This is a genomic window from Sphingobacterium sp. FBM7-1, assembly GCF_020687765.1.
Classification (GTDB): domain Bacteria; phylum Bacteroidota; class Bacteroidia; order Sphingobacteriales; family Sphingobacteriaceae; genus Sphingobacterium.
On the sequence record NZ_JAJEWJ010000009.1, the window covers coordinates 1 to 57,671 of the forward strand.

Genomic DNA, 57,671 nt, shown 5'->3' on the forward strand with positions numbered 1-57,671 from the left:
GAATATGCTGCTCTATCCAATTTTGAAGGCGATAAACAGGCGTGTTAGGGTATTTAGATTTAGGTTAATTTGAAGAGAATTTTGTAAAATTACACAGTCTTAATTTCGGGAAGCCGACATTACGATATCGTAAAAAAAAGTTTGGACATGCTGGATTAATCCATAAATACCGAAAATATATGAGATTATCAGCGGCAGAAAAATACGAGATCATACAAAGCGCCACCACTAGTGACATCGGTGTGAAGCGGACACTGGAAAGCTTCGGCATCCATAGAAGTACATTCTACAAATGGTATCAGAAGTAGCTTCAGAACGGTTATGACGGACTGAAACAAGGCCATCGAGTATCTAGAAGACAATGGAACAGCATTCCGGAAGAACAAAAAGATCTGGTGGTTGCAGTTGCTTTGGACCACACGGAATTATCCTCCCGGGAACTGGCCCACAAAATCACCGATGAACAAGGTGTGTTCATATCAGAATCCAGTGTCTATCGGATATTGAAACAGCGGGATCTGATCCCCGCACCGAACCATATCCTTATCTCAGCAGCAAATGAGTTCAAGGATAAAACCAGCTTTGTGCACCAGATGTGGCAGACCGACTTTACCTATTTTAAGATTGTCGGTTGGGGATGGTACTATCTGAGCACGGTTCTGGACGATTACAGCCGCTACATTATCCATTGGGAGCTGTGCGATTCAATGAATGCAAAAGATGTGAAAAGAACGGTAAATACAGCCATTGAGAAAGCAAGACTAAAATCGAAAGCCAAACCAAAGTTGCTGTCAGATAACGGCCCTTGTTATGTTTCAAACGAGCTAAAAACATATCTCAAAGAGGATATGAAGATGAAGCAGGTTCACGGCAGACCGATGCATCCGCAGACACAGGGGAAAATTGAACGGTATCACAGAACGATGAAAAACTTAACACCTGCAGATGTCTACTGTGGACGATCTGAAAGAATTTTGGAAAAAAGACAGCAGGTAAAAATCGATTCTCTGAATAAAAGAAGACAATTGTATAATCAACAAAAATTAATAAATTTATAACTCGAAAGTCTCCTTAAGGTTCCATCCTAATGTGTCTAATTTAGTTTGAAGACGTACAGACGAAGCTATAAGAACAAAAATGTTTGAAATAAGGCCTAATAAAAATGTTTGGGAAACATGGCGAACAAATCCAGAAAACGAAAAATTATATAATAATTTAGAGCTATACGCAGAAAGTAAAAAAGAACAAGAGTTAATTTTAGATAAAATCAAAGAGCAAGAACAGGAGCGTTCAAGAAATTATAAAAGATAGTTTGTGAAAAAAAGTATCTTTGAATATTCCTAAGAAATATAACTTCAAATGAAAACTATTTTAAACATCTTTATATATATCCTTTTATGTAGCAATATGACTCTTGCACAATCAGTAAAAACTATAAATACTGGTTATTCTAAAATAGAGGGAGGTAAAATAGGAAGTGATAAAAAAATATTCCAGATATATAATAGTTCGATAGATAAAATAGATAATTATTATAACACAAGATTTAGTTATGGTCCGTTGAAATTAAATAAAACGGGCTATTCTAATGAAGGATTTTATTTTGAACTTTATGAATCTGATATAAGTTCTGACCCTCTAAAGTTTTTGAAAATGAGGGAATTGTTTTCTTACAGACTATTATACGAATACAAGGGAGGGAATTTACTTTTTATTCAAGAATCAAAAATAAATAGAAGTTCAAACAAAATATCCAATCAAATTTATTATACTGAAGATGGATATAATAAGGCTACAGGAGCTTCAAATAGAGTTGAAATAAATAACAGTACTAAAGCTAGTGATTTTGATGTAGAAGAATTGATCCTTAACACAAGAACCATGAATCAACTTATGGCTAAAATAAATTTTTCATTTGAACAAAAAGGAGATAAAACCATAAGTGATGATGGAAAATATGTAACTGTAACCTATGAGAATGATTCCTCTATAAAACCTTTGATAACATATACAAAAGAAGGAACCCCTTCTCAAATAGTATTAATAATGCCTTTGGTTGATGTGGATAGAATAATTAAGAAGTTAATACATTCAGATGGTGCTGTTGAAAAAGATGAAGAAATCCATTTAGGAAATTTAATTTACAATTTCAGAGGAGAAAAAGAGGTAGGGATGGTAATCATAACGTATAAGTTTTAGCAGGTAAGTATGAAGAATATTCTATATTTATTTATCTTTTTTTCAACAACATGTACATATGCACAATCTGTAAGTGTAAGTAAATTAATGAAAATTTTAAAAACACAAAACCTTACAGATATAAGTTCGGAATTAAAAGAGCTTGGGTTTATCTATAGAGGGAAAAGGCAACAAGACGGTTTTTCTATTATGCCGTATACAAAAAAAAACACCATTGAAACAACAGAAGAGCTTGTTGTCAGTGTTAATGACGAACTATTCAGTTTGTTGTATAAGGTTAATCCTAATTTTTTCAATGCTTATAAGTCTAAATTATTGACTGATGATTTTTCATATTCCTATGAAGCAAATGGGAATAGGTATTATGAAAATAATAATATGCGAATAGGATTTAATGAAAAGTCGTATATAATATCATTGTTTACGAAGTTGAATTAACAATTATAAAGTCAAAAAGGACATAAAACGTATTTTAATCCCACTCTAATTGGTGTTTTTAAAATCGCCACAGAAAAAGAGTTAAAACGATTTTTTTAACTCTTTTTTTGTATCCGCCCGACGAACTACATGTTTGATTTCTGAATATTATTCTTAAAGGTCTGCGGGTAGAGATCTTTTAAGTTTTTATGGTTGATTGACATGATATTTTCCAAGGCATATTTCAGCCACTGAAACGGGTTCACATCATGCTTTTTGCAGTTGGCAAAGAACGAATAGATCATTGCTGCCCGCTGTGCCGCATCGTGGCTTCCGGCGAACAGGTAGTTCTTACGCACCAGCGCAACTGGACGGATGGCATTCTCGACAAGGTTATTGTCGATCTGTAGGTTTCCATCGTATAGATACGCTGATAGCGCATCCCAACGTGCGTAGGGTATCCGCCCGACGAACTACATGTTTGATTTCTGAATATTATTCTTAAAGGTCTGCGGGTAGAGATCTTTTAAGTTTTTGTGGTTGATTGACATGATATTTTCCAAGGCATATTTCAGCCACTGAAACGGGTTCACATCATGCTTTTTGCAGTTGGCAAAGAACGAATAGATCATTGCTACCCGCTGTGCCGCATCGTGGCTTCCGGCGAACAGGTAGTTCTTACGCCCCAGCGCAACTGGACGGATGGCATTCTCGACAAGGTTATTGTCGATCTGTAGGTTTCCATCGTATAGATACGCTGATAGCGCATCCCAACGTGCGTAGGCATAGGCCATGGCCTTTCCGATCTGGCTTTTGGGCAAGGTGTTTTTGATCTCTTCAAAGATCCTAATAACCTTGATGGGCAGCGCCTTTCTTATCGCTGTCCAATACTTTTATCGGTGTCTCGTCAGCCTGTAAATATCCTTTTGTTTTTGTGTCGAAGACCAATTGTTCATAGAGCGGGTGGAGTTTGATCAGGGCCTCCTTTGTCCATCCTTCGATCGTTGAAGAAGCGATCTGTATGTTTTCCCTTGCGAAGATCTGCTTCTGGCGGTATAGCGGGAGATGATCGACATATTTATTTGTTAAGATCATCGCTAACAGGCCTGCTCCGGGGATGCCTTTGTCAATGACACGCTCGGGGAGTTCAGCAATCTTAACGCTCCCGAAACCGGTTCGGGACAGGCTCCCACCGTTTTTAGCGGCATACTTATAGCGGATATAGCGGTTGATGTAGAACTTTGCAGGCTCACATTCCAGTTCCTCGGTGATTTCCTTACCAATACAAACCATGGCTGACAGGTCACCCTCAGGATGGATATGTTTTTCTATTACCGGCAAATGTTCGGGAAGCTTCGCACGCCCTTTGTGGTTTGGACGTTTACGGGTATACTCGATCTTTTCTTTGACTTCCTCCTGCTGTTGCTGCGCTTCTACGGGCTCAGCTTCAAAAGGGAGTTCGGTCTGGTTGGGGTCACCTTCGAAGCGTTCGCAACTCTGGCCGAACTGCATCCGTTTAAGCATCTCGACTTGAGCTTTCAGGTAATCCCGTTCTTGCGAAAGTATGTCGCGTTCGCTGGTAAGCAAATCGATCTTTTCATCACGGCTGGAAATGACCTTCAGAAGGTCTTCTTTCGAGAGGTTTTCCAACGCTGTTTCCATACCTTATGGATACGGATTTTCATGCATTACTGCAATCAAAAAAGCTGTTTTTGTGGTAATGAATAACGTTTTCTCTGTATGCTTTTCACAACCTGGACGCCCTCTACGAGCAATACCAGATCGCTCCACGATAGCTCACATTTTTTAAGTGAAGATGTGCCAAAAGTTCCGCCTTCCAACCGTTTGTAGTAGAGTACAAAGCCTCCGTGTTCCCAATGGAGAAGTTTGATGTGCGTACGGCTACGGTTCAGGAACACGAACACCTCGCCACTGGTCGGCTGGCGTTGCATCACCGAAACAACCAAGCCACAAAGCCCATCGAATGATTTTCTCATATCGCAATGGCCCTCGTAAAGATAGAAACGGTGAGAAGATCCTAATGAAAACATGGTACTACAATCGGATAAGCTGCGATATCAGAGAAAGATCGCGCGGTACTTTCAGCCTCACCCCTGTAGGGTAGATAATCTCTATTTGTTCCCCTTTCACAGCTGATCCGGAGGGCATCTCAATAAAACCTCTGCTACCGGCCTCCTGTTCCTTGGACTTGGCGACCCAGTAACCCAGGGTCGCAATGTTGATCCCGTGCAATAGTCCAAATGCTTTTTGGGTCAATCCGCTCGCTTTCCAATCCTCAACCATCGAAAGCATCCTCTCTCTTTTTTGTTCTGTGCTCATGAAGCAAAGATCCGCCTCGTAATCAGACTAAGCAATATGCACTTGGTCGGGCGGATACAAGTATTCTATATTTTCTGTTAGCAAAGATAACGATGTAGATTATGCTACACAAATACCAGCCCCTTTGTTTTATGAATCTGCAACCATAAAGAATATAAAGGTGAATCGTTTACATAAATATTGACAATATTATTTTTTAATTCGGCTGAAATCTATTTTAACAGTCGGAGGTTTTACAAAAATCTCCGATTTTCCGTCAATCTCTAAATCTTTTCTCATTTCCTCATAAATCTCTACACCTAATTGTATTAGTTCTTGATGCAACTTCTTAGCTTTTTCGTCATCTACACCTAATAAATCATGAAACGGAATTATTCTTTTTTTGTATTCACCAATTTTATAGCGTAAGACTTCAGAGCCTAATAAATATGTCTTTCCATATATTCTATTTAACATAGTGTATTTCACTTCATTAGGCAAAGCAATAAATTCCCTATCGCAAAAAAGGTTCATTGTCATTCCAATTACAGTAGAGTAAGCTTCAAGACGACCTTTAAATCTTGGGTGAGATAAATAAGATGGACTTAACCCATCTGCGATTTTTATTAGTAATTCAATCGTATGAATGATATAAGGTACTGCGTCAACGCTTTTAGTTATATCATCAATGGAAGTTAATAATGATTTTTTCCCATCTCCTAAATGCTTGCTTACCAATTCAGCATTTTTATGAGCAATTCCATTTCTAATATTTGTAATCTTCTTAGCAAACTTTACATCTTCTTCCGACCATAGTGAGATTGTCTTAAAGTGTTCAGCAACGTCATTTAGTGTCTTTTTGAAAAAAGAGTCTTCAAGAATTTTTTTAGCGATATCATCAACAGCGATAAAATCGCAGGCTTTGTTTAAACAAAACCTTTCGATAATTCCCTGTAATTCAATAAAAAGAGCGGAGTTATTTCCGATAAAATATAACTCAAACGCACTATCTAATAAAAAGTAAGTAATACCATCCGCAGAACCACGTTTAACTGAATTTGGTGGAAATGACTTATCTAACTCTTTCAGAAGCTTGACAAATCGCTTCTTTCCAGGTTCAATACTTTTAACAATTGTGTCTTGTACTTCTGCTAATCTTTTTTCAATTCCAACTTCTTTTACATAGAGTTTTTTTTCTAATAACTCTATGTATTCTTTTGGAGGTTTTCTATGTTCATTCTCTTTTTTCATACGTTTTATTATTCAATAAATAGTTATATTTTGCTTTTCGAAATCTACGAAAAAAGATGAAAGAAAAGTTTAATTCAATGAAAAAATCCTGCCACAATGGGCAGGATTTTTCTGTCTTAATCCCTACTGTTAAACTGAAAACTTACTTGCTTTTCATTTCCGAAGTTGTCCGAAATCCAAATATCAAAAGACTGTGATACGGTGGATTGCGAGGTATAGTATAACCGGAATTGTGTCTGTGGCAGGTTATACAGGTCATTTCGCTCCTGTTTCTGTATGTCGGAGACTATTTTGTGTAATAGGTGTCTCATAATACTAAAGGTTTAAAATGAAGCTAATATGCCTTCGCGAATTTTACGATTTGTATCGAGCTTTTTTCATGAGACAGGACGAAGTCAGGGAAGATTTTTTGTCAATAACACGATAAATGATATTGCTACAACTCAATGCGTTACTTTGTGAATTTTTATCACGCTTAAAATTCGTAAATTGTCACAAAGTATTGAACATACTTATTATCGATTGAAAATATAGTAAAATTATGAATTGGAAAGTTTTTGATTTAAAATACGATAAGCGAGAGACATGGGCGTTTGAACAATTGTCCTACTTGCTTTTTTGTGTTGAGTTTGGCAATAGGATAGGATTATTTCGCTATAAAAATCAAACAGGAATAGAAACCGAGCCAATTGAAAAAGATGGTGTGATTTACGGTTTTCAAGCTAAATACTATATAACTTCAATCTCCGATAATAAAGAAGATATTATTGATTCGATTAAAAAAGCCAAAGCGAAGAATAGCCAGCTAAACGAGCTACTGCTTTACGTTAACCAGGAACTTTCAGAAAGCTCAAAAAAAGACAAGAAAAAGCCTCAATACCAGGTAGACATCGAAAAATCAGCTAAATCGGTTGGTGTTAATATCCAATGGAGAGTTCCGAGTCACCTTGAAATACAGTTGGCTTTGCCGGAAAACAAGTACTTGCATGACATCTTTTTCAGTCTTGAACCAAGTGGTGTAGACTTACTTGATGAAGTTGTCAAACACAACCTAAATATTCTAAAAGCAATACAGACCGAAATACCTTTTGGCGACAAGCAGATTAAAATTGACCGAAGCCCGCTAATAGCAAGTATTACAGATGCTTGTCAAAACAAAAAGAATATAATCATTTCGGGAGAGGGAGGTTGCGGCAAGACTGCAATTTTAAAAGAGTTTTATGCTCTGAACAGTGATAAAATGCCAATTTGCATTTTTAAAGCAAACGAATTGAATGTTACACATATCAACGATATATTTCGATTTGACGAACAATTCACATTTAATGAGTTTCTTGAAGTTTACAAAGATGAACCGATTAAAATATTTGTAATCGATTCAGCAGAAAAGTTGGCAGAAATAGTGAATAATGATATTCTTAGAAATTTAATCGAACAATTAAAAGATAATGATTGGAGCATTATATTTACAACACGCTACGTTTATCTCAATGATTTGACTTTCCATATTAGAGAGAATTATCAGTTGTCGCTTGAGGTCAATGATATTTCTCTTATTAATATCGAAGAACTAACATCTTTATCCGAAAAATTTGAATTTTCATTGCCCGAGAATCAGAAGTTTTCAGAAAGGCTTACAAATCTGTTCTACCTAAATGAATATATTCAGCAATATACCAATATTGATAAACAAGGTAGTTTTAATGGCTTTATTGATTTGCTGTGAAAAAAACGAATACAGAATAATATTGTTCAAAAAGATAATTTGCATCTCGAAAGAGAACGGTGTATCATTAGTATTGCGAAGCAAAGATGCGATACAGGCAGATTCTATATATATGCTGAAAATTTACCACAGTCAGCGTTATTTCAGTTAAAACAAGATGAGATATTGGGATATGATGAAATCCATAGTGGTTATTTTATTACACATGACATTTACGAAGAATGGGCTTTAGCTAAAATAGTATCCCGTTGCTTTTCTAATTATTCAAACACAAAGCAATTCTTCGATGAATTAGGCGAGTCGCTTCCGATACGTAGGGCTTTTAGGTTATGGGTATCAGAACATTTAGCCAACGGTAGTAATGAAATAGAGTCTTTTATTCAAGGAGCATTTAAAAGCGATGAAATTTCTCAGTTTTGGAAAGATGAGATTTTAATATCGGTTTTGCTGTCTGATTATTCAGGAATGTTTTTCAACCTCTTTGAGAATGAAATCATCGAAAATGATTTTGCAATATTGAAACGAATTTTATTTCTGTTGCGTATTGCTTGCACGGATATTTCTTCGTTTGAAAGTATCGATGTTATTGAACCCAAAGGAAAAGGATGGGAAGAAGTAATTTCTCTGGTCTATAAATACAAATCTGATTTTTTTGACAGCAATCTAAACTTAGTTTTACCTGTTCTAACTGACTGGTGTAACTTCAGAAAATCAGGTAAATCCACAAGAAATTCGGGGTTATTAGCTTTGAGCGTTATACAAAAAACTGAAACAGAAAAAGGTTTCTATATACGCAATAATGCAGAAGAAAAAATTCTGAAAGTAGTTTTCAATTCCTCTCGTGAAATAGTATCAGAATTAAAGGAAATCTTTGGCAAGGTAATAGCTAACAAATGGACTAATCACAATGCCCCATACGAGGGGCTTTGCTCTAAAATTTTAGAAAAACCGTACTTAGCAACGGAGCTAATAAAACAACTACCATTGTACGTAATAAAATTATGTGACTTGCTCTGGCAAAAACGAGAGAGAAGAGAAGACGACTTTGGTTATAATAATGGTAGCATGGAGAGTAAATATGGATTAGCTGACGAATTCAGACGCAATTATTTCCCTGCAAGTGCTAACCAAACGCCAGTAAAGTGGCTTCTACAAGTAGCATTTCATCCAACACTCGATTTTATTATAAATTTTACTAATAGAGCTGTTGAGACATATAGTCAGAGTGATTATGGCAAGGAGGATGTTGAAAAAATCACATTATATATAGGTGAAATAGAAGTAACACAATATTTTAGTTGGTCTCTTTGGGGGATGTATCGTGGCAATGGTAGTCCAGTCGTTCCAGATTTACTACAATCCATTCATATGGCGTTAGAAAAAACTCTTTTAGATTACGCTCCTGCAACTAAGTCCGAAATATTGGAGCGTGTGCTTTTAAAAATTCTAAGAGAGTCAAAATCAGCCTCGCTTACGTCAATCGTTTGTAGTGTCGTACTTGCAAATCGTGATAAGCTTTATAATGTAGCGTTGGTATTATTTAAAACGATTGAATTGTTCCATATCGACACAGTTAGGAGTACGAGTGAGTTTCAAGCCAAATCTAACTATGGAATAGGATATGGAATGGACAAGTTAAAAGACGTCTTATATACAGACGAAAGATTAAAAACATGTGACGATGAGCATAGAAGTTCTAATTTAGAGTCTTTGTTTTTAAGTTATCAACTTTCCGGTATCAATGGATTTGCGGAAGAACAAAACATTCAATTTATTGAGAAACTGTACGAGATAATTGACCAGCACAAATCAAATGATTTACCCAATAAATTATCTGAAATCCTGTTGTTAAGAATGGATAGACGAAATCTAACACCTAAAATATCAGAAACAGATGACAATAAATTTCTTATAGAGTTTACTCCTAAAATATTTCCAGAGGACCTTAAAAGCGTAAGTGAACAAGCTCGCTCGGAATTTGATGATTTTTTCAAATATTCCGCATTAAAAACATGGTCGGATTTTTTAATAGGTAGGGAATCGCAAGGTAAGATTGCGAAACATGATGAATACGATAACAATCCTATAATTGCTTTATCTGAAACAAGACAGTTGGTCGAAGAAATTAAGTCTGGGGACACTGCGAGAGGAAGAGACCATAGTATCCCTCCATTCACTTGTTCAAAAATGCTTATCGAGTATAAAGACAAGTTACAAAAAGAAGACATAGATTTTTGCAAAGAAATAATTACTTCAACTCTGTCACGCCTATTTAGTGACGAATATAACTATCAAATAAGTGATGGAGTTGAAGCCTCTTTTCATGCAATTCCGATATTGATAAATGAATATCCTGAAGATGTTGAAAATATTGTTTCAATGATGGTCTTGGCTCTTTTCGATGAAACACCTCTTGGTGCTTACAAAAGAATCTGTGATTACGTAATTGAGTCAATTCACAAGTCAAAACTGTGGGAACAAAATCAAAAAGTCGCTCAATCTATATTATTTGGCTATATAAAACTCAAACCGATTTATAAAAAGATTATAGACGGAAAAAGGAAAGAGCAAAGATATTGGAGACGGATTCCAAAAAGTTCAATATTAGAAGAACTCGATAAGGCGATTCCTGATTTCAATTTTGAGGAAAACTCATTTGATATAAAAGACATTGAATTACTTGATGTTCATGGTTTAGGAATCGTTTACCAATTAATTCCTTCTGACACAAAGGATAATATTCATTTAGATATTGTCATACAAACCTTAACCATATTGGCTTCACGGCTGTTGATAGACAGGAGAGTGTATGAAGAAAAATTTGGAGACGACCATGATATTTTTAAAGTGCGTTTAGGTATTTTCAAAAGATATGCGAATTTTATTCTTCAAAGAGAAGTAAGTGAGATTGATAAATACCTTACTCCATTTTTGGACTTTTTATCTCCGACAGAAGAAACTTCCTTATTTATTGGAGAAATCATCACTGCCGAGGATAGTCTAATGAACCGTGAGCAATTTTGGTATATTTGGAATAAACTATTTCCAAAGATTAAGGAACTGTGTGATTATCCAAGAAGTCCATATTTAAAACAAGTCATAATAAACTATTTATTAGCATGGCAGTTTTGGAAAGATAGAATTGAAGAATGGCATAGCTTAAGCAGAGAGAATTTATCTCTTTATGTCAACGCTTCCAAGGAGATGGGTCATATCCCTGCGGTATTATATTCTGTTACGAGAGTATTGAACACCGTTGGGTCTAACTTTAAAAATGAGGGGATTGATTGGGTATATACTATTGTGTCAAATAATAGGCTACTCCAGCTTGGTGATTTTGAATCAAATACGTTATACTATTTAGAAACGTATTTAAGGAAATTCATTTTTAACAATAGACAAGAAATCAAAAAAGAAATAAGATTGAAAAACAAGGTCATTCCAATTCTTGAGTTCATGATAGAACGGGGTTCAGTACACGCATATTTATTACGTGAAAGTATTTTATAGCAACTTCAAATTTAGAATTTCAATTTTCTGGCTTTCTGTTTTTCAGGAATGAAATCATTTTGATATGGACTGTCTTTAAGTTGATTTAATCGCCTTAAATCTTCCAAAAAAGAGTTCGAGTTCTGTACCAGTGGGTTCACAAACGAAACCACTCAAAAATGAGTGGTTTTTTTGTCCCCCTAAAGCTGGGATGAGAACCCAGGGGTTCGATTCGGAGAAGGTTACCGATGCACGATTCGTTTAACGCTTTAATGCCCTTAATTATTCCGGAAGGGGTTTCCGATTATTTTGAGATGTCCCATTTTCAGCATGATTTATTGAGCAGTCAACAAATCCATTAATTTATAATTGACATAATAAGTGGATCTACCCATTTTTTGAGGTGAAAGAATATTGCTAGCGACCAACTTCTTTAGCCATGATGCCGCCGTTTGGCGATGTGCCAATTGTTTTCTTTCTAAAAGTTCTATTTTAAGATAAGGCATTGTAAATAGGAGTTGCAATAAATCATAGTTAAAAGAGGATCCCAGTATCTCTTTCATGGATACTTCCATTTCTTCCCTTAGCATTAGCATGGCACGAATTTTCCCTGTTGTTAATTGTGCCGTCTCTATCACAGCCGTCAGCATAAACATCACCCAGTCATTCCAATTTCCGTTTTCTGTAACATCTTTAAGCAACTGGTAATATTCTGTTTTATATTTTACCACATACGAACTAAGATATAATACCGGCTGTGTTAGCAATTTCTGCTGTGAAAGGTATAAAGCATTCAATATACGACCTGTTCGGCCATTCCCATCTCCAAATGGATGGATTGCCTCAAATTGGTAATGTATCAAAGCCATCTTTATTAAAGGATCCAGTTCGGAATTTTCGCTGTCATTGATAAATGTTTCTAAAGCAGTAAGTTTTTCTCTTATCTCATCTTCACAGCAAGGTGGGGTATAAATTACTGATCCGGTAATAGCATTTTTAAGTGCAGTACCAGGTGTTTTTCTAATACCAGAATCATTCTGCTTTATGGTTTGGACAATCTCGATCAAGGTACTTGAAAGAAGAAGGTTTTCTTGTGACTGCATTTTTCGTAAACCAACATACAATGCTTCTCGATAACTCAAAACCTCCTTGGCTGCATGATTTGTGGATCCTTCCTCCGTCGCAGCCTTGTATAGTTCGTCTTGAGTAGTAACAATATTCTCAATGGCAGAACTGTCCTTACTTTCCTGAAGAACAATCGTATTGATTAACAGACTAGGGTCGGGTAACGACTCACACAGGCCATTGAGTTCACCTAAATAACGGGATGCCTTGGCCAAATGTCTCAATAGTTCATTAGACTCCGTAAAAGTTACCGGAGGTAAATCAGGAAGGTCATTATAGGGAATATCTTTATTATATGCCATATGTCGAAGTTTTACCAAAATTTCATCTTTATCATTTACTCATGTCGAATGACTCATCATGAAATAATATTCATGTCGAAAATACGAATAAATTTCAACACAAAAATGTTTTCATGTCGAAATAGATACACTCCCCCTTTTACTTTCTGAAAGAAATAGAAATTTGAATGAATAGCTAAAAGCGCATGAACAATAGTCGCTTTCTAATGTTCAATAACAAAACAAGTAGCTATGTGGGTAGCCGTGCTTCCGTGGAAGATCGGAAAGCTGCAATGGGAAGCAGAAATTACCACTGAACGGGTAAATGAGTTTATGGAGTGGCGATCACTCGAAAACTCAGATATAGACAATCGAGGATCGGTGTATTTTAAGGATGCGGGCAAGTTTGGTACAGCGATACAAGTACGGATTTATTACGCTGCCCCCGGAGGAAAGCCAGGTAAACTGGCAGCTCAACTGGTAAAGCCGGCATTTAAGGAAATGATCACGGAAGATATAAAAAACTTTCGGCGGTACATTGAAACCGGTGAAATCCCCACGACAGACGGCCAACCTTCAAACAGCTAAAAAAAAGATTGCCATGAAAGCATAATGTTATATAGGCGTAAATAAACTGAACGTAGAATCAGTAAAAGACCCAGAAATTCTGAATCCGCAAGACGTAATTATAAAAGTGGTTTACTCATCCGTATGCGGATCAGACCTTCATTACTTGCACGGATATGTTGTTTCCATGAAAGAAGGTGATATCCTCGGCCACGAGTTTACCGGAAAAGTTATGGAAGTTGGTTCAGGTGTCAAAACGCTAAAAAGAGGTGATCGGGTTGTTGTAGCTCCGAATATCGGCTGCGGGGAATGCTTTTACTGCCAGGAAAAGGAATGGTCCTTATGTGATAACTCCAATCACAAAGGCAATCTGCAAGAAAAAATAACTGGTTATCCTACAGGAGCATTTTTCGGTTGTTCCCACCTCTTCGGTAGCTATGCAGGAAGCCATGCAGAATATATCCGCGTTCCGTATGCCGACCACGGATGCTTTAAGATACCGGAAGAGTTAAGCTATGAGCAAGGATTATTCGCATCGGATGCAGCCCCTACAGGTTATATGGCAGCAGATATGGCCGTGATGCCGGGAGACGTAGTCGCAGTATGGGGCGCCGGTGCAGTAGGCCAGATGGCAATAGCCGGTGCCTGGCTTAAAGGCGCATCTAAAGTCATTTGCATAGATAAATATAAATTCCGGCCCAACATTACTCGAGCATATCAAAAAAGGGGAGCTTGATCCAACATTCCTTAAAACGCACGAATGGACTATTGAACAAGGGAATGAAGGGTACAAAATGTTCGCAAACGATAGGAACAATATCTTAAGGGGAGTTTTCGCATTATAATGGTGTCAAGCTCGATGGTATTTATTTCTTGATAGTTTTCGGGGCGAAAAACTGATTTTTGCCGCTTTTCCGTATCTTGCAGGAACGAATAAAAGTGTATATGAAGAACTACTTATTTTTATTGGCCGCTATAGCATTTGAAGTTATCGGAACCTCATTCCTCAAAAAAACAGAACAGTTTACAAAGCTATATCCCACCCTTATTTTTATCTGCTCTCTTAGTCTTTCATTCTATTTACTAACCTTTGCCTTAAGGGGAATTCCCGTCGGAATCGCCTATGCCATTTGGTCGGCCACTGGTATCGTTATCATCTCCCTCATCGGTTATTTTGTTTACAAGGAAACATTAGATTTCCCCGCCATACTCGGAATAAGTCTCATCGTTATCGGGGTAGTGGTCATCAACCTGTTCTCCAAATCAAGCACCCATTAAAGATGGCTTGTTTCTCTAATTAACAAAATGACAAATGGATCTATTTAACCAAAGCCCCGATAAAAATAAAAACTGGTTGCCTTATGACGGAACCGTAAATTATTATGGCAAACTACTCCCCCACCAAGAAGCCAATAAATATTTAGAAACCTTGCTCCACAGCATCGAATGGCGAAATGACGAAGCGGTAATTTTCGGAAAGAAAATCATCACCAAACGAAAAGTAGCCTGGTATGGAGAAAAGCCCTTTGCATACACCTACTCCAACAGTACAAAACATGCCTTGCCCTGGACGAAAGAATTATTGGAACTGAAAACAATCATCGAAAAAGAAATCGGCGAAACCTTTAATTCCTGTTTACTCAACCTGTATCACCACGGCGAAGAAGGAATGGCTTGGCACAGCGACGGAGAGCGCGATTTAAAAAGAGACGGAGCAATAGGTTCCTTGAGTTTTGGGGCGGAAAGAAAATTTGTATTTAAACACAAGCAAACGAAAGAAAAAGTCGAGTTGGTTTTGGAACACGGCAGCTTGTTGGTCATGAAAGACACCACCCAAACGCATTGGCTACACCGATTACCACCCAGCAAAAAAATCATGACCCCGAGAGTGAACTTGACTTTTAGGACGATAGATGTAGGGGGGATGATGTAAAATAGGCCTTTAGAGATCAATTTGTCTCTTTGTAAGTGAGCTGTGCTCAGTTATCCTTTCAATACGAAGTTTATTTTTGCCACACGGCCACTGGTAACTTAAAGACTATTTAAGTAACATTGAGTACACGTAACCCTAAATTAAAACGACAACTACTATTGACCTTAAACTCGCATAACCCCATCAGGAGACACTTATCTAAATCAATCTGTTAAATTTTGTATATCATCAAGATCCTTAAGTCGGCTACTCGCTTGTTTTGCTTTGATCAATTGATTTTTATGGATTGTTCGGATAGAAAGTAAATCGTCCTCAAAAACGACAGCATTTGAGTAGGTCTCATCAAAAAGAAGACCTTTTACTTTTACCATGATATCAATAGCCACGGGTGGTATTCCAAAGGTAAAAACATCCCAGTTCGGATGATTTAGAAAATTTTCTTCCGTCATATCAAAGACGGGCATCCCAAATTCTTCAAAAGCGCACTTTAGTCTCTGATAGTTCTCCTTCGTACGGTCTATCCATATATCCATATCTCCGGTTGTTCGGGAATAACCGTGCAATATAACAGCAAATCCCCCAATAAGTACGTACCTAACCTGATGCTTATTGAGCATAAACAAAAAGTTCCGAAAATCATCGTTGAAAATATTGCCCATATCATTCCATACTAATGGTGAGATCTAGCATTGAACTTTGTACGATCTATTTTTGGAGGGTTATGCAATGGATAGTTGTAGGCAACACTATTCAAATAAGCAGCAATTTTCAATCTTTCTTTCCAAGTTAACTTGGCATAATAAGACCTGTGATTAGCGGCTTGTGTTGCCGTCTGACCTTTAAAAGCCGTTCGATCCAGTCTAAATTGATCCATACTCAAATGTATAAAAATAAAATTAGATTTAGTTGTATTGTCCTAAGCTGATTTAGCTATAGCTTATACAACTTGCTCATATACCTGGTAGCAATACGCTATCTGAAATAGAGCGGAGAAAGGCACTGGGAAGATTGCTTCAAAGGCGGGGACGGGATAATCCGGTCTTACCCTAGACGAGCATCCTGATTTGTCTGAGAAGAGAAATCGCAATATCTAATAAGGTTACCTGAAGTCGCAGATATATTTAAAATAGACAATGTGAATATGGGGATAAAAAAATGTCTCAACGGCTGAATTAGCACGCTACCGAACGGTAATTCAGCCATTTTGCTTATTGCAAATCTAACACCATTCTTCCGACGACAAGGAAAATCCACGTACTACATCGTCTTGGCGGCGGGGTACTTCGAGCTGGCGGCGGGGTATCTGAAGATACTGTTGGGCTACCGGATGTTCTTGTCGACCAACGTAATCGTACAGAAGGTGTTCTTCGGCTTCAATTCGGAGCTATGCACGTTCCATTACTTCATCAGCCTCCTCTCTTCGAACGTGTCCGTTACAGACTCGGTCGATCACTTTACCCAGTTGGAGTTCTACATGATCGTTTCACGGTACTACGGAATGCTGCTGCCCTCATGAGCGTTCCATGAGGGGTCCTGACCTTCGCCATTGTCCGACCAATAGATAGCGTAGGACGAATCAGCATGAAGGTAGGACACAGGTAATATATATTACTCCTTCAAGATCACCAAGTACTACTTCGGCTGTCCGACTTCCTCCTTCTTGATCACCAACGCGTCCGACCAGACCAAGAAGTAGTTCTTCAGCCTAGTCAGATAGTGTGTCGCCATGTCCATATACCTCGCCGACGAGTTCATGTACTCCGCCGAAATACGAATATTCTAGAGAGACCAATCCGAAAAAAGCAAGGGTACAATCAGTGAATCTCCTATTATTTCAGGAGATTCACTTCGTACAAATCTTTTCTTCTATTCTTCAATATCTTCACCGTACCATATTCATGTAAATCCCGAAGGGCATACAAATCGACATCGGCGATCAGTACCATCTCGGTATTCGGTGTGGCTTCGGCCTTGATACCGTTGTTCGGGAAGGCGAAATCGGACGGCGTAAACACGGCCGACTGCGAATATTGGATATCCATATTGTTTACACGCGGCAGGTTACCCACGCAGCCTGCAATCGCTACATAACACTCGTTTTCAATCGCCCTTGCTTGGGCACACGTCCGAACGCGCAAATAACCATTCTGCGTATCCGTCATATACGGCACAAATAGGATTTGCATCCCTTGATCGGCCATAATACGGCTTACTTCCGGAAACTCCACGTCGTAACAGATCAAAAGCCCTACCCTTCCACAATCCGTATCAAAGGTCCTGATTTCATTTCCGCCAACCATCCCATAATATTTGATTTCGTTGGGGGTGATATGAATCTTTTTATGTACATCCACACTCCCATTACGGTGGCATAGGTAGGAGGCATTATACAATTTCTTGTATTCCATGATCGGCATTGATCCAGCGATGATATTGACGTTGTACGAAACGGCGAACTCCTGTAGTTTCGCGACGATTTCTGCGGTTAGTTCTGCCAATTTCTCCATCGCGGCCCGCTCGGGCAAGTGATTGTACGGGCTCATGAGCGGGGTATTGAAAAACTCCGGGAACATCACGAAATCAGCGCCATAATCGCTCACCGCATCCACGAAGAACTCGACCTGGTCGTAAAAATCTTCGATATCTTTGAACAGCCGCATCTGCCACTGCACCAAGCCTAGCCGTACCGTTTGTTTGGTAGCAGAAGGCGAAATGGCATCGGGATCATAGTAGATATTATCCCACTGTAGGAGCGTCGCGAATTCATTCGATTCTTTATCTTCCGGCAGGTAATTCTTCAGAATTTTAGAAACGTGAAAATCGTTCGATAATTGAAACGTAAGCGTGGGGTCAAAAATCTCTTTCCGCTTTACTTTCTCGATATACGTACGCGGCGTGATCTTATCGGCGTAGTTATGGTAGTTAGGGATACGCCCTCCGGCCACAATCCCTCGCAGGTTCATCTGTTCACACAGTTCCTTACGGGCGTCGTATAAACGCCGCCCTAAGCGCAACGAGCGGTAATCCGGGTGGACGAACACTTCGATCCCGTATAGGATGTCTCCGTCATAATCATGTGTCGTAAATTTGCCGTCGTCTATGATCTCGTAGTATTTTTTGTAGATGTTCGTTTTTTCGGAATCGATGATCAACGATAGCGCACAGGCTACCACGCGCTTATCTACTTCAACACACAACTGTCCCTCTGGAAATACTTCGATCAGATCGACTATATTTTCCCGGCTCCAAATCCCCGCGTCTTCTCCATAAGCTTTTTCCATGGAGCGTTTTAGATCCTTATAGTCGTTTACCGTTAAGTTCCTAACCTGTATATCCATGCTATGCCTCCCCTTTGGGACCACCGAAATTCAGTGGCAAGCCTTGTTCGCCCGCTTTGATGGTACCATTGGCTGCCTCAAACCGGCTGACATTATCTTGTAACGCACCTAGAAGCCTTTTGGCATGCTCGGGCGTTAAGATGATTCTGGATTTAACTTTGGCCTTCGGTATACCCGGCATAATGCGGATAAAATCAACCACAAACTCCGAGGTGGAGTGCGTGATAATGGCCAAGTTGCTATAAATACCTTCTGCGATCTCTTCGTTAAGTTCTATGCTCAGTTCGTTTTGCTCTTCGTTGTTATTATTGTTCAAGTCCATATAATTTACGTCCATTATCTTTTTCTATAGTGTGCTATTTTCTTGTGGGCAGCTAGACCACGAACGAGCGAAAATCCTGCCCGTCTTCAATTTTCAGCAATACTTCATAAATAAGCCGGATCACGTTATCCAGATCTTCTTTATGCACCATCTCGACGGTGGTATGCATATAACGTAGCGGCAAGGAGATCAGCGCTGATGGAACCCCGCCATTGGAATACGCAAATGCGTCGGTATCGGTCCCGGTATAGCGGGAAGACGCCTGCCGTTGGAAGGGGATATCGTTGGCTTTGGCCACATCGACCAAAAGCCGGTTCAAATTGATCTGTACCGCTGGCGCATACGATAACACCGGGCCCTGTCCGCAAGCTAGATCGCCCTGCGTAATTTTATTAATCATCGGGGTTTGTGTATCGTGGGTCACGTCCGTAACGATCGCCAGATTGGGTTTAATATAATGCGTGATCATCTCGGCGCCGCGCAGACCGATCTCCTCCTGTACGGCATTCACGATATAAAGACCAAACGGCAATTGCTTTTTATGCTCTTTAAGCAAACGCGCAACCTCGGCAATCATAAATCCTCCAGCTCGGTTATCTAAGGCACGCCCTACGTAATAACGATCGTTGAGCACCATAAACTCATCTTCGTAGGTTACGACGCAGCCTACGTGGATACCCATCGCCTCTACTTCTTCTTTGGAGGTCGCTCCACAGTCCAAAAAGATGTTTTTCAGGGTCGGAGCATCTTCTTTTTCACCGGAGCGGGTGTGTATGGCCGGCCAGCCGAAAACGGCTTTTACCATTCCGTTATCCGTATGGATATTAACCCGCTTGGAAGGGGCAATCTGATGATCGGATCCGCCATTACGAACCACGTAGATAAGCCCATCTTTGGTGATGTAATTAACAAACCAGGAAATTTCGTCGGCATGCGCCTCAATAACCACTTTGTATGGGGCGTCCGGATTGATGATTCCCACCGCTGTGCCGTAGTTATCAATGTACGTTTTATCCACGTAAGGTTTCAAGTATTCCAACCATAAACGCTGGCCTTCCCACTCAAACCCGGTCGGGGAAGGATTGTTAATATATTTCTCAAAAAATGTCAACGATTTCGCTGTCACCACCGATACGTGTGCTTTCTTTTCTGCTTCTTTTTCTTTTTTTGTTGCCATATTATCTTAATTCGGTGTCTATTATCACCGCTCACTGCTCTTATCAAAGTTAGGAATTTCGCCCAAATAGCCTAAAAAAAATTAACGCAATATTGATTTTATACAATAAATTTATTTAGGTTTACCCCACAATCTAAGACTTATGCACGCAGTATTAAATGTTATCCACTGGAATATAGATCCCATCCTTTTTGAAATAGGTTCTTTTGGCCTACGGTATTACGCGTTGTGCTTTTTAGCCGCTTTTGTCGTATCCTATATATTGATGTTGAACATCTTTAAACGAGAAGGCAAAACGCAGGAGCTTTTAGATCAATTGAGTATTTATATTTTCTTGGGTACATTGATCGGCGCGCGCTTGGGGCATTGTCTCTTTTACGAGTTTGATTACTACATACAACATCCGCTGGAGATGATCCTGCCTTTCCGGATGATAAACGGCAATTTTGAGCTCACGGGATTCCAAGGGCTGGCCAGCCATGGGGGTGCCATCGGTATCTTAGTGGCCTTGTGGCTATTTTCCCGGAAGACGAAAACGAATTTCACATGGATTGCCGATCGATTGGTCCTGGTTGTTCCGCTGGCAGGTGCTTTTGTACGCTTGGGTAACTTTTTCAATTCGGAGATTATCGGACTACCGACCACCTTACCTTGGGGAGTAGTATTTGAACGCGTCGATGGGGTTGCGCGCCACCCGGCACAGTTGTACGAAGCGATCGCCTACGTAATTATTTTTCTGATTTTATGGTCGATGTACCAAAAGAATTCGAAACCGAAACCGGGCTATTTGTTCGGGATATTTTTAGTTTTACTATTCGGCGCCCGCTTTGTTCTGGAGTTTTTCAAAGAAAACCAAGAAGCATTTGAAGAAACGATGCAATTCAATATGGGGCAATTACTCAGTATACCTTTTATGCTGGTAGGTTTCTACCTGATCTTTCGTAAGCCGAAACAGAAAGCCTAAGTCCTTTTGCGAGCATAACAGCAGGAATAGCGCTTATAAGAAGCTGGCTATTCCCAATGTATAACTTTGCAAGCCAAAGCCACAGATCACCCCGGTACAGTTAGGGGCTAAATAAGAGTGATGACGAAACGCTTCACGCTTATGCACGTTAGAGATGTGGACTTCCACGACCGGTGTTGTAATACCCGCAATTGCGTCGCCAATGGCCAAAGATGTATGTGTATAGGCGCCTGCATTAAGCACTACCCCATCGTACGTAAACCCGATTTCATGTAATTTATCGATGATTTCTCCTTCGTGGTTGCTTTGGAAATAGCTCAAGTCTACGTCTGTATATTGGGCTTTCAGCTCTTCAAAAAAAGAGGCAAAGTCTTGATTTCCGTAGATGTTTTTCTCCCGTACGCCTAATAAATTAAGATTAGGGCCATTAATGATCATGATCTTCTTCATACACTATGTTAATGCCAGGCATAAAGATAATAATATCCTATATATCTCCATAAAAATTACGAAACGTAGAGCGCAGACCAACGCTAATCACACCGGATTTCTGCGTAGGCGAATCGACGATCTGATTGTACCGCTGGGTATACCCTACTTCGAAGCGAAGGTTATATTTTGGGTTCAGCACGTAAGCTGCTTTGGCATCCACGTAATAGAGATCGTTCTGCACGCCCTGCCCGATAAAGTTGCCGTACATATTTGGGATCGTACGATACGACTGGAAGATATCTCCGCCCATATTGGTGGAAGGATTCGGGTCCGTACCATACCGGCTGTAAACACCTTGTAGAGAAAAGTCAAACCGGTTCCAGGAATAATGGGCCATACCGATCAATTCCTTAAAATTGGCACCCCGTGGGTGTGCCAGCGGCTCCCCATTATTGCTATAATTTGAGATAGACACAAAGTGCTGATAGGTATAAGGCCTTACCACATTGTATTCGGCTAGGAAATTCAAATTCTGTACGTTGAACAGGTTAAAGCCTTTTACACCCAATTGGCTTCCCCATTTGTTATGGGCATAACCTTTGCCTGCAAAAAACTCCTTAGCCGTAAACTCGCCCAGTAAAAATTGTCCGTAAGCGGAGATGTTATTGAACACTTTATATTTCGCGTTTAAGCCCAAGAACATTTTGTCGGGCGATGATGCGTTATTGGATTCTACCGGACGCAGGAAAATAACCGGGTTAATGTAGTTAAAATCGAATCCGCGGTGTCCGGCTTCGTTACGGTTTGCCCAAACGACCGCCTGAAATAGTCCGATAGATAGGCGGTTGGTGGCATTGTAATCTAAATATTGAAAGGCGCCCCATTTGCTACCGTCGCCAAAGCGGCCACCGGAGTTTAGCGAATCGATACGGGGATTTCGCGGATCATTCATGTAGGCCCATATCGAGGTATACTGTACATTACCGATCTCACCGGTAAATTTCAGATGGGCATAGTTCGAGGAGAAATCGGATAATAGCAAAGAACGGTAGCCATCGCCAATGTGGTTTTTATCATAGGCCACCGTGGCCTGAAAGTAATCGCTAAAGTCATAGGTCAGACGGGCGGTAGCATACATCCAATCTTTTTTATTGTTCGCTAGATCCTTGGTATGGCCCTGTCCCGGTATCACCCCTGCCTGATCGATATAATCTGTTAGGTAGTTCGGGAAAACACCTTGATTTTCGAAGGCGTTGGCGTAAAATGTCAATTTATCCTGTATGTTTAATCCTACCTGCAATCCGCGGGTATTTAACCAGGTGCTGCGTTTATCGGAACCGATCAGTTCTTTTCCGATAACGAAATCGGGTAGAAAGTCGAGATAAAAGCTGTGATCTTCTTTATGGATTTCGATCAGATGCTCATTGAATATCTTTCGCATAAAGATATTATCCGAGCCTACGCGATTCGCATGTTGGATGGAATCAAACTTCGCGCGTAAATCGCCTTTAAAAAGGAAGGGTTTGGCAGCCGTATGCAGGCGGGTCTCGGGCGAATAGAGCAGTTCGTTATATTTTTGATAATGCTGGTATGAATAGGGTTGGTTCTCCACCTGTGCCTGCACGGTCGAGGTCAAGCCAAAAGCGAGTAGAGCCACAGAAAAAAGAATAGCATGAAACTTCATAATGAAAAATGTATTGTACGCGTTCTTCCTAACAATTATTATTCCTAATTTTATTTGAGGCCAAAGGTACTGATATTATAATCGGAATTCGCGGCTGAATTAGGGGCTTACCTTGGAAAATTTGTAAAGAAAAACCATCTTTGCTCTATAAAAAAAGGACGGAAAAACAATGATAGCTACAGCAGAGCATGGCCCCATCGGGATATTTGATTCAGGTTTTGGGGGATTAACCGTATTTCGGGAGATAAAGAATGCTTTGCCGATGTATGATTATATCTATTTAGGGGATAACGCCCGTGTACCGTATGGCACCCGGCCATTTGAAGAGGTTTACGAATTTACCAAAGCCTGTGTCTTTAAATTGTTCGAGATGGGCTGCAACCTCGTGATCTTGGCTTGTAACACGGCATCGGCGAAGGCCTTGCGTACGATCCAGCAAAACGACCTCCCTCCCGGCAAAAAGGTGTTGGGGGTAATCCGCCCGACGACGGAGTCTATTCATCAATACACAAAAACAAATAAGGTAGGCGTGCTGGCCACACAGGGAACCGTCTTATCGGAATCCTATAAAATTGAGATCACAAAATTCCACCCAGAGATCAACGTTTACCAACATGCTTGCCCGCAATGGGTACCTTTGGTAGAACGGAATGAGATTACCGGCGAAAAATCAGGCGAAATTGTGGAGAAGGATATTCAAAGCATATTGGCCCAAAGTCCCGAAATCGACACCTTGATTTTGGCCTGTACCCACTACCCTTTGCTGCTGCCGCTTATTCGGCAGCACACACCCGCTCACATTAAAATTTTACCGCAGGGAGAACTGATTGCACAAAGCTTAGTGGATTACCTAAACCGGCATCCTGAAGTGGAAAGCCGGTGTTCAAAAAATAGCAACATGCAATTTTATACGACGGAAAATGCCGACGATTTTGAAGAAAAAGCCGCTATATTTTTCGGAGAAAAAGTACATGCGGCATATATCGCCATTTAAGAATTACCGCGAATCATCGTCGTTTAAGCCCGCATCTGCAAAGCCACGGCATAGAGCTTCATTTGCTTGACCATCGATAATAGGCCGTTTGCACGTGTGGGTGAAAGGTGTTCTTTCAAACCGATCTCGTCGATAAAATACAGGTCGGCCTGTGCAATTTCTGCCGGGGTATGCCCCGAAAGCACTTTTACCATCAGACTGACTAAGCCCTTGGTAATGATCGCATCGCTATCCGCTGTGAAGAATACTTTCCCGTCCCGCAGTTCCGGATACAACCACACCCTGGACTGACATCCTTTGATAATATAATCTTCCGTTTTATATTCCTCTTCAATAAGGGGAACTTCTTTTCCCAGCTGGATGATGTATTCGTATTTCTCCATCCAATCTTGGTAAAAAGCAAAGTCTTCTATAAGCTCGTCTTGTAATTCGTTTATGGTCATATTTTGTGTTTATTCCTACAACAACATGGTTAATGCTCGTTTCAATCCATCCATTAAAACGTCTACTTCTTCTTTGGTGTTGTACATAGCCAATGATACGCGTACGGTACCGGGTATGCTGAAACTATCCATAACAGGTTGTGCACAATGATGCCCGGTCCGGACCGCGACGCCTAATTTGTCGAGTATCACGCCGATATCATAAGGATGCACGCCATCTACTACAAAGGATATGACGGAAGATTTTTGCGCCGCGGTTCCGATAAAACGGATTCCTTCGATTTCCGATAATCGGGAAGTCGCGTAATGGAGCAAATCGTCTTCGTAGGCGTGGATCGCATCCAGACCGATACTTTCTATATAATCGATGGCGTCGCCTAAACAAATTCCTGCTTCGATATTCGGTGTACCTGCTTCAAACTTGAAGGGCAGTTCGTTATAGGTTGTTTTTTCGAAGGTTACGTCTTTAATCATGTCGCCCCCACCTTGGTAAGGCGGCATTTTATTTAATAGCTCTTCTTTTCCGTACAATACCCCTACTCCGGTAGGTCCATACATTTTATGCCCGGAAAATGCGAAAAAATCCACGTCCAGCTCTTGTACATCCACCGCAAGATGTTGTACAGCTTGCGCACCATCAACCAACACCGGAACATGGTGTTCGTGTGCGATATCGATCATCTCTTTGACGGGGTTTATCGTACCCAAAGCGTTTGATACATAAGTGAAAGAAACTAGTTTTGTCCGCTCTGAAAACAACGATGCGTATGCCGCTATATCCAACTCGCCACGATCGTTCATTGGGATAACCCGCAATACACATCCCTTTTCATCGCAAAGCATCTGCCAAGGCACGATGTTCGAGTGATGCTCCATCGCCGAAATGATGATCTCATCTCCCGCCTGGATAAAAGCACGCCCATAGCAGGAAGCAATAATATTGATCGACTCGGTCGTCCCTTTGGTAATAATAATTTCGTGTTCGTGCTTCGCACCGATAAAAGCTTGTACTTTCCGGCGGGTGATTTCGAAAGCATCGGTAGAGATTTGGCTGAGGTAATGCACGCCGCGGTGTACGTTACTATTCATATCGGCATAATACCGAGTGATCGCATCGATAACCTGCTTGGGTTTTTGTGTGGTGGCACCGTTATCAAAATACACCAGGGGCTTACCATTCACTTCCCTACGCAAAATAGGAAAATCTTCCCGTATCTTGTTTATATCAAAAGTTTTCAATCTTCTTCCTCTTTAAATACCCTACAAAGTTAGTATATTAAGGGCGAAAAGATGTCAGTATGATGTATTTTATTAAATTAAACCCTTTTAAGCACCCGCTTGTTTATTGCATATAAAGATGAATTTTTTTAGGTTTGTATACGATTATGCAAGAATTACCATTAAATATCCCTGAAGGCTCTCGTAAAGAAGTGATGGCGTATTTGGAACCGTTCATGTTGAACGAGATGAGCGCGTATCTGAAACCTGTAGAAGACATGTGGCAACCGGCGGATTTCTTACCGGATGCTTCGCGCGATACGTTTTTTGAGGAGGTGCGCGATTTGCAAGAGAGTGCCAGAGAGCTGCCTTATGATCTGGTAGCCGTCCTGATCGGCGATACGATTACCGAAGAGGCGCTTCCTACCTACGAATCTTGGTTGACGATGGTGGAAGACGTGGAAAAAAATGAACAAGGCGGTTGGATGAAATGGGTAAGAGCATGGACAGCGGAGGAAAACCGACACGGTGATTTGCTGAATAAATACCTCTATTTATCCGGCCGCATCAATATGCGACAGTTTGAGATATCGACGCAGTACCTCATTCGGGATGGGTTCGATATCGGAACGGGGGCAGATCCCTACCGGAATTTTATCTACACGTCCTTTCAGGAGCTGGCCACCAATGTATCGCACCGTCGGGTAGCGGGTATTTCCAAAAGTTCTGGCGATAAATTATTAGCCAAAATGTGCGGAGTGATTGCGGCAGATGAAGCGCGGCATGCGAAAGCGTACATGTCCTTTATATCGCATGCGATAAAAGTAGATCCGAGCGAAGTGATGATCGCTTTTGAGGACATGATGCGGAAAAAGATTGTTATGCCGGCCCATTTTCTACGCGAGTCCGGCGAACCACAGGGCGAAGCCTTCGCGCATTTCTCGGATGCGGCACAGCGCATGGAAGTGTATACGGCTTTAGATTATGTAGATATCCTGCGTGACCTGAACCGCGAATGGGCAATTGACAAAGTTTCTGGACTGAACGAGAAAGGTGAAAAAGCGCGGGACTACTTGATGAAATTGCCCGATCGTTTGACGAGATTGGCAGAACGTATAAAAATCCCCGAGTTACAATATAAGTTTAAGTGGATCTACGGGTAGCAATAAAGAGGCTTGGATGTATTCCGGGCCTTTTTTTGTTTATATATTTCCGATCCTTATTACCCCCTTATAAAGGTTCAAAATCAAAGGTATAATACAATAACAAACAGGGTGAATTTTTTACGCTATGTTTTCGTACTTTTGCCCCAAAATAGAACAAAATTAGTTTATCATGTTATTAAAACGTTCTGAAAGAAGTTTTCCCAGAGTGATTATCATCGGCGGTGGTTTCGGTGGCGTCGAGGTTGCCAGACGCTTAAAAGATAAAGAAGTGGAAGTACTGTTGATCGACAGGAATAACTTCCATACTTTTCAGCCGTTGATGTATCAGGTTGCTACAGGAACGCTAGCGGCGGATGCGATCTCTTTTCCTATCCGGAAGATGTTCAAATCACAACAGAACTTCCGGTTTAGAATGGCAGAGGTGACCGAAATTGACCATGCACAACGGCTAGTAAGAACGTCGGTTGGTGACTATGATTACGATTACCTGATTGTCGCATCGGGCGCAACGTCCAATTTCTTCGGCAATACGCAGGTAGAAAAATATTCCTTGCCCATGAAAAGTATTCATGAGGCGCTAAATATACGAAGCTATGTTTTGCAAAACCTGGAAGAAGCCGTGCTTCGCAAAAATTATCACGACCGGGAACGCTTCCTGAATTTCGTCGTGGTGGGTGGCGGTCCTACGGGCGTCGAACTTTCAGGGGCGATAGCCGAAATACAGCTCCATATGCTCAAAAAAGATTATCCGGAGCTGTCGCAAAATGACATGAAAGTGTACCTCGTAGAAGGTACGGGAAAAATTTTAGCAGCATTATCGGAGAAGTCTTCACAGGATGCCGATCGGTATTTGCGTGACCTAGGGGTAAATGTTTTGCTCAATACGCAGGTAACGGGCTATGATGGCGATACCATCACGTTTTCTAATGGGGAAAGTATCCCGACCAAAACGGTGATCTGGGGCGCGGGCGTGATGGGGCAGTTTCCGGCGGGAATACACCCCGAAATCATCCAGCGGGGCAACCGTATCCAGACGGATGGGCAATGTCGCGTAACGGGTATGGAAAATGTCTATGCCATCGGGGATGTGGCAGCTATGATAACGCCGGAGACACCACGCGGACTACCGGGCGTGGCGCCTGCCGCACAACAGCAGGGTGCCTATGTGGCTAAACATATCTTAAAAACTATGGATAATCAGCAGTCTGCTGATTTTAAATATTTTGATAAGGGTTCCATGGCTACCATCGGACGGAACAGAGCAGTCGTCGATATGGGCCGTTTCCATATAAAAGGCTTCTTAGCCTGGCTTACCTGGATGTTCGTCCATTTAGTTTCTATTTTCGGATTCCGGAATAAATTGGTAACCTTTGTCAACTGGTCCATTAAGTTTTTCACTAAAAACAGTGGTATCCGTCTTATTATCAACAAATACAAACGACCAGACCCAGAGAATAAAAATGCGGTCGAATGTCAGTCTTAATTTAGCATGGAAAATAAAGCGATAGCCAAAATCTTTAAATTGTATAGCCAACTCATGGAGTTGTTTGACGAAAATCCGTTTCGGACTAAAGCGATGGCTTCCGCTTCCTTCAAGATAGATAAACTCCCCTTCCCTGCTGCAGGTGCTACGATGGAGGAACTCAGTACGCAGCCTGGCATCGGTAAAAGCACGGCTGAGCGGATTCTGACGATTTTGGAGACCGGATCACTTCCCGAATTGGACGAGCTGATCGCCCAAATGCCTTCAGGCGTTTTGGCTATGCTGACGATAAAGGGACTGGGACCCAAAAAAATCCGGTCCATTTGGAAGGATCTGGGTATTGAGTCGGTAGGTGAACTGCTTTATGCCTGCAACGAGAACCGTTTAATGGAGGCAAAGGGTTTCGGCTTTAAAACGCAGGAAGAAATCCGGAAAGCTATTGAGTTTTCTAACGCCAACCAAGGTTTTTTCCTATATGCTAAAGTAGAGAAAATTGCAGCTACCCTATTGGGATTGTTGGTCTCCCACTTTCCGGAAAAACAACATATGTTGACCGGAGAAATGAGACGGAAATGTGAAATTATTACCTCCGTAGATATCTTGACTACCGCTAGCATCACAGCGTTAGGTGCTTTTTTGGAAGAGCACCCGATATATACCGATGTGGCCTCTCTGGATAACGCCGTTGAATTTTCGGATGAATTGGGAATACGATACCGTATACAGTCCACATCGGAAGACCTTTTCGCGCGGGATTTGTTGCTGACAACCGGGAGCGAAACCCATTTAGAAGCACTGGCGTCTATTCAAGAAGATCTTCCTAGCTTGGCATCCGAAACAGCAATCTATGAAGCGCTTGGCTTGGCCTATATAGAGCCCGAGTTAAGAGAGGGTGCAGAGGAGATCCGTTGGGCTCAAAACGGGCAGCTACCTACTTTGATTACCTTTGCAGACCTTAAAGGCACCTTGCACAATCACTCTACTTATAGCGATGGTGTACATTCGCTGGAACAGATGGCTACGTACAGTAAGACGGAACTTGGTTTGGAATACTTTGGTATTTGTGATCACTCCAAGACCGCGGTTTACGCGGGTGGTTTGAGTATCGAACGCGTGCAAGAACAATGGGCAGAGATTGAACAGTTAAATCAAAAGTTAGCTCCTTTCCGTATTTTTCGCGGTATAGAATCAGATATTTTGGCTGACGGTAGCTTAGACTATCCGGATGATACGCTCGCGAAATTTGACTTCGTGGTCGCCTCGGTTCATAGCAACCTGCGTATGGATGAGGAGAAAGCTACCCAAAGGCTGATTACGGCCATCGAAAACCCCTATACCACGATTTTGGGACACCCTACCGGCCGTTTGTTGCTGAGTAGACCCGGTTATCCAATCGATTTTAAAAAAGTAATAGATGCCTGTGCAGCTAATCAGGTAGTTATTGAAATTAATGCAAATCCGTTACGGCTAGATTTGGATTGGCGCTGGCAGCGATATGCGTTAGAAAAAGGCGTGTTGTTATCCATCAATCCGGATGCACACCGTATGGAGGGTTTGGCGGACATGCAATATGGCGTACATGTTGCGCGAAAAGGCGGACTGTCGGCCGAGCACTGCTTGAATGCTTTTTCGCTGGCGGACATTACCGCGTACTTCGCGAAGCAGAAAAAATAAAGGGCTCTTTAGGAGCCCTTCTCTTTTATTTCTTATAGTATTGCATTGCTCTTGGAATGAGCTTCTGAATATCGGCTACGCGCCGTGCATCACTAGGGTGCGTGCTCAAAAACTCCGGAGTCGAATTAGCCTTCGATTTTGCGGAAGCCATACGCTCCCAAAAAGCGACGGCATGTTGGGGATTATATCCGGCCATCGCCATAAACATCAACCCTAATTCATCGGCTTCTGACTCATTTCCTCGGGAATATTTTAACATGGCGAGCTGTCCTCCAATGCCATAAAAATTATTTACTAGCCCCTGCATAATCGTACTTTTTCCGGAAGTAGCCATGCCCAACACCTGTGCTCCGACTTGCAGCGCATATTGGTTAGACATTTGTTCCATGGAGTGACGAGCGATTGCGTGCGCGATCTCGTGCCCCATAACGGTTGCTAGACCATTTTCATTGGCCGTAAACGGTAGGATACCGGTATATACAGCCACCTTTCCGCCAGGCATACACCAGGCGTTTACATCGTCACTTTGTACCAGATTAAACTCCCAATTGAAGTTAAACTGATTGGACAGGCCTTCGGCCTTTAGGTATTGATTCACAGCTGCGGCAATCCGATTTCCAACTCTTTTGACCTGGGTAGCATCGGATGTTCCGGTTACTACTTTGGTATTCGGGTTTCCTAAAAATTCCTTATAGGCTACAGCAGCCTGCTGCTGTATCTGGTCATCACTAACGAGTGCCAACTGCTTTCTGCCCGAAAGTGGCACAGTAGAACACGCTGCCATAATTGCTGCCAGCGATACCAATAAACTATATCTAAATATCTTCTTCATAATAATTCAAGTTTGTCTACAAACAAAAACCGATAAAAACAAGATTATGCAAATCCTATGCCTAAAAGCTCGGTATATAACATTTTCAGTTGCGCTTCTCCCCTTTCACGAGCACCTCCTTGACCTTGATGTCGCATCCGGATATTTGAAAATGTAGAAATTTGCTATTGCATTTCATCTTATTTCAAATATACGCAGCGGCAATTTTTTGTCTCTTTTTTTCTAAAAAAAGGAAGATACAACCTTATACCTTCTTTCTTTTAAACAAATAAATCTTAGACTCGTGCCCTTTTAGCAGTCGTTCAATATTCTTTTGATGGGTTACTAATATCAAAGCACAGATAGCTATTCCATATAACAATACGGCCGGAACCGTCGTATGAAACACAAAGGCGATACTAAATGGGAAGGTAAAACCAGCTAGAATAGAGCTGAGCGATACATAATGGCTGATAATAAGGGTCAGCGTAAACACCGTTACGCAACATAATGCGGCCTGGGGATGGATAGCGATGACCATACCAAATAGGGTAGCTACGCCTTTACCGCCGCGAAAACCAGCGAAAATGGGAAACAGGTGCCCTAAGACAGCGATAACGCCCAAGGCTAATTGGAAGTTTACAAATTGTACCGAACTGGGCATACCGACAACAGCGGCATCTAACAGGTAGGGCAAATTGGTGGCTGTCCAGCCTTTGAATATATCTACAAACATGACAATCGACCCGGCTCTTTTCCCCAACACCCGAAAGGTATTGGTTGCTCCCGCATTGCCGCTACCGTATTCCCGGACATCGACGCCGTAGAAGGCTCCTCCGAACCACACCGCTGATGGAATAGAGCCAAACAGATATGCCAGGATAACTATGCCTATTAGATAAATCGAAATCATATATTATTTAAGCTTCCTAAAGTTAACTATACAATTTTAGCTTTTAAGCTTAAATCTAAACTTTTGACTGAATGTGTTAATGCGCCTACGGAGATATAATCTACGCCTGCCAATGCATAATCCCGTATCGTTTCCAAGGTAATACCACCGGAAGCTTCCGTCACTAACCGCCCATTCACCATCTCTACGGCTTTCGCTACCTCCTGCGGGGTAAAGTTATCAAACATCACGCGATCGACCGCTGCATTTTCCAATACTTCTTCCAGTTCCTTGAAACTACGTACCTCTATCTCGATAGGAATAGCTAGCCCGTTTGTGCTTCTATATGTTTGCGCCCGCGTTAACGCGTTGGTTATACCACCCGCATAGTCCACATGATTGTCTTTGATGAGCATCATATCGTACAAACCGAAACGGTGGTTAGCTCCGCCGCCGATAAGCACCGCCTCTTTTTCTAGAAACCGCAATAGCGGTGTGGTTTTGCGCGTATCTAATACCTTGGCTTTCGTACCCGCTAAGTGTGCAGCGTAAAGATGGGTGCGTGTGGCAATTCCAGACATGCGCTGCATAACGTTTAACGCCAGTCGTTCGGCTTTCAAAATGCTATGCACATTTCCCTGCACATAAAACGCAATATCGCCGGGTTTGACCTCGGCTCCGTCTTCCAGTGCTACCTCAACTTGTAAGCCTGGATCTATAATATGAAAGATATTTTTTGCTACTGCAACTCCGGCAAGAATGCCTTCGTCTTTTACGAGCAGCTTAGCTTCTCCTTGTACATTTGCTGGAATAGTGGATAAGGAAGTATGGTCGCCATTACCTACGTCTTCTTGCAATGCCAACGCCACAAACTGCTCCAGTTTACTCAACTCAACTGCCATTTAATTCGTATATTATTAAGCGAAGATGACAAAAAAATATTTTATTATAAAATCCTATAGGAACTTTTAATGGCCAACATCTACTCGATACGCACTTCGTCGATCTTAAATTCCTTATTGTTAGCCTGTATGAATTTAACAAAGACACGATAGTTCTTTGCATTGGATGTTAATGTAAATACGATAAACGATGTTGTTGAATTATTGGCCTGTTGAACGACTTTCAGTTCGTTTACTTTATTTGACCGGAAAAACTCCTGTAATAACAACTCAGCCTGAAATTTGGTAAAGGTTCCCTCCTCTCTCTTGATAGAGAGACTGACGGTATTATTAAAAAGGGCACTTAATTTTTTGGCACTGCCTTCTTTTAGCGCCGCTGAAGTGTTTTTCACCGCGTCCGCAAAAGAGGTACTCATGGCGGAACCCGCTATAGCTACCATGCACCACGAAACGATAAGTAAATACCGAAACACCTCCTTAGACCGCATAAATTCTATCCTCTGTTATCATTTGTTAGTTAGGATACTAAAACTATGCCATAATGTGTAGCAACTCACACAAACTGCCCTATCGCTTGACGGGACTATGATATTCTTGAGACCGGTAATAATTGCATCACCACTCAATAAACTGTTAAGGAATTCTTGACGGTTGGGATAGTCGGACTATAGCCACATTGTGTTCATCAAATAAGGTGAGCTTATTTCCATCAATCTGATAGCTCCGAACCCGGGGAAGATACGCTAAAAGTCCTTTTTCGATTTCCATATTTTCGCATGCGATCTCAGTATGGAATAATTGGAGAAATTGTAGGGAGCGGTCTCTCTCCACTTGGTATTTCCCGGAAATTCCGTTGCAATCCGTCTTAGAAATATATATCCGATCTTCGCTCCGAAACAAAATAGAGGGTAGTTCTTGTTTTTCGGAAATCGCTATCGTCTGACCGTTCAATTCTTGTAACAACCACAGATTATCCTCCAATCTGGCTGTGTCCGCTGTTAACGCTAGCGCTGTGTCGGGCGGCGGTAGCGAAGCGTCTGTATATTCAACGTTAGTGCGATTTAGTTTATTGCTTGTGTTACTCTGCTGGCACCCCATAGTTAACGTGGCAACCAGAAAGAAAATATTATAAAGTAAATTTTTCATTTAGATATCGCGTATATCTACTTCAATTTCTGTAAACGTGCTTTTGCCGAAGGAATGACATCATCTTCTTCTTCATAATTCGCTATCACGCTCTCCAACGTGCTTTTCGCTTGGAGTTTATTGCCTTTAGCGGCGTAAGTATCTGCTAGCAGAAGAAAACTCTTGGCTACCCAGTAATCATGTTCGCCCATGTTATTGACCACATCAAAGGCTGTTTCCTCCGCTTTGTCGTATTCCTTATTTTCATACTGCAGTTGTCCCATACGATATCGTGCTTCTGCACCAACAGCCGCTTGGCTCTTCGTTGCCAGATTCAGTTCTTTCATCGCAGCCGCGACATTTCTTTCTTGCAGCATGGCCCGCGCACTGTACAGGTGCGCCTTGGCGATGTCTTCCTCAGATGAACGGTTATCATCCTTGATCAACCTGGCATACTTAGCCACCTGATCCAAGTCACCGATTTCGAAATAACACCGCAACAGGCTAGTTACCGCGTAGTTATAGTTTTCTTTATCGGCTGAAGTAATCTCTAGTTTTTTGAGATGTACGATGGCCTCGTTGTATTCTTCCAAATCCAGGTATAGCGCGGCCGCCGTCAGCAAGGTGCTCTCCGTATACTCGCTGGTCCAGTCATTCAGAATAATGTTGAGATCCCGCAAGGCTTCTTTCGGGTGTCCGGTCCGGTATAAACTGACCCCACGGATATAACGCGCATGTTTTTCCTTGATAGGTTTTGGAAACTTATCAAAGTATGCATTAATCGCTTCCACAGCCGCTCCATATTGCCTCTTGGCAAACAGGGAATGTGCTACTCCGAAAGTAAAATCATCCTGCTCCGCGGCGCTTAGATTACTGATATTGGCGTTGGTCGCATAATGGATATAACTTGTCGCATCCCCGGCATCCAGGTAAATATTTTCGATAGAGCGCAGTGCCTGTCTCGCTTCATCCGTAGTAGCATGTCGCTCCACCACTCGTTGGAAGGATGCTTTGGCGGCCTCGGTATCACCATTATTGTACTGGACCAGGCCGATGGTCATCAATGCGCGAGGAACATAGCTGCTTCGAGGATACTGTTCGACCATCTGTTGCAATCCTTTTATCGCGGTATCGTGATCTCCCGTAGTGAAATACGTATACGGAATCTCGAAAGCCACATCATCTGCATAGTTAGAATTTGGGAACTGCTTTACGACGGACGACAACGTACGCAGCTTACCTTCGGTGTCGCCCTGTAAACCTAGGATAATACCACGTTGGAACAACGCATAATCCTGATTGGGAGCCTGGTTATTGATCAATTGCGCATAGTATTGGTTGGCTCGTCCATAGTCACGTACGGACAGATACGAATCTCCCAAACGTGCGATCACATCATGACGTATATTTTCTTCCATAGAACTTCCCTCCATAACCAGATAACGCTCAAAATATTCGGCCGCCATACGAAAGTTATCGTGACGGAACGCCGCGTACGCCAAGGCATAGTTTGCATGGCTATATACATCCGTATTCCGTGCGGCCGGTAAGCGGAGAAACTTAAGGAAATTATCTACCGCTTCCTTATACTTGCGTACTTCGTACATCGCTTCCGCTTTCCAGTAGGTCGCCAGCGCCGCCATTTCAGCGTCGATCGGGAATTTTTCCGACCGCATAAACATGGATATGCTATTTTCGAAAGCGCGCTCGTTATAGAACTCTAATCCGCGGTAGTACGTAGCTTTTTGATAGGTTTTATCCATTTGTTGATCCCGCTGCTTTAGAGACTCCAGCATACTAACCCCTGCGTGGAAATTGCTCGTACCCAACAAAACGGCTACAGATAGCGTTTCGGCACTCTCAGGGTTGTTGCCGGAGCGGTCCCTGTCCGCATACTGCTGAGCGATATAGGTTTGGAGCACCTCAAGGGCCATATCAGTGGCGTCTAATTCGTGTAAGACTTTAGCGTAGTTAAACCGCGCAACCATTTTTAATACGGGATCAAGGTCAAGTTCCATCGCTTGGAGAAAATAATCTCGTGCACGTTCTCTATCGCCGGTTTCCAATGCGATATGGCCTAGCGTAATTATCGCGCCTTGGTAATACGCATCCGAAGGTGCAATGCTTTCCAAGATGGAGGTCGCTCTCGGGTATTCGCCCGCGCGATACGCCAGATAACTGATGCGATAGTTGTCAATATTGTCTCGCGAAGCATTAGGGTTTCGCTTAAGTAACTCGTCGTTATAAGCTTGTTTAAATATGTTTCTTTCGAAATACGTGGCAGCAGCAATCTGACGCAGCTCGACCGCGATAGCCTCCCGGTCAATTCCCATATCGGGGCTCCGACGAACCTTTATGGCGTCCGCCAACATGGGGCGATACTCCCGTACGATATCAATAGAATCCATAACAGGAGCACGATCTCCGCGCTGTTGTTCGTAACTACCTCCCATGGCTTGCTGTTGCTCATCCACTACCTGTGCCGACCCCGCAATCAGCGAAGCTGAGCAGGTCACGGTAAGCAAGTATCTCAGGTATTTATAGCCGATATTTTCTTTCAATGTCACTGTTCCTCCGTATTTCTAAATTTTCCCCTAATCTTCCTTCGCCGAGGAGATATTATCGTATTCTTCGCCAAATTAGCTATAGTCAAAACTAAAGAATTCTATCCAATTATGTGAATCCTCAGCCAACAATGGACGTTAAAAGATGATAAAAAGTTCTAGGTTAACACTTTTTTAGCGAGGATCCGGCGGATGAAATAACTGCTAAAGAAAATGCAGTTTATTGTATTTGGTATTGGCGAATACAAAGCATTTTCTCTAAGTTTGTATGTGAGCAATTTAGAAAATAAAAAAGTAGCGCTACTAATCTTAGATGGTTTAGGCTACGGTAAAGACGATAATTCCAATGCTGTACGCGCAGCAAATACACCTTTTTTAGATCAGTTATTAGCTACTTATCCTAATTCCCGTTTAGAAGCTTCGGGAGAAGCAGTAGGTCTTCCGGAAGGACAAATGGGTAATTCAGAAGTAGGGCATATGAATCTGGGCGCTGGCCGTACGGTTTATCAAGAACTCGGACGGATCAATAAGGCAGCTAACGAGGGGGAATTCAACTCGAATGCAATTATTCAAGAGGCTTTTGATTATGCGAAAGCAAAAGGTAAAAAGGTGCATTTTATCGGATTATTGTCTGATGGCGGTGTGCATGCGCATATTAGCCACCTCAAAGCCTTGTGCGATGCAGCAAAGCAAGCAGGTCTACAGCAGGATCAAGTGTTTATCCATGCTTTTATGGACGGACGCGATACGGATCCCAAAGGTGGACTAGCCTATATAGAGGATTTGCAGAACCACTTAGCTCACTCTACCGGCACAGTTGCTAGTGCGATCGGTCGGTATTATGCTATGGATCGAGATAATCGATGGGAACGTGTGAAGGAAACCTACGATCTTTTAACGAAGGGAGTTGGTACGCCGGTTACGGATCTAAAAGAGGCCATAAAGGCATCTTATGCCGAGGGTATCACCGATGAATTCATTAAACCGATTATCATCTCGGACGCAGCAGGAAAACCGCTTGCAACGATCCAAGACGGAGACGTGGTCTTCTGTTATAATTTCCGTACAGATCGGGGTCGTGAGATTACCATTGCCCTAACCCAACAAGCTTTTCCAGAATACGATATGAAGCCGTTGTCCTTGCACTATGTGACGATGACTTCCTATGACGAAACATTTAAAAATGTACAGGTTGTGTTTCAGAAAGACAACCTAACCAATACGCTGGGAGAAGCTTTAAGCCTCCAGAACAAAACGCAGGTCCGTATTGCAGAAACAGAAAAATATCCGCATGTTACTTTTTTCTTTTCCGGAGGCCGCGAAGAGGTGTTTCCGGGTGAGCGCCGATTACTGATTCCTTCACCGAAGGTCGCAACCTATGATCTCCAGCCAGAAATGAGCGCCGAAGGTATCACGACGGCCATTTGCAACGATATAATAGAAAACAAGCCGGATTTTATTTGTTTGAATTTTGCCAATCCGGATATGGTGGGCCATACGGGTGTTTTCGATGCCGTGGTGAAAGCGGTTGAAACCGTCGATGCCTGCACAAAACAGGTCGTGGACACGGGATTGGAGAACGGTTATTCGTTTATTATTTTGGCGGATCACGGGAACTCCGAGTTTATGATCAATGAGGACGGCTCTGTAAATACGGCTCATACTACGAATCTCGTGCCTTGCATTCTAATCGATAAGGACTATCAAGAAATTAAGGACGGAAAGTTAGGCGATATTGCGCCTACTGTACTAAGATTATTGGGCGCTGAGATTCCAGCGGATATGAGCGGCAATGTATTGGTATAATATGAACAAAAAATATTGCAGCGCAGTAATGGTTCTTGTCCTTACTGCGCTGTTCTTATCTTGTGCTGACAATACCCAGAAAGAAAAGGTAAGCGCAGAGACATATTTTGATATCCCAACCTACTTCAAAGAAGAGGTAGCACGGTTAACATTAGAAAACCCGCTAGTTGAAAAAACAGTCCTTAAGGATAGCCTGTCCGAAACGAAAAGCCTACAGATCGCCGATTGGGAAAATGAACTTTCCAGTTTTGTTTCGATTGATCTGAACAAGCCCGTATATGCCGGGGTGTTAAAAAGAGATAGTACGGCTAATAGAATCGTTATCACCTCCACTGATCCGAAGCTGGATCTCGTACAGATAGAAATTCAATATGGTGAAAACAGTGAGCCTACGGCATTTCGTATACAACGGCATGTTCAGAATTCCTTATTCGAAACACAAGAAACGTTATTTTATGCGAAGGATAAGGAATATAGCCTCGAAAAGAAGCAATCTATTCGCATTTTGGGTGACAAATATTACCGTGTCGAGGGCTTATTTAATCGGCAAACCGAGCCAAAGAAATAATACGATCGCTAAAGCGGGTTAGCCGTCCCTGACTTTGCAAAAAGTCTAGGCTGATGATAAATGAATAGCCCACAATTTGCGCCCCCAGTTTTCCTAACAGTTTTGATGCCGCGACGACGGTGCCCCCGGTAGCAAGCAGATCGTCGTGTATCAAGACCTTACTTCCCGGTGAAAATGCATCCTCATGCACTTCGATTGTAGCCTGTCCGTATTCTAGTTTATAGGATTCCGATACAGTCTTGAAAGGCAATTTCCCCTGTTTCCGGATGGGAATAAACGGGATATTCAGTCGGTTAGCCAACAACATACCAAACAGAAATCCGCGGCTTTCAATCCCGGCTATGGCATCAATTTCGACATCTTTCAAACAGGCAACGATATGGTCAATGATTTCTTCACACAGTTGCTGATCCTTCAGGATAGGTGTGATGTCTTTAAATACGATTCCAGGTTGGGGAAAATCGGGGATATCCCGAATTATGGATTTGATGCGCGCCTCCAACATATACGTTCAATTAAAATCTAAATATGGTGCAATTTTACGCAAAAAATCATCAGTTAGGGCATATAATTTGGTTAAATCCGTCTCGGAAGTGAATGCGCCGTGCTGTTCGCGGTAGCGTACAATATGCATAGCTTCTTTATGCGAGATATAAGGATGTTGCGCCAGCTGTGCTGCCGTGAGCTGGTTTATGGTTATTTTTTTTAGTGGATGGTCTCCTAAGAATAGTAGTGGCTGCATTTTTTCAAACTGTTCTTCGGAAATACCATATACTTCTTTGACTTGCTCCAGTTGATGAAAACCACCTAATGCCTCGCGAAACTTGATTATACGGGAGGCGAGTACCGGCCCGATGCCCCAAATTTGTTGTAAAGCAGTGGTGTCGGCCATCGAAAGATCGATATATAGCTTCGCTTTTTCCGTTGTCGTCCGTTCCGTAACCGATGATTCCGCTATCCGAGGCGATGCTGGTTTGGTCTCGGGCAAACGAATATAGGGCGCCAGCCGTTCAAAATGTTCTGCAGAAACAACGTATAGTTTAGCTACGTCGGCCTTTGTACGAAACTGCCCGCCTTTGGATTCGTAATTTTTGATAACCTGTATCTGCTTTTCAGTGAAGCCTAGCCTTTTCCACTTCGCTTCGGACAGATTATTGGGATCGAAAGGAAACAACTCTTCCGCTGTTCGGATACCGACCGCTGATTCATCCGCGATAATCTGATCGGAACGTTTCGCAGCGGAATAAGGCGCCAATGTTTCCAGCTCCTCGGCGACTATCCGGGATATCAATACCTCCTCGCCTACCGCTTGTTTCGTATAGACACTGTATAGAAAAGGAACGATGCCTATCAGCCCAATAAGAATCGACAACACTAGAAATCCTCTGCGCTCGTTCTCACTCATGCCAAAAAGGAGGGCCAATCGTTTCATTCCATTGGTTCTAATTCAAAACACTTGCTTCGACTTCTTTCACGCGGGTCCCATCCTGTAAAAGTTTAGAAATCGCATTAAAGGGTCGGGACACCACTTTATCTCCTGCTTTCAATCCGGTTTTAACAATAATATGGTTGTCGTCCTGGATTCCCGTGGTTACCTCCGTCTGATTCACAATGTCTCCGTTTAGCACAAATACATATTCTTTTAATTCGGCGTTGTCTACCGAGTCAGTTAGGCTCGTATTCTCTCTTACCGTGACGGCTTGAATCGGAACAACGAGACCTCTATCCGATTTTGTATGGATCTGTACCGTTGCGGATAGCCCAGGTTTAAACGGGGAAGAATTTTTGTTGTCCTCCTCCATCAAATCCTCATAAGAGGATGTTTCAATACGGACTTTCACGTTGAAATTCGTCACCTGCTCCGCTGTAGTTACTGCGGTTGCCGAGCTGGCAGCCGTCGAAGAACTCGAGATCTCGGTGACGATTCCTTTAAATTTTCGTCCTTGAAAAGCGTCCACCTCTATCGTCGCCTCGTTGCCAACTTTTACCCGATTAATGTCGTTTTCATTTACTTCTACATTGACCTCCATCGTGGTCATGTTAGCAATACGCATAATTTCGGTACCTGCCATTTGAGCCGTACCGACTACCCTTTCGCCCAATTCGATTGACAAGAGGGATACTACGCCGTCTGAGGGCGCGTAGATGGTTGTACGAGACAAACTGTTACCTGCCTCCTGTAATTGCGCCTGCGATTGGTTGACACCAAACCGAGATGCCTCTACTTGTTGGCGCTGGGATTCCAGACTGGCTCGGGCCACTTCATAATCGGCCCGTGCTTTATCCATCTCTGATGCCGATATGACGCGCTTGTCGAATAGTGCCTGGCTACGTTTATAAATGGCCTCTGCGTTACTATAATTCGCTTCCTGCTGCTTCAACATTTGCTGTGCAGCGGCCAAATTTGCCTTTTGCTGATTGACGACGGCAGCGACCTGATCGTAACCCGATTGTAACAGATCCGGTTTAACACGACATAATACGTCGCCTTTCTTTACAACCTGCCCTTCGCGAACATTCAATTCTATAATCTCACCGGAAACTTCTGAACTCAACTTGACTTCAAACTCCGGTTGTACTTTCCCGCTCGCAGACACTAATTCGGAAATAGTGCGCTCTTTAACCTCGTCCACCGCCACTTGCTGTGCACCTCCATCGCCGAACCAACCCAATCGACTGCCGACGACAACCAGTATTAAGAGGGCTACTGCAGAGATGACCAATATTTTAGGAAGATTGCTCTTTTTCTTTGCCATGGAGATATAGTTAAAAAGTTAGGGGGTTTCCAATATAATAATCAATGACCTTTCCGCGAAACACCATTTCATACTTGCGGCGGATCATTTCAAATTCTGCTTTGTTCATATTCGTCTGTGCGGTAAACATTTCCATCGAATTGGCTATGCCGACATCATAACGTTCTTTGATCGTCTCGTAAGCGACTTTAGAGGTATTGAAAGCTACCTGCGACGCGAAATATTGCTTATTCGCTGACCTCAAATCTAAAATAGCCTGTGCAATAGTTTTCTCCAGATTTCTGCGCGCCAGTGCTTCTTCATTTTCCGCTTGTAAAAAACCTATCTTTGCTTTATTTACCGCTACTTTTGTGCGGTTATTATTGAAGATCGGGACTTGAAGACTGATTCCCCCTTGAAAGGATTTATTTTCATTAATTTGGTTATAAAACTTCATTTGTTCTCCCGTAATAATGTCTGTTGCCCTAGAGGAATAATTTGTTCCGTACCCTGCATTTAGACTTAGCGAAGGGTAATAGGCGCCTTTCGCAATATCAATATTTTTGAGTGCCAATTCCTTATAGTAGCTGGCCTGTTCGATAGCTGGTTGGGTCAGTAATGCTTTTTTAAACACATCATCGAAAGAAGTAATGGCATATTCGGCCATAATATCGGCAATATTAGGTCTTTCCAACGTAAAAGTGGTGTCGGGAGATAGTTCCATCAATTGTTTCAAATTGAGCAATGACAATTCATAGGCATTTTCAGACGACATAATGTTCAGCTCATCCGTCGCCACTTGATTTTCGGCTTGCGCCAAATCTGCTAATGTTTTGTTCCCGACTTGGAACTGGATACTATCCTGCCGCAATTGTTCGCGAGATAGTTTAACCTGTTGTACGGCAGCTTCAAATAATTCGCCATTCGTAATGGCTTCCAAGTAGTTCGTTACGACGGACAATATCAAATCATTTTTGACTCTCTCCACTTCTGTGGCATCAACAGCGAGTTGGATTTTATTCGCCTTGATTTGGTTGACTTTTTGAAAGCCCTGAAATATCGCTACACTAGAAGATAATTGTCCTCCCGCACTCGTTGTCCAATCATTCCCCCGAATCAACTGGCCCGAAGTTTGGTCAAACGTCAAACCATAATTATAAGAATTGCTAATACCAACACTCAAATTCGGATACAATTCTGATTTCGATTGATAAAGATTCTGCTCACTGATCTGATACCCAAATTCGGCTTTTTTAATTTGTAGATTACGTTCTAATGTAGTCTCGACAGCCTCCTGTAATGTTACTTGTGCATATCCTATGGGAAACTCTATAACGAACAAAATGAAGAATAATACAATATAATAGGATATTTTTCGTGTCATTTGATTAATTAAGCATAAAATGATTTTTAAATTTGGGACAAATATCTGATATTATCAATATGTATTTCGTTACGGCTCCTTTTTTTTTGAGATGGTACTACCCGAAAGTGACCTTCCATAAGTCTAGAAAAGACCAAAAGATATACTTGACTTTTGACGACGGGCCCATACCAGAGGTTACGCCTTTTATATTAGATACACTTGCTGAACATCGGATCAAAGCCACTTTTTTTTGTGTGGGTGAGAATATCGACAAGCATCCCGCCATATATGATCGTATCTTAGCAGAGGGCCACCAAGTCGGTAACCACACCTACAACCACCTAAAAGGCTGGGATACGCCTGACGACATGTACCTGCAGAATATAGCCCGGTGCCAAAAGTTAACGGGTACTTCTTTATTCCGTCCGCCTTATGCCCGAGCAAAAAAATCGCAATTAAATGAGTTGTACAATGCCTACGAGGTTGTTTTTTGGGATGTGCTATCCGGCGATTTCGATACGCGGATCAGCCCAGAACAATGCTACCAAAATGTGATTCGGAACACGCAAAACGGTTCTATTATCGTCTTCCACGACAATATCAAAGCCTTACCTCGCGTAACGTATGCCTTGCCTAAAGTAATTACTTATCTGAAGCAGGCAGGATACGATTTTGGGACGTTGTAAGATTCCCCTACGGCATCGAAATAGAACTATCATCAAGATCATCCCAATCAAAATCCACTTCCATAATTTCCATAAAGAATTCTTGGGCAGAGGCGACGGAAAAATAACCCAGCGCATTATTGGAAATATTCGACGTCGGGTTTCCAGGAGCCGCGGAGCCGGGATTCGTGCTCTGGTATTCGTTCCAATAATTAAAAACTTTTTCGTCGACGCAATAACGTCTTACGGTAATATTATAACCCGGTTTCAAATCGAGATCCCGGTCGGAAACTTGATGGGTTACATATAATCCATTGTTAAACTTATCCGAAAACACCGAGGCGAAACGAGACGGAGCATCATTGATGGAAATGTCGTACTTATAGTAACTGGAAACATCGGCCGGATCGTTAAATTTGAACGTCGCAAAATAATAACTTTCCCCAAAAACTTGCTCCTTGACAATCCCTGTAGAATCTACATCGACATAATCCGGCATATAGCACGAAGACTCGTATAACTCGCCTGCTACTTCTGCCTGCAACGCGTAGTTTTGACCCGATGAGGGCATAAAATCGCGGGCGATATAATTCCCTTCTTCTTCATGCAGAAAATGGTAGACCCTGCCCCTACTGTCGGAAACTTGCAATACCGCATCGGTCACCGCCTGAGCATTTATAGGCGCATTAAAAGGAACTGTTCTAGATACGCGTATGCGCTGTACTGACCCTAAATTGGAGAGATTTGCTTCAATAACAATCCGTGGATCGGCATCGTTTAAATCTATATCAATAAGTTCTTCGCATCCCGCGAAAATGAAAAGGGCACAGCATAAATAGATATAACGTTTTATAGTCATGGCTTTAGAATTTAAAATTCCACGTTACAGATGGAATAACGCCGAAGAGTGCGATCTTATACGCCTCGGTGATGTTGGTATTAATTTCGTTCTCGCGGAAGTCAATAATATAGGCATTCCTTCTATTGTAAGCGTTGTAGACTCCAAACGTCCAACTTGAACGGAAACGCTTATCGCTCTGTACAGGTTCGTAAGTAGCGGAGAGGTCCAGCCGGTGATAGTTAGGCATTCGGTATCCGTTTCGTTCGGTGTAATAAAATAGCGTTTTACCGTCTACTTCGTATTTTCCGCTCGGAAAGGTCACGGCATTTCCGGTTTGATACACAAAGGTAGCACCCATGGTCCATTTCTTCGAAAGTTCATACATACCAACGATGGAGATATCATGTGTCCTGTCTTGTCGTGCTCGAAACCATTGCCCATTATCAATTTCATCGAACTGACGTTCGCTGCGGGCCAGGGTGTAGCTTATCCATCCATTTAGTTTTCCGCTCCGCTTCCGAAGATAGGCTTCTACGCCGTATGCCCGGCCAATGCCGTACAGGAGATCGCCTTCCAGGTATTGATTCGCTTGTAGATCGGCTCCATTTCGGAAATCGATCTGGTTATCCATGCTTTTATAATAAGTTTCTAAGGAAAATTCGTACTGGTTGTCGCGAAAATTCTGAAAATAACCGAGGGCAACCTGGTTCGCTATCTGTGGCTTAATATTCAAGCTGCTAACGACATATTGATCGGTAGGTAAACTGGAGGTCGTATTCGTTAGTTGGTGAAGGTTCTGCGTAATACGGTTATAGGATGCCTTGATACTCTGCCGTTCGTTCAGCAAGAAACTCGCCGAAAAGCGTGGCTCCAAATTCAGGTAATGCTTGGCTACTTTTCCTTTGCCGTAGTACTGCTCGGCTACCACTTCGCCATCGTCGTCGTAGGTATAAAAGGTACCGGCCCCCATCACCATAAAATTGTTTGCACGAATACCGTATATCAGGGAGAGCCAATCTGCCGGACTCCAGGTATGCGATACATAAGCGGCTACTTCTACTCCTTGCCGACTATCTACGACGATGGAATTGACCGCTGTGTTTTCACCTGCTTTTAAACTGGCCGGATGGATGGATTGCTGGGTGGCATGCACACCAAAACGCCAGGTGCTTAAGGGGTGCTGATAGAAGGAAAAATCTTGTTTGAAGTTCCAATTACGAATTTTAGATGCGATGTCAAAGTTGCTGTCATCGTTAGAAACCTGTACGTTGTAATTGAAATCGCTGTAGATCAACGATGTGTTGCTAAAAAGCTTATCGTTAAAGATATGATTCCAGCGCACGGTTGCCGTGGCGTTGCCCCAATCAAAACTAAATAGATCGGAATAACCTAGATCATCCTTCCCAAAATAACCGGATAAATAAAGCGTATTCTTATCATCAAACCGGTAATTGAGTTTCGCATTAAGGTCATAGAAGTAAAGTTTACTCTGATTAATGTCTTCGTTATTGGATAACTTCAAAAACATATCGGCATAAGTACGGCGTGCGCTGACCATAAAGGAGCTTTTATCTTTAATCAACGGTCCTTCCACCTTTAAACGGGAAGCTATAAGCCCCACTCCCCCTTCTGTTGTCCACTTCTTTTGGTTTCCGTCATTCATCGCGATGTCCATAACCGAGGAGATACGTCCGCCGAACTGAGCAGGAATGCCACCTTTGTAGAGTTGCACGTCCTTGATGGCATCAGAATTGAACGTGGAGAAAAAACCGAGTAGATGCGATGCATTATAAACGGTAGCTTCATCCAGTAAGATGAGGTTTTGGTCGCCTCCACCGCCCCGGACGTAGAAATTGGACGTACCTTCTCCACCACTCTGTACCCCCGGAAGCAGTTGTATCGTTTTCAACAAATCTTTTTCACCAAACACAACGGGTACATTCTTAACCTCTTCCATCGTGAAGTTGAGCGCCCCCATTTGTGGATCGGTTACATTATTATCCTTCCGCCGAGCAGAGATAACAACTTCTTCCAAGGTATTGTCTTCCCGTGTCAGTTCGACGTGAAGGCGCTGGCTTTCTGCGAGATCAATTTCTTCCACATAAGGCTGATACCCGACGTAGCTGTATGTAACCCGCTGTTTTCCGGCGGGTACGGTTAGGGAGTAAAAGCCGTAAGCATTTGTACTTGCGGCTTGTCGTCCTGGCTCGACTAACACGACAGCACCAATCAGTGTTTCTCCGGATTCGCCATCGCGGACTGTCCCCGTGAGTACCACCTCTTGTGCAAACGCTACAACACTACTTAAAAACAGTCCGATAACTGTCAACCACAATCTACTCATCTATTACTGTTTTTGAACATCTTGGCTTTGAAAACATTGGGCGAAAAACGCCATTTGAAAGTCTATAGATCGTGCCCAATATTCGCCGTTATGTTTACCGGGCAAGGTCAAATAGTGATGGGGGATTTGCATATAAGTCAGCTTTTCGTGTAGCTTATTATTGACGTCAAAAAAGAAATCTTCGGTACCGCAGTCAATGAATAATTGAAGGGATTTTGGGCGTACCAAATGGGTTAATTCGATCACCGTATGCGCATCCCAAACTTCCGGCTTTTCGTGATAACTGCCCAGATGTTTTTTCATGCCCCAATTATTCGGAAAAGGGCGTATATCTACACCGCCCGAAGTACTACCCGCAAAGGCAAATAGCTCCTGATGACGAAAGGCTAGATACAAGGCGCCGTGCCCCCCCATACTCAACCCGGTGATCGCACGATGGGTCCGATCGGATCCTACGCCATATCGTTGTTCCACAAAAGGTAGCAGTTCTTTCGTGATGAAGGTTTCATATTGGTAATTGTCGTCGGAGCTATCCCAATACCAGCTATCAAAACCGCCATCGGGACAAACGACCAGGTAACCATATGTATCTACCAATTGTTTGATATGTGGAGCGGTTTGTAACCAGGTTGCATGATTTCCCGAATACCCGTGCAGCAAATAAAGCGTAGCGGTGGCCTTCTTCTTATCGGGGGAGATCACAACCGCTTTGACCTCTTTATTCATCCGTGTGCTTCGCACGACAATGGTATCCACGCTGGCTGCATGGAGTTGTAATACACTGGCGATTGCCGCCAGCAAAAGAAAGATATGCTTCATCGCTATGCGTTAATTTCCAGTGAAAGCCGACAATATACGGGCATGTTGCGCCGCATCTTTCGCCCACATTTTAAATGAACGGTTGTAAAGATTCAGTTCGGCAAATACCTCAGCCTCCTCACCTTCGCTGTTTGCAAAAAATAACTTAAACGCGTAGGTACCGTTTCCGGTCAAATCGACGACGGTTTTATTGGACGAGAAGACCAATGGTGTTAACACCGCATCGGTCATCCCCTGATCGGTCGACAATTCATAAAGAGCCGCAATCGCCCTGACAAATCGGTCGGACTCCTCCCCTATGGAACTAAATTTTATCGCACCTTCCTGAAATGCCTTTTCTTCGTTTACATTACCATCCTCAAAAACACCGGCCGGGATAGCTTTACTTATTTCAATCTGTAATCCCAATGTATCCTTACCATTGAGTGATTTCCCTACGTATGTTATCGAAGAATCAGCTTCCGTGGAGTTGACTAAAGCGAGGTAAACTGCCGGATTATCCGTAGTAGATGACGCGACAAACTGGGAAAGATTAGCGGTAAGGGCATCCTCTGTCGCACTTTCGCTGCCTTTTTGGTTATTTCCGCAACTGGTGATTGTGGATACCAACATCACTGCTGCTGCTGCCTTTAGAAGTGTAGTTTTCATATGTTTACTTTTTTAATGGTTTTCTAATCACGTGGACTTTTAGTTCTTTGTTTTTGTTCGAGCCGATCCGGCCAAGGCATCGTATAATATCTCTACCGGATGATAGGATCTCCGTCCGGTACCGTCTTTAATCTGGTGCCGGCAGGACGTTCCTGCTGCCGCTATCAAGGTCTTTTCATCCGTGGCGCGTACGGCGGGTAAGAGCACCAATTCGCCTACTTTCATCGAAACCTCATAATGTTCTTCTTCGTACCCGAACGATCCGGCCATCCCGCAACAACCCGAAGGGATCACTTCTACCTGATAATTTTTCGGGAACGACAGCAAGCGCTCTGTGTATCCCACCAGATGAAAGGCCTTTTGGTAACAATGGCCGTGCAACTTAATTTTCTTTTCTTCCTGCGTAAATTGTGTTTGCTGAATGCTACCCGCTTCTATTTCACGCATCAGAAATTCATCAATCATCAAGGTATGTTTGGACAAACTTTGTGCCGCATCCCGCAGATCGGCATCCACCAAAGCAACATACTCATCGCGAAACGTAATAATAGCAGAGGGTTCTATTCCTAAAAGTGGGGTTTCTGCAGTCACTAGGTCTTTTAAAAGTCGGACATTTTTCTCAGCGATTTTCTTCGCTTCTTTGACAAAACCTTTCGAGAGGTACGTCCGGCCGCTTTCCACATGTTTTGGGATGACCACTTGGTAGCCTAAAGCGGTCAGCAAATCGTAAGCCTTTATACCAATGGCTGTATCGTTATATTCGGTAAATTCATCGCTGAATAGGTATACTTTCCGCTGACGTTTTTGAAGGGGCTGCTTGCGCGCCCACTGGGATAATGTCGTGAAATGGACGGTGGGTAAAGACCGCATAGGCGCAAAGCCAACAACCGATTTCACCATATTAGCGAGTACGGGAGTTTCGACAATAAAATTATAAAGAGGAGCTACATACGAGCCCAATCGTTGACTTTTAGTAAAATTGGCAATAACCGACGACCGGAACGGCACTCCGTGTGCATCATAATAATGCTGCAAAAACTCTGCTTTCATCTTCGCCACATCTACCCGTGATGGGCATTCGCTTTTACAGGCCTTACAGCTCAGACACAAGTCCATCACCTCTTTAATCTCTTCATGGTCAAAGCGGTTCTCCTTTGTCGAATTGGTCAAAAATTGCCGAAGCATATTTGCCCGCGCTCGAGTGGTATCCTTTTCATCACGCGTCGCCATAAATGACGGGCACATCGTGCCTCCGGTGATTTCTGTTTTCCGGCAATCGCCCGAGCCAGAACATTTTTCGGCCATGCGCAGAATCCCTTCTTCTTGGGTAAAATCTAAGTAGGTTTTCAGGTGTTTACCATCTACCACGGTGTCGTAACGCAGGGAGGTGTCCATCGCCGGCGTATTGACAATCTTATTGGCATTGAATACACCACGGGGGTCAAAAATGTTTTTGGTCTCCTGCAGTAATTGATAGACCTGTTCGCCTAATACTTTTCCGATAAACTCGCCGCGCAGACGTCCGTCGCCATGTTCGCCGCTTAAGGAACCGTTATACTTCAACACTAAATCGGTGGTGCGCTCTAATATATTCCGGAATTTTCGGCGACCTGCTGTGGTTTTGAGGTTGATAAACGGCTCAATGTGTAATTCTCCTGCCCCGGCATGTGCATAATAGGAAGCATGCACTTCTTCTTCCTGCAGTAAAGTCTGTATATCTTTTACATAGGCGGGTAAATCTTCTGGAGAGACGGCACAGTCTTCGATCAGATTCACGGGTTGTTCATCGCCCGGCAGGTTACGTATCAAACCCAGACCTGCTTTACGTACGTCCCACACGAGATTTGTTTGTACCATGCCTACAACAAACGGATAGGCGTATCCCAAACCTCGGGCCATCAGGTCTTCTCGTAGAGCCGCTGCTTTTTGGTGCAGTTCGGCCTCTCCTTCTGCACGAAACTCGATAATCAGTAACGCTTGAGGATCGCCTTCTATAAAAAAACGATTGTGCTGATAGGTAGGATGCCCCACGGTAAAGTCTAAAATATATTTATCGACGAGTTCGGAGGCTTCGGGACGATGCGCTAAGGCGACAATATTCCCTTCCATACATGCTATCATATCCGCAAAATGCACACACAACAGACCAATTTCCTTCGGGGGGAGCGGCATCAAATTCAACTTGGCTTCGGTCATGATACCGATTGTACCCTCCGATCCAGCCAATAAATTACATAAATTGAATGGCTTTTCGGAGTCTACCAGAAAATCTAACGCATATCCCGTATTGCGACGGGTTAAAGTTTTTTTCGGATATCCGGACAGGATGGCCTGTTTGTTTTCTGCTTTGGATAACAAGGTATTTAACTTCCGATAAATTTCACCTTCGCGCGTCTGCGCGGATAATTTCTCAAAAAGGGAAGCCTCATCAAGTGCTGTAAAGGTCACCTCCGAGGTGTCATCTAATAATACCTTTGCTTCCAGCAGGTTCTGGCGAGTATCTCCCCAAACGATGGAATGCAGACCTGACGAATTGTTTCCAATCATTCCGCCTACCATGGCCCGATTTGCTGTTGAGGTTTCGGGACCAAACATCAATCCATACGGCCGGAGATAACTATTAAGATCATCGCGGATCACACCGGGTTGCACGCGCACCCAACGTTCCTCCACATTTAGTTCCAACACTTGATTAAAACAGCGTGATACGTCGACAACGATACCGCTACCAACCACCTGCCCGGCCAGGGAGGTTCCTGCAGTTCGCGGAATGAGTGTCACTCCTTGTTCACCGGCAAATGCGATAAGTTTTTTTAAGTCGTCTTTTCCTTGTGGAATCGCTACGGCGAGAGGAAGTTCCTGATAAACGGAGGCATCTGTCGCGTAGGCCAACCGCATCGTCTGATGTTTAGGATTTTCGGGTAAATAAAACAACGATCCCCTTAGTCGGGAGGATAGTCGGTTTAGCTCATCTATAATTTGCACTTCTGTTCTAATAGTTTGGAAACAAATTTATGTTCTTTTTTCCGTAAAAAGAACCAAATAGAGGGGAGGGAGCTCATGAACATCAAAATAAACCTTTACGCCAACGTCGATATAAACAATATTCATTTAAAAATATTTTTACAAGAATATTATTCTGTTAACATAAAGATATTTTGAATATAATTCATTTATCCGTAAATTTGCGGCATGACAACGAAACTCGACTATAGCTTAGACCAGATCGATTATCAGATTTTGCGTATCATGCAGGAAAACGCACGCACAAACAATGCAGATATTGCTCGCGAATTGGGTATGGCACCGTCGGCTATCTTAGAACGGGTCAAGAAATTAGAACAAAAGGAGGTTATTCTACAGTACAATGCGAAAATCAATCCAGACGCGGTGGATCAGAAGCTATTATCCTTTATTTTTATTAAAGCACAGGATCCAATTGGCACCCAAAAAGTAGGGTTGCTCTTAGCCAAAATTCCGGAGGTACAAGAGGTTCATGATATCGCAGGGGATGATGGTTATTTGATTAAGGTGCGCACGAATGATGCGAAGGGATTAGTAGAACTCATGCGTAATTCGTTAGGAAAGATCGGAGAAATTATCTCCACGCGGACCACCATCGTACTAGAAACGGTAAAAGAAGAGCAAAAACTTGTCATCCCGACTATTGAAGATAAATAATATGACAAAAAGAAATCAAAATACACCTGCATCAGGCAGCATTATTTTTGCTTATCTCGTCGTCTATATTGTATGGGGTTCTACCTTTTTCTTTATAGAAAAGGCTTTGCGAAGCTTTAGCCCTTTTGTTTTGGGTTCTATACGCTTTATCATAGCCGGTTCGTTATTGATGGGCTACTGCTATTTGAAAGGGTATAAACTTTTTTCTAGAACAGCGGTAAGGGACGCTTTATTTGTCGGATTCTTACTGCTATTCGTGGACATGGCCGCCATTATATGGGCAGAACAATATATTTCGAGCGCTATTGTGACGATTATCGCCGCAGCTACGGCGATCTGGTTCGTCTTGTTTGATAAACCCAAATGGAAAGAGAATTTTTCCAGTCTACCTACTGTTTTAGGGGTAGTTTTCGGCTTTTTGGGTGTATTTATGTTGTTTGCCGAACAGCTTTTTGCACCACAGGATTCCGCTGACGATAATCATATAAAGGTTACGGCGATGTTCGTATTAATTGGCGGAACTATCGCATGGACTGTGGGATCGCTGATCGCTAAATATGGTCGTGAAAAAAGAGCCCAGCAGATGCAGAAACGTGGTGAAGAAGATTTACACGTGATGGTCAAAACGGCTTGGCAAATGGCCTGCGCGGGCATTGCGTTTACTTTGGTCGCGGCTGTAAACGGAGAGTATGCTCGCTTTGAAATCGATAAGGTACTTCTGGAAGATTGGGGCGGTATTATTTACCTAGCTACAATGGGCTCTATTTTGGCATTTGGCAGTTACATTTGGTTATTACAGCACCGGCCGGCAACAGAAGTCAGTACACACGCGTATATAAATCCAATTGTAGCTCTATTATTAGCACACTACTTTACCGACCACCAGGTCACTGCCCTACAAATCGGCGGATTAGCTATTGTGCTCGGGAGCGTATTGCTCATGAATTGGAAGCTCTATAAAAACAATAAAAATGGAAAGCTTTATAAGCGTGCAAAACGAATAAAGCGGCTTCGAGAATTGGCGCCACAAAGCAGTATCCCACGCATCATGGAGCTTTCAAACTTCAACCAAAGACACGAAAAGAAAAAGGCATTGCGCAAAGAGAAAAATAATCCCTCTGCATAAAAAAGCATGTATACTGTAGCATTTTCCTTTTGCGATCCGTATTAATTCCAAAACATATCCAACACATAAAGCTTGCATAAGCTACTACTCACCCAAGTAGGTTGTAAATAGCATTATGAGAGACTATTAAGATATGGTAAAACGATTTAATACAATGAAAAAGTTATCCCTACAATTTTGTTTTTTATTGCTTCTCAGCATCTTCACCTTCAGTAGTTGTTTGAAAGATAACGACGACGGACCGTGGAATAATATGCCTTCGGCAGGCTTAATGTATTTCGTAAACGGCTTTACTGAGGCAGAATCAGGCTTACTGTACCGTTTAGACGGAAATATCGTGGGAAACCCGCTCAGCAGCGATCCGATGGTACTGGAATACAAGACATTTTCAGGCGCACTCCTGTTGAATCCCGGTAGCCGTAAATTAACCATTACAAATTACGCAACCGATCAAGACATTCTGATAGACACGACGCTTACTATTAAAGTGGATAATGGTTATACTTCCTTCGTATACGGCACAAATGAGGAGCCTAAATTTGCCATGACGCAGGATAGTGCTATAGAAAACATCGGTTCCAATGAGTCGGGGATTCGATTTTTAAACTTGGCCACGGATGTGGAAGGCGTGAATTTGTATATCGAAGGTGAAGATGAACCCTTGTACAGCAACAGACCCATAGAGACCGGCTCATCAGCGGTAGCGTATCAGACTTTCAAGACGCAACAGAGCGGCAAGTATACGTTTACCGTGACGGACGCTGCGGGCAATGAATTGGTCACGCGGGAAGACAGGGAATTGCGACGTGGTTATTATTATACCATCATGTTGATGGGTAAACCGGACAACTCGGAGACACCGCTATATATTGGTGTCGTTGAACATTATTAAAGTGAATTTCCGGATATCAGTAGCATGTGCAACCTTGCTACTGATATCGTTTTTGTTTGTATAGAATAGCAAAGACACTGATCACGATAACTCCTGCTGCAACCACCAACATTTGATTCGTGAAAGGAACATATACACGAATCAGCCCGCCCACCCCCTGCACCATTAAAACAAGTTCATTCAGCACCACACCGCTTGCCAAACTAATGGTCCAGCGATGGATTGCTCGGCTGCGATGCAGTATTTGCATTTGAAAAGCAAAACTCAATAGGAAAAGTGAAATAATAACCAAAAGCACGAGATGTAAATAGGCAATCACGATAGGACGATAACCGTATACCAATTGGCTCAAGACGGGGACCACGGAAGCCGCTTGCAACACGATCTTAAGAACGATAGCTAGCGCCACCCCTCCCCAAATAATTTTGGTCGTTGGATTGATAAGCGAAAATACATTTCGCTCCTGCAGGAGACGAAATACATCACGTAAAAATTTATACCAAATGACCAGCTGCAGTATAACAGTAAGGACGACTACCGCATATAACCAATCTGGAAAAGCTTTCCACCATAGAACAGATAGAAAATAAGCTGGAATCACACAGGAGAAAAACAACCAAAACAGTTTTTTGCTACATGCTACTCCCCCACTGCTATTGTGTAACCAATGGAGAAACAAACCCACGCAAGCGAATAAAAACCAGCCATTGTACTGAAAATGGAGGTAGAAATAAACCGAAGCTAATTGCTTTAGTGGATCCAATTGCTGGGTAACCATCAACCAAACGAGGGCAAAGGTACCGATTGCGGATAAAACAGAAAAAAACAAAGCGGCTTTAAACCAATATTTTATGACGGGTGGAAGCGTAGACCGGTTAATATCTGTCCATCCGTATCCCGCAAAAACAAAAGATATAATCAATACCAGGGTCGAAAAAATGATGGCATAAACGCCATATCCCTGCAAAATAAAACAAATAAGCATACCAAACGACGCCAATAGATTGGCGGCCAAGGTATACTGATAACGGGTTGGCAAGGAATCCATCGTCCGCAAACGGAATACGACCATCACCATGAGCACCATTATCGCATGGGAAACCCATCCCGAAAATGCAAAGTGAGAATGGGCGTGCATAATAAATTTTTGATTTACCCAGGCCATGGGAAAGATGGCTTTCAAGCGCATCAACAATCCTAGAACGGCTACTAGGAAAAGATTTAAAACGGCTACGACTAACCAGTAACGAACACTACGTTGTTGAATAAAATTCATCATCTCATATACCATCTGCGGGAATAAAAACTTTACCTTTTACGATATTCACCCGCTCGTTTCTTTCCATATTTTTTATCGCTCGTATAATGGTTTCAACCCGCAACCCCGTCATATTTGCGAGTTGTTGTCGGGTCAGCATTAAGCGATTACAATCTTGACAGATCAATTTTCGTTCCTGATTCAGGTATTGAATTAAATTTGTAATAATATCCTCCGGACAATTCCGGCTCACAATATCTGTGAGCATGAACTTAAAACGGAGGTTGCTAGCCATTGATTTCGAAAAATCAAAATGAATAGCCGGATGGTCTGTTAATATTTGTTTGAATCGATCTGCTCTTAACCGCAACAATGTACAGGCTACATCAGCGATCGCACTTGCGGCATACACCCCTTCGTCAAAAAAGGGCATTTCGCCGAAGATATCGCCTGGTTCTACGATCTTATGGAGGACTTCGCGTCCATCATCCAAAAGATTGCTCCATCGAACACGCCCGGTCACCAATTGATAATAATAAGTAGGAATGCTTCCTTCATTAAAGATCAGTTCACCGGGTTCGGCTTTTCGATAAGTTGCTCCGTTTTCCAAAAGTATATCGACAGGGATCATGCGATGCGTTTATAGTTTATATAACAACAAATTAACTATATATAAAGCATAAATCAACTGACCAAAATCACCCCAAGAAGTGACAAGAATCAATTAACCACATAAACAACTATGAAACAATAAATTAGCATCTAAAAAAAACAACCAAACTTCTTGTAAAAACTACTTTATGATCCAACGCATAAAATGCACCACCCATCCCACGGTAGATTTGTAAAACAAAACAAAAAAAGATATGTTTACTTGATAAACCAACAATAGATACGATGAAAAAATTAATGACACTTGGCATGATCGGCATATTGTTATATGCTTGTACGTCAAACACGAACAACGACCAACAAAATACACGTTCTTTTCCGGAAGAAAAATCGGCGACATCCGATCCTAGTGCCTATGATCCGACACGCGGTGAAGGAAAATTTGATGCCGTCGAGGTAGGCGATAAATTGGACGTGGCACTAGCAAAAGAAGGTAAGACAATTTCTGACTTAAAATGCGCCAGCTGCCACAAATATACGGACGAGCGCCTCGTAGGACCGGGATGGGCTGGGGTCTCCGAAAAACACAAACCAGAATGGATCATGAATTTCATCACGAATCCGGATCCAATGATCGACAAAGATCCTGAGCTACAGGCACAATTGGAATTGTGTTTGGTTCGGATGCCTAACCAGAATCTAAGCGATGAGGAGGCTCGTAGCATCCTAGAGTTTATGCGTCAAAACGACGGCGTACAATAACAAACGGAAATCAATTATTTGTTAGCATAAATACGTAAAATAATGAAACTAAAACAGTATCTAACATTAAGCCTCGCCGCCGCGACAATGGCCTCCACGTTCCAGGCCTGTCGTCCGAAAGGAGCTGGTGGTGCGCTAAGTGGCAACGCAGCGGAACGGGTTTACGTCGCTCCTGGGGAATACGACGAATTCTACACGTTCACTTCTGGGGGGTTTAGTGGTCAAATGACCGTTTATGGACTTCCAAGTGGTCGTCTACTGAAACAAATTCCGGTATTCTCGGTAAATGCGGAGAATGCTTGGGGCTTTAGTGAGGAAACCAAACCTATGCTCCAGACCTCGCACGGATTTGTACCCTGGGATGATTTACACCACATTGAGTCTTCCTTTACGGAGGGTATGCCCGACGGCAGGTGGATGTTTGCGAACTCAAACAATACGCCACGTTTAGCGCGGATCGACTTGACTACCTTTACCACGGCAGAAATTTTAGAGATCCCGAATACGGGTGGTAACCACTGTTCCCCCTTTACAACGGAGAACTCGGAGTATGTAATCGCGGCGACACGTTTTAGTGTACCTCCTGATGGCCCTGAAAGCGATGTGCCGATCGATTCGTACAAACAGAATTTCACGGGACATATTAGCTTCGTCAGCATCGAAAAAGAAAGTGGCGAAATGAATATTGCGTTTCAGCTAAAAACACCGGGACTAAACTTTGACTTGTCAAGCGCGGGTAAAGGTGTATCTGATGGCTGGTTATTTATTAGCTGCTACAACTCGGAGCAAGCGCACACCCTACTGGAAGTTAATGCGTCACAAAATGACAAGGACTTCATCATGGCGGTCAATTGGAAGAAAGCTGAAGAATATTTCAAGGCTGGAAAAGGCAAAAAACAAACCAATGTTCGCTATGCACATAACAAGTTTGATCATAAAACGCATACGGCCACTTCAGAAATGAAAACAGAGGTTACCGTATTAGACGTTGCGGACTTTGAAGATCTTGCTTATTTGATCCCTTGTCCTAAATCTCCTCACGGCGCGGACGT

53 protein-coding genes and 3 pseudogenes (1 of these 56 running past the window's edge) are annotated in these 57,671 nt (G+C 42.5%); 25 read left to right on the plus strand and 31 right to left on the minus strand.

All coding sequences use genetic code 11. From position 1 onward, the window contains the following. The first annotated feature begins 179 nt into the window (after nucleotides 1-179). The 6 genes and pseudogenes from LKO28_RS15475 to LKO28_RS13535 all read left to right on the plus strand — a co-directional run bounded on the left by LKO28_RS15475 (nucleotide 180) and on the right by LKO28_RS13535 (nucleotide 2,637). Nucleotides 180-308, plus strand: a complete 129-nt coding sequence (locus LKO28_RS15475; protein WP_262906118.1) for a hypothetical protein — start codon at nucleotides 180-182, stop codon at nucleotides 306-308. Nucleotides 309-323: 15 nt separating this feature from the next. Then, a pseudogene (locus LKO28_RS15480) lies at nucleotides 324-494 on the plus strand (helix-turn-helix domain-containing protein); the annotation flags it as partial. Then, complete coding sequence (locus LKO28_RS15485) at nucleotides 471-1,058, plus strand: transposase (RefSeq protein ID WP_411028045.1); 588 nt, start codon at nucleotides 471-473, stop codon at nucleotides 1,056-1,058. The pseudogene LKO28_RS15480 and the gene LKO28_RS15485, both read left to right, overlap by 24 nt. Nucleotides 1,059-1,137: 79 nt before the next feature. Next, nucleotides 1,138-1,311 (plus strand): hypothetical protein, encoded by a 174-nt coding sequence (locus LKO28_RS13525; protein WP_227695500.1) that lies wholly within the window; start codon nucleotides 1,138-1,140, stop codon nucleotides 1,309-1,311. Nucleotides 1,312-1,359: 48 nt separating this feature from the next. Next, entirely contained in the window at nucleotides 1,360-2,199 is an 840-nt protein-coding gene (locus tag LKO28_RS13530) for a hypothetical protein (RefSeq protein WP_227695501.1), read from the plus strand. Between the two features lie 9 nt (nucleotides 2,200-2,208). Continuing rightward, nucleotides 2,209-2,637, plus strand: coding sequence for a hypothetical protein (locus LKO28_RS13535; RefSeq protein WP_227695502.1), 429 nt, complete (start codon nucleotides 2,209-2,211; stop codon nucleotides 2,635-2,637). A gap of 125 nt (nucleotides 2,638-2,762) precedes the next feature. Here LKO28_RS13535 and LKO28_RS15600 read toward each other — a convergent pair. From LKO28_RS15600 to LKO28_RS13570, 5 genes and pseudogenes are all read right to left on the minus strand, one after another. Then, a pseudogene (locus LKO28_RS15600) lies at nucleotides 2,763-4,278 on the minus strand (IS66 family transposase). 35 nt (nucleotides 4,279-4,313) lie between these two features. Further along, on the minus strand, nucleotides 4,314-4,667 hold the full coding sequence (gene tnpB, locus LKO28_RS13555) for an IS66 family insertion sequence element accessory protein TnpB (RefSeq protein WP_227695504.1): 354 nt from the start codon (nucleotides 4,665-4,667) through the stop codon (nucleotides 4,314-4,316). A gap of 4 nt (nucleotides 4,668-4,671) precedes the next feature. Continuing rightward, the gene (tnpA, locus tag LKO28_RS13560; protein WP_227695505.1) at nucleotides 4,672-4,956 is read right to left on the minus strand and encodes an IS66 family insertion sequence element accessory protein TnpA; all 285 of its coding nucleotides are present in this window, start codon (nucleotides 4,954-4,956) and stop codon (nucleotides 4,672-4,674) included. Between the two features lie 189 nt (nucleotides 4,957-5,145). After that, nucleotides 5,146-6,186: a hypothetical protein gene (locus LKO28_RS13565; protein WP_227695506.1), complete on the minus strand. Its 1,041-nt coding sequence runs from the start codon at nucleotides 6,184-6,186 to the stop codon at nucleotides 5,146-5,148. Nucleotides 6,187-6,302: 116 nt separating this feature from the next. Continuing rightward, nucleotides 6,303-6,452: pseudogene (locus LKO28_RS13570) on the minus strand (TraQ conjugal transfer family protein); the annotation flags it as partial. Nucleotides 6,453-6,727: 275 nt separating this feature from the next. On the opposite strand from LKO28_RS13570, the gene LKO28_RS13575 reads away from it, so the two are divergent. Continuing rightward, nucleotides 6,728-7,912: an ATP-binding protein gene (locus LKO28_RS13575; protein ID WP_227695508.1), complete on the plus strand. Its 1,185-nt coding sequence runs from the start codon at nucleotides 6,728-6,730 to the stop codon at nucleotides 7,910-7,912. Between the two features lie 165 nt (nucleotides 7,913-8,077). After that, nucleotides 8,078-11,422 (plus strand): ATP-binding protein, encoded by a 3,345-nt coding sequence (locus LKO28_RS13580; RefSeq protein ID WP_227695510.1) that lies wholly within the window; start codon nucleotides 8,078-8,080, stop codon nucleotides 11,420-11,422. A gap of 314 nt (nucleotides 11,423-11,736) precedes the next feature. Here LKO28_RS13580 and LKO28_RS13585 read toward each other — a convergent pair whose 3' ends face one another. Beyond that, the gene (locus LKO28_RS13585) at nucleotides 11,737-12,828 is read right to left on the minus strand and encodes a Fic family protein (RefSeq protein ID WP_227695511.1); all 1,092 of its coding nucleotides are present in this window, start codon (nucleotides 12,826-12,828) and stop codon (nucleotides 11,737-11,739) included. Nucleotides 12,829-13,059: 231 nt separating this feature from the next. On the opposite strand from LKO28_RS13585, the gene LKO28_RS13590 reads away from it, so the two are divergent. The 4 genes from LKO28_RS13590 to LKO28_RS13605 all read left to right on the plus strand — a co-directional run bounded on the left by LKO28_RS13590 (nucleotide 13,060) and on the right by LKO28_RS13605 (nucleotide 15,307). Next, a complete protein-coding gene (locus tag LKO28_RS13590) occupies nucleotides 13,060-13,395 on the plus strand; it encodes a hypothetical protein (RefSeq protein ID WP_227695512.1) in 336 nt (111 codons plus the stop codon). A 97-nt stretch (nucleotides 13,396-13,492) separates the two neighbouring features. Next, nucleotides 13,493-14,110 (plus strand): alcohol dehydrogenase catalytic domain-containing protein, encoded by a 618-nt coding sequence (locus LKO28_RS13595; protein ID WP_411028046.1) that lies wholly within the window; start codon nucleotides 13,493-13,495, stop codon nucleotides 14,108-14,110. A 209-nt stretch (nucleotides 14,111-14,319) separates the two neighbouring features. Continuing rightward, the gene (locus LKO28_RS13600; RefSeq protein ID WP_227695513.1) at nucleotides 14,320-14,652 is read left to right on the plus strand and encodes a DMT family transporter; all 333 of its coding nucleotides are present in this window, start codon (nucleotides 14,320-14,322) and stop codon (nucleotides 14,650-14,652) included. Nucleotides 14,653-14,686: 34 nt separating this feature from the next. Beyond that, the gene (locus tag LKO28_RS13605; protein ID WP_227695514.1) at nucleotides 14,687-15,307 is read left to right on the plus strand and encodes an alpha-ketoglutarate-dependent dioxygenase AlkB family protein; all 621 of its coding nucleotides are present in this window, start codon (nucleotides 14,687-14,689) and stop codon (nucleotides 15,305-15,307) included. Between the two features lie 203 nt (nucleotides 15,308-15,510). Here LKO28_RS13605 and LKO28_RS13610 read toward each other — a convergent pair whose 3' ends face one another. The 4 genes from LKO28_RS13610 to LKO28_RS13625 form a co-directional block, all read right to left on the minus strand. After that, nucleotides 15,511-15,966, minus strand: coding sequence for a DUF6036 family nucleotidyltransferase (locus tag LKO28_RS13610; protein ID WP_227695515.1), 456 nt, complete (start codon nucleotides 15,964-15,966; stop codon nucleotides 15,511-15,513). Nucleotides 15,967-17,136: 1,170 nt separating this feature from the next. Further along, entirely contained in the window at nucleotides 17,137-18,645 is a 1,509-nt protein-coding gene (locus tag LKO28_RS13615) for a bifunctional GNAT family N-acetyltransferase/carbon-nitrogen hydrolase family protein (protein WP_227695516.1), read from the minus strand. A 1-nt stretch (nucleotide 18,646) separates the two neighbouring features. Continuing rightward, nucleotides 18,647-18,982 carry a DUF3467 domain-containing protein gene (locus LKO28_RS13620; protein ID WP_227695517.1) on the minus strand — a complete coding sequence of 112 codons (336 nt, stop codon included), beginning with the start codon at nucleotides 18,980-18,982 and terminating at the stop codon, nucleotides 18,647-18,649. Nucleotides 18,983-19,019: 37 nt separating this feature from the next. Further along, complete coding sequence (locus tag LKO28_RS13625) at nucleotides 19,020-20,144, minus strand: M42 family metallopeptidase (protein WP_227695519.1); 1,125 nt, start codon at nucleotides 20,142-20,144, stop codon at nucleotides 19,020-19,022. A 142-nt stretch (nucleotides 20,145-20,286) separates the two neighbouring features. On the opposite strand from LKO28_RS13625, the gene lgt reads away from it, so the two are divergent. After that, nucleotides 20,287-21,108, plus strand: a complete 822-nt coding sequence (gene lgt / locus LKO28_RS13630) for a prolipoprotein diacylglyceryl transferase (protein ID WP_227695521.1) — start codon at nucleotides 20,287-20,289, stop codon at nucleotides 21,106-21,108. A gap of 33 nt (nucleotides 21,109-21,141) precedes the next feature. Here lgt and aroQ read toward each other — a convergent pair whose 3' ends face one another. Together aroQ and LKO28_RS13640 are read right to left on the minus strand one after the other, a co-directional pair. Next, nucleotides 21,142-21,558 carry a type II 3-dehydroquinate dehydratase gene (gene aroQ / locus LKO28_RS13635; protein ID WP_227695523.1) on the minus strand — a complete coding sequence of 139 codons (417 nt, stop codon included), beginning with the start codon at nucleotides 21,556-21,558 and terminating at the stop codon, nucleotides 21,142-21,144. A 37-nt stretch (nucleotides 21,559-21,595) separates the two neighbouring features. Next, on the minus strand, nucleotides 21,596-23,224 hold the full coding sequence (locus LKO28_RS13640) for a gliding motility protein RemB (RefSeq protein WP_227695524.1): 1,629 nt from the start codon (nucleotides 23,222-23,224) through the stop codon (nucleotides 21,596-21,598). Nucleotides 23,225-23,393: 169 nt separating this feature from the next. Between LKO28_RS13640 and murI the strand changes: the two genes are divergently transcribed. Beyond that, the gene (murI, locus tag LKO28_RS13645; RefSeq protein WP_227695525.1) at nucleotides 23,394-24,218 is read left to right on the plus strand and encodes a glutamate racemase; all 825 of its coding nucleotides are present in this window, start codon (nucleotides 23,394-23,396) and stop codon (nucleotides 24,216-24,218) included. A 23-nt stretch (nucleotides 24,219-24,241) separates the two neighbouring features. Here the strand turns inward: murI and LKO28_RS13650 are convergent, their stop codons facing one another. Together LKO28_RS13650 and LKO28_RS13655 are read right to left on the minus strand one after the other, a co-directional pair. Next, nucleotides 24,242-24,661, minus strand: coding sequence for a SufE family protein (locus LKO28_RS13650; RefSeq protein ID WP_227695526.1), 420 nt, complete (start codon nucleotides 24,659-24,661; stop codon nucleotides 24,242-24,244). 15 nt (nucleotides 24,662-24,676) lie between these two features. Beyond that, on the minus strand, nucleotides 24,677-25,900 hold the full coding sequence (locus LKO28_RS13655; RefSeq protein WP_227695527.1) for a cysteine desulfurase: 1,224 nt from the start codon (nucleotides 25,898-25,900) through the stop codon (nucleotides 24,677-24,679). Between the two features lie 146 nt (nucleotides 25,901-26,046). Here LKO28_RS13655 and LKO28_RS13660 point away from each other — a divergent pair, with 146 nt between their 5' ends. The 3 genes from LKO28_RS13660 to LKO28_RS13670 all read left to right on the plus strand — a co-directional run bounded on the left by LKO28_RS13660 (nucleotide 26,047) and on the right by LKO28_RS13670 (nucleotide 30,202). Next, nucleotides 26,047-27,042, plus strand: a complete 996-nt coding sequence (locus LKO28_RS13660) for an acyl-ACP desaturase (protein ID WP_227695528.1) — start codon at nucleotides 26,047-26,049, stop codon at nucleotides 27,040-27,042. Nucleotides 27,043-27,214: 172 nt separating this feature from the next. Next, nucleotides 27,215-28,528, plus strand: a complete 1,314-nt coding sequence (locus LKO28_RS13665; protein WP_227695529.1) for an NAD(P)/FAD-dependent oxidoreductase — start codon at nucleotides 27,215-27,217, stop codon at nucleotides 28,526-28,528. A 6-nt stretch (nucleotides 28,529-28,534) separates the two neighbouring features. Then, a complete protein-coding gene (locus LKO28_RS13670) occupies nucleotides 28,535-30,202 on the plus strand; it encodes a DNA polymerase/3'-5' exonuclease PolX (protein WP_227695530.1) in 1,668 nt (555 codons plus the stop codon). Nucleotides 30,203-30,227: 25 nt separating this feature from the next. Here LKO28_RS13670 and LKO28_RS13675 read toward each other — a convergent pair whose 3' ends face one another. The 6 genes from LKO28_RS13675 to LKO28_RS13700 all read right to left on the minus strand — a co-directional run bounded on the left by LKO28_RS13675 (nucleotide 30,228) and on the right by LKO28_RS13700 (nucleotide 36,499). Then, the gene (locus tag LKO28_RS13675) at nucleotides 30,228-31,034 is read right to left on the minus strand and encodes a M48 family metallopeptidase (protein ID WP_227695533.1); all 807 of its coding nucleotides are present in this window, start codon (nucleotides 31,032-31,034) and stop codon (nucleotides 30,228-30,230) included. Between the two features lie 244 nt (nucleotides 31,035-31,278). Next, nucleotides 31,279-31,926, minus strand: a complete 648-nt coding sequence (gene plsY, locus LKO28_RS13680; protein ID WP_227695535.1) for a glycerol-3-phosphate 1-O-acyltransferase PlsY — start codon at nucleotides 31,924-31,926, stop codon at nucleotides 31,279-31,281. 26 nt (nucleotides 31,927-31,952) lie between these two features. Further along, nucleotides 31,953-32,807 carry a carboxylating nicotinate-nucleotide diphosphorylase gene (gene nadC, locus LKO28_RS13685; RefSeq protein ID WP_227695537.1) on the minus strand — a complete coding sequence of 285 codons (855 nt, stop codon included), beginning with the start codon at nucleotides 32,805-32,807 and terminating at the stop codon, nucleotides 31,953-31,955. An 80-nt stretch (nucleotides 32,808-32,887) separates the two neighbouring features. After that, nucleotides 32,888-33,295 (minus strand): DUF4783 domain-containing protein, encoded by a 408-nt coding sequence (locus tag LKO28_RS13690; protein WP_227695539.1) that lies wholly within the window; start codon nucleotides 33,293-33,295, stop codon nucleotides 32,888-32,890. Nucleotides 33,296-33,440: 145 nt separating this feature from the next. Next, a complete protein-coding gene (locus LKO28_RS13695) occupies nucleotides 33,441-33,953 on the minus strand; it encodes an META domain-containing protein (RefSeq protein WP_227695540.1) in 513 nt (170 codons plus the stop codon). Between the two features lie 17 nt (nucleotides 33,954-33,970). After that, nucleotides 33,971-36,499 (minus strand): tetratricopeptide repeat protein, encoded by a 2,529-nt coding sequence (locus LKO28_RS13700; protein ID WP_227695542.1) that lies wholly within the window; start codon nucleotides 36,497-36,499, stop codon nucleotides 33,971-33,973. 210 nt (nucleotides 36,500-36,709) lie between these two features. Between LKO28_RS13700 and gpmI the strand changes: the two genes are divergently transcribed. Both gpmI and LKO28_RS13710 read left to right on the plus strand, forming a co-directional pair. Beyond that, complete coding sequence (gene gpmI, locus LKO28_RS13705; protein WP_227695544.1) at nucleotides 36,710-38,302, plus strand: 2,3-bisphosphoglycerate-independent phosphoglycerate mutase; 1,593 nt, start codon at nucleotides 36,710-36,712, stop codon at nucleotides 38,300-38,302. Between the two features lies 1 nt (nucleotide 38,303). After that, nucleotides 38,304-38,870, plus strand: a complete 567-nt coding sequence (locus tag LKO28_RS13710; protein ID WP_227695546.1) for a hypothetical protein — start codon at nucleotides 38,304-38,306, stop codon at nucleotides 38,868-38,870. Here the strand turns inward: LKO28_RS13710 and LKO28_RS13715 are convergent. The 4 genes from LKO28_RS13715 to LKO28_RS13730 are packed head-to-tail and all read right to left on the minus strand — an operon-like array spanning nucleotide 38,842 to nucleotide 42,989. Then, nucleotides 38,842-39,375, minus strand: a complete 534-nt coding sequence (locus LKO28_RS13715) for an adenine phosphoribosyltransferase (protein ID WP_227695548.1) — start codon at nucleotides 39,373-39,375, stop codon at nucleotides 38,842-38,844. The genes LKO28_RS13710 and LKO28_RS13715 overlap by 29 nt on opposite strands. A gap of 6 nt (nucleotides 39,376-39,381) precedes the next feature. Continuing rightward, nucleotides 39,382-40,302, minus strand: coding sequence for a helix-hairpin-helix domain-containing protein (locus LKO28_RS13720; RefSeq protein ID WP_227695549.1), 921 nt, complete (start codon nucleotides 40,300-40,302; stop codon nucleotides 39,382-39,384). Between the two features lie 10 nt (nucleotides 40,303-40,312). Continuing rightward, nucleotides 40,313-41,626 (minus strand): efflux RND transporter periplasmic adaptor subunit, encoded by a 1,314-nt coding sequence (locus tag LKO28_RS13725; RefSeq protein ID WP_227695550.1) that lies wholly within the window; start codon nucleotides 41,624-41,626, stop codon nucleotides 40,313-40,315. Nucleotides 41,627-41,636: 10 nt separating this feature from the next. Continuing rightward, on the minus strand, nucleotides 41,637-42,989 hold the full coding sequence (locus LKO28_RS13730) for a TolC family protein (RefSeq protein WP_227695551.1): 1,353 nt from the start codon (nucleotides 42,987-42,989) through the stop codon (nucleotides 41,637-41,639). Nucleotides 42,990-43,021: 32 nt separating this feature from the next. Between LKO28_RS13730 and LKO28_RS13735 the strand changes: the two genes are divergently transcribed. After that, entirely contained in the window at nucleotides 43,022-43,657 is a 636-nt protein-coding gene (locus tag LKO28_RS13735) for a polysaccharide deacetylase family protein (protein ID WP_317206637.1), read from the plus strand. A 7-nt stretch (nucleotides 43,658-43,664) separates the two neighbouring features. On the opposite strand, the gene LKO28_RS13740 is transcribed toward LKO28_RS13735, so the two are convergent. The 5 genes from LKO28_RS13740 to LKO28_RS13760 are packed head-to-tail and all read right to left on the minus strand — an operon-like array spanning nucleotide 43,665 to nucleotide 51,273. Further along, nucleotides 43,665-44,495 carry a DUF4249 domain-containing protein gene (locus LKO28_RS13740; protein ID WP_227695552.1) on the minus strand — a complete coding sequence of 277 codons (831 nt, stop codon included), beginning with the start codon at nucleotides 44,493-44,495 and terminating at the stop codon, nucleotides 43,665-43,667. A gap of 4 nt (nucleotides 44,496-44,499) precedes the next feature. After that, nucleotides 44,500-46,821 carry a TonB-dependent receptor gene (locus tag LKO28_RS13745; protein WP_227695553.1) on the minus strand — a complete coding sequence of 774 codons (2,322 nt, stop codon included), beginning with the start codon at nucleotides 46,819-46,821 and terminating at the stop codon, nucleotides 44,500-44,502. A 3-nt stretch (nucleotides 46,822-46,824) separates the two neighbouring features. Further along, a complete protein-coding gene (locus LKO28_RS13750) occupies nucleotides 46,825-47,640 on the minus strand; it encodes an alpha/beta hydrolase (protein WP_227695554.1) in 816 nt (271 codons plus the stop codon). A gap of 9 nt (nucleotides 47,641-47,649) precedes the next feature. After that, nucleotides 47,650-48,288: a hypothetical protein gene (locus tag LKO28_RS13755; RefSeq protein WP_227695555.1), complete on the minus strand. Its 639-nt coding sequence runs from the start codon at nucleotides 48,286-48,288 to the stop codon at nucleotides 47,650-47,652. A 39-nt stretch (nucleotides 48,289-48,327) separates the two neighbouring features. Further along, nucleotides 48,328-51,273, minus strand: a complete 2,946-nt coding sequence (locus LKO28_RS13760) for an FAD-binding and (Fe-S)-binding domain-containing protein (protein ID WP_227695557.1) — start codon at nucleotides 51,271-51,273, stop codon at nucleotides 48,328-48,330. A gap of 207 nt (nucleotides 51,274-51,480) precedes the next feature. Here LKO28_RS13760 and LKO28_RS13765 point away from each other — a divergent pair, with 207 nt between their 5' ends. From LKO28_RS13765 to LKO28_RS13775, 3 genes are all read left to right on the plus strand, one after another. Beyond that, complete coding sequence (locus tag LKO28_RS13765; RefSeq protein ID WP_227695558.1) at nucleotides 51,481-51,969, plus strand: Lrp/AsnC family transcriptional regulator; 489 nt, start codon at nucleotides 51,481-51,483, stop codon at nucleotides 51,967-51,969. A gap of 1 nt (nucleotide 51,970) precedes the next feature. Beyond that, nucleotides 51,971-53,095, plus strand: a complete 1,125-nt coding sequence (locus tag LKO28_RS13770) for a DMT family transporter (protein WP_227695559.1) — start codon at nucleotides 51,971-51,973, stop codon at nucleotides 53,093-53,095. Nucleotides 53,096-53,249: 154 nt separating this feature from the next. Continuing rightward, nucleotides 53,250-53,987, plus strand: coding sequence for a DUF4397 domain-containing protein (locus LKO28_RS13775; protein WP_227695560.1), 738 nt, complete (start codon nucleotides 53,250-53,252; stop codon nucleotides 53,985-53,987). A gap of 37 nt (nucleotides 53,988-54,024) precedes the next feature. Here LKO28_RS13775 and LKO28_RS13780 read toward each other — a convergent pair whose 3' ends face one another. Both LKO28_RS13780 and LKO28_RS13785 read right to left on the minus strand, forming a co-directional pair. Next, complete coding sequence (locus LKO28_RS13780) at nucleotides 54,025-55,266, minus strand: hypothetical protein (protein WP_227695561.1); 1,242 nt, start codon at nucleotides 55,264-55,266, stop codon at nucleotides 54,025-54,027. 1 nt (nucleotide 55,267) lies between these two features. Further along, a complete protein-coding gene (locus tag LKO28_RS13785; RefSeq protein ID WP_227695562.1) occupies nucleotides 55,268-55,876 on the minus strand; it encodes a Crp/Fnr family transcriptional regulator in 609 nt (202 codons plus the stop codon). A 266-nt stretch (nucleotides 55,877-56,142) separates the two neighbouring features. Between LKO28_RS13785 and LKO28_RS13790 the strand changes: the two genes are divergently transcribed. Continuing rightward, the gene (locus LKO28_RS13790) at nucleotides 56,143-56,619 is read left to right on the plus strand and encodes a c-type cytochrome (RefSeq protein ID WP_227695563.1); all 477 of its coding nucleotides are present in this window, start codon (nucleotides 56,143-56,145) and stop codon (nucleotides 56,617-56,619) included. A gap of 42 nt (nucleotides 56,620-56,661) precedes the next feature. After that, nucleotides 56,662-57,671, plus strand: the 5' portion of a protein-coding gene (nosZ, locus tag LKO28_RS13795) for a Sec-dependent nitrous-oxide reductase (protein ID WP_227695565.1). Its footprint extends 967 nt past the window's final position; the window shows 1,010 of its 1,977 coding nt (coding positions 1-1,010); the start codon lies at nucleotides 56,662-56,664; its stop codon lies beyond the right edge, outside the window.

Bases quoted from the DNA above. Each gene is read 5' to 3' on its own strand.
- LKO28_RS15475 (WP_262906118.1), top strand. From the start codon at position 180: ATGAGATTATCAGCGGCAGAAAAATACGAGATCATACAAAGCGCCACC.
- LKO28_RS13525 (WP_227695500.1), top strand. From the start codon at position 1,138: ATGTTTGAAATAAGGCCTAATAAAAATGTTTGGGAAACATGGCGAACA.
- LKO28_RS13530 (WP_227695501.1), top strand. From the start codon at position 1,360: ATGAAAACTATTTTAAACATCTTTATATATATCCTTTTATGTAGCAAT.
- LKO28_RS13535 (WP_227695502.1), top strand. From the start codon at position 2,209: ATGAAGAATATTCTATATTTATTTATCTTTTTTTCAACAACATGTACA.
- tnpB (WP_227695504.1), bottom strand. From the start codon at position 4,667: ATGTTTTCATTAGGATCTTCTCACCGTTTCTATCTTTACGAGGGCCAT.
- tnpA (WP_227695505.1), bottom strand. From the start codon at position 4,956: ATGAGCACAGAACAAAAAAGAGAGAGGATGCTTTCGATGGTTGAGGAT.
- LKO28_RS13565 (WP_227695506.1), bottom strand. From the start codon at position 6,186: ATGAAAAAAGAGAATGAACATAGAAAACCTCCAAAAGAATACATAGAG.
- LKO28_RS13575 (WP_227695508.1), top strand. From the start codon at position 6,728: ATGAATTGGAAAGTTTTTGATTTAAAATACGATAAGCGAGAGACATGG.
- LKO28_RS13585 (WP_227695511.1), bottom strand. From the start codon at position 12,828: ATGGCATATAATAAAGATATTCCCTATAATGACCTTCCTGATTTACCT.
- LKO28_RS13590 (WP_227695512.1), top strand. From the start codon at position 13,060: ATGTGGGTAGCCGTGCTTCCGTGGAAGATCGGAAAGCTGCAATGGGAA.
- LKO28_RS13600 (WP_227695513.1), top strand. From the start codon at position 14,320: ATGAAGAACTACTTATTTTTATTGGCCGCTATAGCATTTGAAGTTATC.
- LKO28_RS13605 (WP_227695514.1), top strand. From the start codon at position 14,687: ATGGATCTATTTAACCAAAGCCCCGATAAAAATAAAAACTGGTTGCCT.
- LKO28_RS13610 (WP_227695515.1), bottom strand. From the start codon at position 15,966: ATGGGCAATATTTTCAACGATGATTTTCGGAACTTTTTGTTTATGCTC.
- LKO28_RS13615 (WP_227695516.1), bottom strand. From the start codon at position 18,645: ATGGATATACAGGTTAGGAACTTAACGGTAAACGACTATAAGGATCTA.
- LKO28_RS13620 (WP_227695517.1), bottom strand. From the start codon at position 18,982: ATGGACGTAAATTATATGGACTTGAACAATAATAACAACGAAGAGCAA.
- LKO28_RS13625 (WP_227695519.1), bottom strand. From the start codon at position 20,144: ATGGCAACAAAAAAAGAAAAAGAAGCAGAAAAGAAAGCACACGTATCG.
- lgt (WP_227695521.1), top strand. From the start codon at position 20,287: ATGCACGCAGTATTAAATGTTATCCACTGGAATATAGATCCCATCCTT.
- aroQ (WP_227695523.1), bottom strand. From the start codon at position 21,558: ATGAAGAAGATCATGATCATTAATGGCCCTAATCTTAATTTATTAGGC.
- LKO28_RS13640 (WP_227695524.1), bottom strand. From the start codon at position 23,224: ATGAAGTTTCATGCTATTCTTTTTTCTGTGGCTCTACTCGCTTTTGGC.
- murI (WP_227695525.1), top strand. From the start codon at position 23,394: ATGATAGCTACAGCAGAGCATGGCCCCATCGGGATATTTGATTCAGGT.
- LKO28_RS13650 (WP_227695526.1), bottom strand. From the start codon at position 24,661: ATGACCATAAACGAATTACAAGACGAGCTTATAGAAGACTTTGCTTTT.
- LKO28_RS13660 (WP_227695528.1), top strand. From the start codon at position 26,047: ATGCAAGAATTACCATTAAATATCCCTGAAGGCTCTCGTAAAGAAGTG.
- LKO28_RS13665 (WP_227695529.1), top strand. From the start codon at position 27,215: ATGTTATTAAAACGTTCTGAAAGAAGTTTTCCCAGAGTGATTATCATC.
- LKO28_RS13670 (WP_227695530.1), top strand. From the start codon at position 28,535: ATGGAAAATAAAGCGATAGCCAAAATCTTTAAATTGTATAGCCAACTC.
- LKO28_RS13675 (WP_227695533.1), bottom strand. From the start codon at position 31,034: ATGAAGAAGATATTTAGATATAGTTTATTGGTATCGCTGGCAGCAATT.
- plsY (WP_227695535.1), bottom strand. From the start codon at position 31,926: ATGATTTCGATTTATCTAATAGGCATAGTTATCCTGGCATATCTGTTT.
- nadC (WP_227695537.1), bottom strand. From the start codon at position 32,807: ATGGCAGTTGAGTTGAGTAAACTGGAGCAGTTTGTGGCGTTGGCATTG.
- LKO28_RS13690 (WP_227695539.1), bottom strand. From the start codon at position 33,295: ATGCGGTCTAAGGAGGTGTTTCGGTATTTACTTATCGTTTCGTGGTGC.
- LKO28_RS13695 (WP_227695540.1), bottom strand. From the start codon at position 33,953: ATGAAAAATTTACTTTATAATATTTTCTTTCTGGTTGCCACGTTAACT.
- gpmI (WP_227695544.1), top strand. From the start codon at position 36,710: ATGCAGTTTATTGTATTTGGTATTGGCGAATACAAAGCATTTTCTCTA.
- LKO28_RS13710 (WP_227695546.1), top strand. From the start codon at position 38,304: ATGAACAAAAAATATTGCAGCGCAGTAATGGTTCTTGTCCTTACTGCG.
- LKO28_RS13715 (WP_227695548.1), bottom strand. From the start codon at position 39,375: ATGTTGGAGGCGCGCATCAAATCCATAATTCGGGATATCCCCGATTTT.
- LKO28_RS13720 (WP_227695549.1), bottom strand. From the start codon at position 40,302: ATGAAACGATTGGCCCTCCTTTTTGGCATGAGTGAGAACGAGCGCAGA.
- LKO28_RS13725 (WP_227695550.1), bottom strand. From the start codon at position 41,626: ATGGCAAAGAAAAAGAGCAATCTTCCTAAAATATTGGTCATCTCTGCA.
- LKO28_RS13730 (WP_227695551.1), bottom strand. From the start codon at position 42,989: ATGACACGAAAAATATCCTATTATATTGTATTATTCTTCATTTTGTTC.
- LKO28_RS13740 (WP_227695552.1), bottom strand. From the start codon at position 44,495: ATGACTATAAAACGTTATATCTATTTATGCTGTGCCCTTTTCATTTTC.
- LKO28_RS13745 (WP_227695553.1), bottom strand. From the start codon at position 46,821: ATGAGTAGATTGTGGTTGACAGTTATCGGACTGTTTTTAAGTAGTGTT.
- LKO28_RS13750 (WP_227695554.1), bottom strand. From the start codon at position 47,640: ATGAAGCATATCTTTCTTTTGCTGGCGGCAATCGCCAGTGTATTACAA.
- LKO28_RS13755 (WP_227695555.1), bottom strand. From the start codon at position 48,288: ATGAAAACTACACTTCTAAAGGCAGCAGCAGCAGTGATGTTGGTATCC.
- LKO28_RS13765 (WP_227695558.1), top strand. From the start codon at position 51,481: ATGACAACGAAACTCGACTATAGCTTAGACCAGATCGATTATCAGATT.
- LKO28_RS13770 (WP_227695559.1), top strand. From the start codon at position 51,971: ATGACAAAAAGAAATCAAAATACACCTGCATCAGGCAGCATTATTTTT.
- LKO28_RS13775 (WP_227695560.1), top strand. From the start codon at position 53,250: ATGAAAAAGTTATCCCTACAATTTTGTTTTTTATTGCTTCTCAGCATC.
- LKO28_RS13780 (WP_227695561.1), bottom strand. From the start codon at position 55,266: ATGATGAATTTTATTCAACAACGTAGTGTTCGTTACTGGTTAGTCGTA.
- LKO28_RS13785 (WP_227695562.1), bottom strand. From the start codon at position 55,876: ATGATCCCTGTCGATATACTTTTGGAAAACGGAGCAACTTATCGAAAA.
- LKO28_RS13790 (WP_227695563.1), top strand. From the start codon at position 56,143: ATGAAAAAATTAATGACACTTGGCATGATCGGCATATTGTTATATGCT.